Below are 56,373 nucleotides of genomic sequence, written 5' to 3' on the forward strand. Positions count from 1 at the left end.
AGTGAACCGTTGTTGCCGATGCCGCTTCGTCGTTTGCCCCGAGAGGCTTTCGTCGTTGCGAGCCGCCTATTATGTCAGGCTTTTCGTTTCCGTCAACACCTTCTTTCGAAGTAGTTGAAGTCCTGTTCCTTCGCGGTTGCCGCCTTGCGGTGGCCCCTGCGTCGGGGGAGGGAAAGTATGTCCCTATCGGAGCCGTTTGTGAAGGGGGTACGTGACATTTTTTCACGTTGCCGCCCTCCCATTCATGCTGAAAGGGGTCCGGATCGCCCGAACCCCTTGTGCCACTTAGGCGGCGACCAGCAGCACGCGTGCAAAGGTGCGCTTGCCGACCTGCAGCAGGCCCTCGAAACCAGGCACGAACACCTGCTGGGCGTCGTCCACCACTTCGCCGTCCACCTTCACCGCACGCTCTTTGAGCTTGCGCGAGGCCTCGGAGTTGCTCGGGGTGAGGCCGGCAGCCGTCAGCAGTGCACCAATACGCAGGCCCTCGGCCGGAATGACCACTTCCTGCAGCGGCAGCAGGGTCACATCGCCCTGCCCGGTGACGGCGGCGTTCCAGCCGGCAATGGCCTGCTCGGCCGCGGCGGCGTCATGGAAGCGCGTGGTCAGCTCACGGGCCAGGCGGAGCTTCACCTCGCGCGGGTTCAAGCCGCCGGCGTCGACCTGCTCGCGCAGGGCCTTGGCCTCGGCCTGGCTGATATCAAAGGAGAGCAGCTCGATCCAGCGCCACATCAGGTCGTCGCCGATCTTCATGGTCTTGGTGACGATGTCGATGGCCGGTTCGCTGATACCAATATAGTTGTTGAGCGACTTGGACATCTTGGCCACGCCGTCCAGGCCTTCCAGCAGCGGCATGGTCAGCACGATCTGCGGCTTCTGCCCGTAGTGCTCCTGCAGGCCACGGCCCATCAGCAGGTTGAACTTCTGGTCGGTGCCGCCGAGTTCGACGTCCGCTTCCAGCGCGACCGAGTCGTAGCCCTGGACCAGCGGGTACAGGAACTCATGCAGCGCGATGGACTGCTGGGCGGCATAGCGCTTGGCGAAGTCGTCGCGCTCGAGCATGCGCGCCACGGTGTGCTGGCCGGCGAGGCGGATCATGTCGGCCGCGGCCATCTTGCCGAACCACTCCGAGTTGAAGCGCACTTCGGTCTTCTCGCGATCCAGCACCTTGAAGACCTGGTCTTCATAGGTACGTGCATTGGCCAGCACATCTTCCTTGGTGAGCGGCTTGCGGGTGACGTTCTTGCCCGAGGGGTCGCCGATCATCCCGGTGAAGTCGCCGATCAGGAAGATCACCTGGTGGCCGAGGTCCTGGAACTGGCGCAGCTTGTTCAACAGCACGGTATGGCCCAGGTGCAGGTCCGGGGCGGTGGGGTCGAAGCCGGCCTTGACCCGCAGCGGGCGGCCGCTTTCCAGACGCTGGCGCAGCTCGTCGGATTTGAGGATCTCATCGGCGCCACGCCCGATCAGGGCGATGGCTTCTTCAATCGAGGACACGTGACAACTCCCGGCAATGCCTTATTTATATGAATGACGTTAAGTACAAGTTAACCGCAGGTGCTTCACAAAAGCCAATAGGCACAAGGGTTTGACGCGGTATTTATACCTGTCTATGTTACCGACGTTTGGGCCCGCGCTCCCGGGCCAGCCAGGAACAGACCGACGATGCTCAATTCCGATCAAGGCCGCGCGCGCAAGCAGCGCTTCAAGGAACGTCTCCACGTCCTCCACGACACCGCCCTCCATCGGAAGCTCAAACAGCATCTTCCCGCGGCCTTCAACCAGCGCTGGACCCGCCGCCACTGGATGCACGCCAGCCTGTTCGCCACCATCGGCGCCCTGGTGGCCACGATCGTCCCCGGCTTCTCGCACACCATCGACTCGCCCTACTCGGTCAGCCATTCGACCCTGGCGCTGCCGTTGCCGCCGCTGTCGCTGGAACGCCAGCAGCAGACCCCGGGCGACAGCTGGCAGGTGCTGCGCGTGCAGCGCGGCCAGACCCTGAGCAATCTGTTCGACCAGGCCGGCATCCCGGCCACGGTGATGCACCAGGTGCTGGAGCACCCGGGTGTACGCGAATCGCTGACCAAGCTGCGCCCCGGTGCGGAGATCGCCTTCGACCTGCCGCTGTCCGGTGAGTTGCGCACGATCCGCTTCGACCGCGATGCCGACAACCGCGTGGAGCTGTCCCTGGCCGGCGACAAGATCACCGAAACGGTGAGCAAGCGCGAGAGCTCCACCCGCCGCGTGGTCGCCAGTGGGGAGATCACCAGCTCGCTGTATGCCGCCGCGCGAAAGGCGGGCCTGTCGCCCTCGGCGATCGCGACGATGACCGACGAGATCTTCAAGTACGACATCGACTTCTCCAAGGACCTGCAGCCGGGCGACCGCTTCAGCGTGGTGATGGATGAAACCTGGCGCGAAGGCGAGAAGGTGGACACCAGCAAGATCCTCGCGGCGACCTTCAGCTCGGGCGGCAAGACCTACAGCGGCTTCCGCTTCGACCGCAACGGCAAGTCGGAGTACTTCGATGCCAGCGGCCGGCCGCTGAAGAAGAGCTTCATCCGCATGCCGATCCAGTTCGCGCGGCTGAGCTCGAGCTTCGGCGCGCGCAAGCACCCGGTGCTGGGCAAGATGCGCATGCACAAGGGCGTGGACTACGCCGCGCGCACCGGCACCCCGATCATGGCCGCCGGCGATGCCCGCGTGCAGTTCGCCGGGACCCAGCGCGGCTACGGCAACGTGGTGATCCTGGACCATGGCCGCGGCCACACCACGCTGTACGGGCACATGTCGCGGTTCGGCAAGATCAAGACCGGCCAGCGCGTGGCGCAGGGCACGGTGATCGGCTACGTCGGCTCGACCGGCCTGGCCACCGGCCCGCACCTGCACTACGAATTCCGCGTCAACGGCGTGCACCGCAACCCCCTGTCGGTGACGATGCCGCCGCCGGAGCCGCTGCAGGGCGCCGAGCTGGCCGCCTTCCGTGCGCAGACCGCCCCGGCGCTGGCGCGCATCCAGGGCATGGAGAAGCTGATCTACGCCGATGCCAGCCCGGCACCGGAGGCCAAGGCCGCCGATACGGCCACGGCGAAGGCCGGCAAGCCGGTCAAGTCCAACCGCGGCTGATCGCATTGATTGACGGCGGCAACGGGTTGCGCGGAAGCTGCACGCAACCCGTTGGACCGCCTGGCCATGACCTCTGCTGTTGATCCCACTACCCCGCTCTACCTGGGCCTGATGTCCGGCACCAGCGCCGACGGCATCGATGCCGCGCTGGTGCAGTTCCCCGCCGAGGGCGGCTGCCGCTTTGTCGAAGGCCTGACCCACGACTGGGATCCGGCGATCCGCGCCGAACTGATCGCGCTCGGCGAGGGCGGCACCATCACCTCATTGGACGCGCTCGGCCGGCTGGATGCCCAGGTCGGGATCACCTTCGCGGCGGCCGCCAACCGCCTGCTGGACAGCGCGCGGGTCGACCGCACCCGGGTGCACGCGATCGGCTCGCATGGGCAAACCGTGCGCCACCGGCCGCTGGCCGATCCCGCCTTCACGATGCAGATCGGCGACGCCAACCGCATCGCCGAACTCACCGGCATCACCACCGTGGCCGATTTCCGCCGCCGCGATGTGGCCGCCGGCGGGCATGGCGCGCCGCTGATGCCGGCCTTCCACCTGGCGATGCTGGGCGACAGCGATGAAGACCGCGCCGTGCTCAACCTGGGCGGCATCGGCAATCTCACCCTGATCCCGCGCGACGGGACACCGCGCGGCTTCGATACCGGCCCGGCCAATGCGCTGATGGATGCCTGGTGCCAGCGCCATCGCGGCGCACCGTTCGATGCGGATGGCGCGTTCGCCGCCAGTGGCCAGGTCGATGCGGCGCTGCTGGCCCGCTGGCTGGCCGATCCCTGGTTCGCGCTGCCACCGCCGAAGAGCACCGGGCGCGAGCAGTTCCACCTGGACTGGGCGCAGGCGCAGCTGGGCGAGGGGCAGGTCTCCGGCGCGGACGTGCAGGCGACCCTGCTCGAGCTGACCGCCGCGACGGTGGCCGATGCACTGCTGGCGCATCTGCCGGGCGCGACTCGGGTGCTGGTCTGCGGCGGTGGCGTGCGCAATCCGCAGCTGCTGCGGCGCCTGCGTGCGCGGCTGCCGGGCGTGGTGATCGAATCCAGCGCGGTGCACGGGCTGGATCCGGATTACCTGGAGGCGATGGGATTCGCGTGGCTGGCGCAGCGCACCCTGGCCGGATTGCCCGGCAACCTGCCGAGCGTGAGTGGCGCGCGGGGACCGCGCATTCTCGGGGCGATCCACCCGGCCTGAAGGGCCACGGCGGCGGGCGCTGCCCTGCGGCTGTGATCGCCGAGGCGCCGTCCGGTGCTTGCCGCCGTTACAGCCCCTGCGCGTCTGGCAGGGCCTGCAGGGCCGCGATGGCAGCGGCCAGCGCGTCGACCTCGGGATCGTGGAAGCCGCTGCGGACCTCCAGTTCGCTGGCGAACAGGCCTTGTTCCAGCAGCGCCATGCAGGTGTCCTCGCGGGTCCAGCCGCGGGCGGCCCCGATCCGGCGGATACGTTCCAGCAACAGCGGGTCCACATCCCGCAGCAGTAGATCAGCCATCGTTCTCCCCGTTGGCGTGATGCCGTCCCCACGGCCGTTGTGCCGGCATGATCCAACAGGCCCTGCCGGCACGCAAACCGCTTATGCCGTGCTGCGGTCCCGGATCCGCGGCCACAGCCAGATCAGCAGCAGCAGGGTCGGGATGACCGTGGTGGCACTGAGGATGAAAAAGGTGCTGTAGGAGCTCGCTTCGACGATGTAGCCCGAGACACCGCCGACGAACTTGCCCGGCAGGTTGGCCAGCGAGACCAGCAGCGCGTATTGGGTGGCGGTGAAGTTGCGGTCGGTCAGTGACGACATGAAGGCGACCAGCACCGTACCGGCAAAGCCCTGGAACAGGTTGTCCGCGCTCAGCGCCGCGTAGAACGCCCACAGCTGGCCCGGGTTGTGCGCCATCAGCAGGAACGCCAGGTTGGACAGCGCCACGCCCAGGGCGGCGACCAGCAGCATGCGGCGGAAGCCGAACGCAGCCACCGCGATGCCGCCGAGGAACGCGCCGCCGATGCCCATCCACACGCCGAACAGCTTGGAGACGGTGGCGATATCGGCCTTGGTGAAGCCCGAATCCAGATAGAACGGACCGGACATCACCCCGATCACCTGGTCGGGGAATTTGTAGAGCCCCACGAACGCCAGCAGCGCCAGCGCCAGCGCCACGCCATTGGCGCTGAAGAAGCTGCTGATGGGCTGCCAGAAGGCGCCGAAGAAATCGATGCGGCGCTGGATGCGCACTTCCGGCTGGACCGGCTCGCGGCAGACCAGCGTGGTGATGATGGGCAGCAGCATCAGCGAGGCCATGGCCAGGTAGGCCACGATCCAGCCTTCGAACTGGGCCAGGTAGAGCGCGCCCGCGCCGGCCAGGATCAGGCCGATGCGGTAGCCCAGCGTGTACGTGGCGGCCAACGCGGCCTGCGCGCTCTCCGGGGCGATCTCGATGCGGTAGGCATCGACCACCGAATCCTGGGTGGCGCCGGCGAAGGAGGCCACCAGCACCCACAGCACCAGCGGGGTGACGCCCAGCTCGGGACGAACGAAGGCAAGCGCGAACAGCCCGCCGGTGACGCCGATCTGCGAGGCCAGCAGCCAGGAACGGCGGCGGCCGAGCGCGCTGACCAGCGGAAAAGCGTAGCGGTCGATCAACGGTGCCCAGACGAACTTCATCAGGTAGAAGAAGCTGGCCAGGCTGATCAGGCCGATGCTCTTCAGGTCCAGGCCCACATCGCGCAGGCGGGTGGACAGGGTCTGCGAGGCGATCAGCAGGAACGGCAGGCCGCTGCCGAAGCCAAGGAAGGCCATCGTCAGCGCCGAGGGCGTGCCGAAGGCGCGCTTGATCCCGGCCCAGCCCTTGTAGGACACCGGCGCGTCCGCCTCGGTCATGGGGCGTAGTCCACCGTGAACGGGGCATGGTCGGAGAAGCGCTCATCGCGGTAGACCGAGCAACTGCGCAGGCGGTCGCGCAGGCCCGGGCTGACGAACTGATAGTCGATGCGCCACCCCACGTTGTTGGCGCGGGCCTGGCCGCGGTTGCTCCACCAGGTGTAGTCCTCGCCCTGCGGGTGCAGCAGGCGGTAGGCATCGGTCCAGCCCTGCCCGGCCGCGAGGTCCAGCGCCTGGTCGGCGTCCACGCACTGGCCGTTGAGCCAGTCACGCTCGGGCGGCAGGCAGCCGGAGTTCTTCTGGTTGGATTTCCAGTTCTTGATGTCCAGCGCGGAGCGCACGATGTTCCAGTCGCCGCACAGCACGTAGTCGCGGCCGCTGGCCAGCCAGCCGGCCAGGATCGGGCGCAGCCATTCCATCACTTCGTACTTGAAGCCCTGGCGCAGGTCCCCCGAACTGCCCGAGGGGATATAGAAGGAGACGACGCTGAGATTGCCGTAGCGGGCCTCGATGTAGCGGCCTTCATCGTCGAACGGGGCCCAGCCCAGCGAGGTGATCACCTGGTCCGGCTCGCGCTTGCTGTAGATCGCCACGCCGCTGTAGCCCTTCTTGGTGATGGCGTCGCGGTAGAAGCAGTGGTGGCCGTCCGGGCGGAACATCGGGTCGGTCAGCTGGTCTTCCTGGGCCTTGGTTTCCTGGATGCACAGGACGTCGGCGTCCTGGGCGCGGAACCACTCGAGGAAGCCCTTGGTGGCGGCGGAACGGATGCCATTGGCGTTGAAACTGATGATGCGCATGCTGACCCGGGTCTGGAACGATACCGGCAAGAGCATACCGTTTCGGCCCTTGCAGGGGCTGGCTGGAAACGGACGCGGGTGGCCTGCCCCGGCGCCCCCCGGGATCGTCTCGCCACCCTGTGCGACACCGGGCCGGAGGGGCCGGCGAGCGGAAAAATGCAGACATGCATTAGGATTTGCGCTCCAAATGAATTGAATTGAGTCTTGATGAGCGACCATCGCCACCGTTTCCTGCAACTGGCCCTGACCGCCGATGCCCTGCGTTTCGGCCAGTTCACCCTGAAGTCCGGCCGTCTGAGCCCCTATTTCTTCAATGCCGGCCGGTTCGATTCCGGCGCGCGCATGTCGCAGCTGGCGGCCTGCTACGCCGATGCCGTGGAAGCCACCGGCCTGAAGTTCGATGTCGTGTTCGGCCCGGCCTACAAGGGCATCCCGCTGGCTACCGCGACCGCCTGTGAATTCGCCCAGCGCGGCCGCGACCTGCCGCTGTCGTTCAACCGCAAGGAAGCCAAGGACCATGGCGAAGGCGGCAACCTGATCGGCGCCGACATGAACGGCAAGCGCGTGCTCATCGTCGACGACGTGATCACCGCCGGCACCGCGATCCGCGAAGCGCTGGCGATCATCAAGGGCGCCGGCGGCACCCCGGCCGGCATCGTGGTGGCCCTGGACCGCCAGGAGATCGCCTCGGAAACCGACCCCCGTTCCGCCGCGCAGGCCGTCGCCGAAGAAGCCGGGATTCCGGTGGTCGCGGTGGCTACGCTGGCCGACCTGCTTGATTTTGCCTCCGGAAATCCGGAACTTGTGGGCTACCGGCAGCCGCTGGAGGACTATCGTTCCCGCTACGGCAGCCGTCCTACGCGTTGAGAGCAGGGGGCTTTCATGTCCAGGTTTGCCACGTTCACCGTTGTCGGCCTGCTGCTGGCCGTGCCGCTGTTGCCTGCCCAGGCGCAGAAACGCACGGCCGACGCGACGCCGAAGAAGCTGTACTGCTGGAACAAGGGCAGCGAGCGGATCTGCAGTGATGCGCTGCCCCAGGAGGCGGTGAACAACGCACGCGAGGAGTTCAACCTGCGCAGCGGCATGCGCAGTGGCGAAGTGCAGCGCGCGTTGACCGACGAGGAACGCGCCGATGTCGCGGCGCAGGCCGCGCAGCAGCGCCTGGACCTGGCCGCCGAGCAGACCCGCCAGCGCACCGAGCAGGCGATGCTGGCGACGTACGAGAGCGAGGACGACCTGCGCCGGGTGTTCGCCGAGCGCAGTGGGATCCTGGACAACAACATCCACACCGCCAGTTACAACGTGGCCAGCGTGCGCGATGCGCTGGTCACGCTGCTGGCCGGCGCGGGCAACCGCGAACTGGATGGGCAGCCGGTGTCGGAGAAGCAGGCCGAGCGCATCCGCGCGCGGCATGCCGAGCTGGTGACGCAGCGGCGCATGCAGGCCTCGTTCGAGCAGCAGCGCCGGGCGCTGGACGTGGAGATCGAGGGCACGCTGCAGCGCTATCGGTTGCTCAAGGGCGTGGGGAGTGATCCGCGCGGGTAAGGGTGGCTGTGCGATGGCGTTGAAACGAAGGCGGCCTTTGGGCCGCCTTTTTTGTTGTTGTCCTCGCGGCAAGTGTGAAGCGCTCTGGACGTTCTCAAGTGCGGCGGTCGATGGGTCGGGCGCTGGGCCGCTATGCCCTTGTCGGCGAATGTCCCCCGGTGCCGGCCTGCGGCCGTCCCCTCCTCCTTGATTTCGCCCACAAGGGCATAGCACCCCGCGTATCCAGACCACTGGCGCCCCACTGAAAACCCTGGGTTGCAGCACGCGCACCACACGCGAGCCCTGTAGCGGTGGGTAGGCTCCTGGGCAAAATCAAGGAGGAGGCCGTCGCCGCCAGGCGGCGGCCGGGGGACATTTGCCGAGGGGCCTGCCCACCGCTGCGGGGCCCTCACGCTCGCGACAAACCTGAGCGGAGACGCCACCGGATCCACCCTCCGGCGGAGTTCCCAGGCCAGACGTACACGGCCGTACGCATCTGCATTGCCGTGGAATGAGGCGCTCCGATCCATGAGGCGAAGCACCTTTTTATGCACTTTTTACGCGGGGCGCCGGTTTGGGGCGTGGAGCGTTTATGCCGGGCAGGCAGACCATGAGCGCCTGACGTGGAGTGGTTCCACCTGGACGTCCCATGAGCCTGTATCTGCCTGTCTTCCCCGCCGGTGCCCCGAGCACCGCGCGCTCCCTTTCCCGCGTTTGAGGCCACGACCATGTCTGCCTGGCTTTCCCTGCTGTGCGGCGTGCTGGTGCTCGTTGCCGCCGCCTACCTGCTCTACGTCGTGCTTCGGCCCGAAACCTTCTGACCGGAGCCGACCATGACCGAGATCCTGTTGATCCTGCTGGCCAGCATCGTGCTGGCCTTTCCGCTTGGGCTGTATCTCGCCCGGGTGATGCGCGGTGGCCCGATGCGCGGCGACGCGCTGTTCGGGTGGATTGAAAAACCGCTGTACCGGCTGCTCGGGGTGAACCCGGCGCGCGGCATGTCCTGGCGTGGCTACGTCGGCGCCTTCCTGCTCAGCAACGTGGTGATCGCGGTGCTGGTGCAGGCGGTCTTCATGACCCAGGCCTGGCTGCCGTTCAATCCCGACCAGATTCCCAACATGCGCTGGGATACCGCGCTGCACACGATGGTGTCGTTCCTGACCAACACCAACCAGCAGCACTATTCCGGCCAGGCGCAGCTGTCCTACTTCTCGCAGATGACCGCGATCACCGGCCTGCAGGTGGTGACGCCGATGATGGGCCTGGCGCTGGTGGTGGCCACCCTGCGTGCGCTGTTCGGCGCGCGTCCCGAGGACGTGCCGGCCGAACAGGCCGCGCTGCTCAGCGCGGACCGTCGGGTCGATGTGGGCAACTACTACGCCGATGTGGTGCGCGCCAGCGTGCGCTTCATGCTGCCGCTGTGCCTGCTGTGGGCGGTGCTGCTGACCAGCCAGGGCGTGCCCTCGACGCTGGCGGCCGGTCCGCAGGCGACGCCGATCGATGCCGCGGCCGGCATGGAGACGCAGAAGCTGCCGCTCGGCCCGGTCGCGGCGATGGTCGCGGCCAAGCAGCTTGGCACCAATGGCGGTGGCTGGTACGGCCCCAACAGTTCGATGCCGCTGGAGAACCCCACGCCGCTGTCCAACGCACTGGAACTGATCGGCATCCTGCTGATCCCGATCTCGGTGATCTTCATGCTGGGCGCGTTCACCGGGCGCAGGCGCCTGGCCGGGCTGGTGTTCGGCTGCATGTTGGCGATGTCCAGTGTGTCCGTGGCCGCCACCGTGTGGCTGGAGGGCCATTCGGCCACCGCGGCCAGCCCGCTGCTGATGGAAGGCAAGGAAGTGCGCTTCGGTGCTGATGGCACGGGCCTGTGGGCGGCGATCACCACCCAGGTCTCGAACGGCTCGGTCAACGGCATGCACGATTCGCTCAGCCCGCTGGCCGGCGCCATCCCGATGGTCAACATGCTGGTCAATGCGATCTGGGGCGGCATCGGCTGCGGCCTGCAGCAGTTCATCGTCTACCTGCTGCTGGGCGTGTTCCTGGCCGGGCTGATGACCGGCCGCACGCCGGAACTGTTCGGTCGCAAGCTGGAGACGCCGCAGGTGCGCCTGCTCGCGCTGCTGGTGCTGCTGCAGCCGATCACGATCCTGGGCTTCACCGCGCTGACCCTGGCGATCCCGTCGATCACCGGCACCTCCAACCCCGGCTTCCACGGCATCAGCCAGGTGTTCTACGAGTACACCTCGGCGTTCGCCAACAACGGCTCGGGCTTTGAAGGCCTCGGTGATGCCACCGTGTGGTGGAACCTGAGCTGCACCCTGGTGCTGCTGCTGGGCCGCTACCCGGTGCTGGTGATCCCGTTGATCGTGGCCGCGCAGCTGGCGGCCAAGCGGCGTGCGCCGGAATCGGCCGGCACGCTGCAGATCGAAACCCCGACCTTCGCGGTGACCCTGATCGCGCTGATCGTCATCCTCACCGTATTGCAGTTCATGCCGGCGCTGGTGCTGGGCCCGGTCGCCGACCACCTGTCGCTGACGCAGCACTGAGACCTCCTTCCATGAGTACGTATCCGTTGAACGTTTCTTCCCACCGCCGCCAGCGCCTGCTCGATGGCGCCGGCTGGCGCCGCGCCCTGCGCGATGCGGTGATCAAGCTCTCGCCGCGCCATCTGCTGCACAGCCCGGTGATGGCCGTGGTGATGGTCGGCACCGTGGTCAGCGCGCTGGTCACGGTGACCGGCAATGCACCGCTGGGCTTCGGCCTGGCGGTCACCGCGATCCTGCTGCTGACCGTGCTGTTCGGCAACTTCGCCGAGGCCGTCGCCGAAGCGCGTGGCCGTGGCCAGGCGGCCTCGCTGCGGCGTGCCCGCCAGGACCTCAGCGCGCGTCGGCTGGCCGCCGCGCATGCCGGCGCCAGCGAGACCCAGGTGCCGGCCGCCGAGCTGCGCCCGGGCGACCATGTGATCGTCAGTGCCGGGGAGCTGATTCCGGCCGATGGCGAGATCGTGCAGGGCCTGGCCACCATCAACGAAGCCGCCGTGACCGGTGAATCGGCGCCCGTGCTGCGCGAGGCCGGCACCGACCGCAGTGGTGTGATCGGCGGCACCAAGGTGCTTTCCGACCAGATCATCGTGCGCATCACCGCCGAGCCGGGGCACAGCTTCCTGGACCGGATGATCGCGCTGGTGGAAGGCGCGAACCGCCAGAAGACCCCGAACGAGGTCGCGCTGACCCTGCTGCTGGCGGCGATGACGCTGACCTTCCTGGTGGTGGTGGCGACGCTGCCGGCGATCGGGGCGTTCGTTGGCGTGCAGGTCGATCCGCTGCTGCTGATCGCGCTGCTGGTGTGCCTGATCCCCACCACCATCGGTGGGCTGCTGCCGGCGATCGGCATCGCCGGCATGAACCGCGCACTGGCCGCCAACGTGCTGGCCAAATCCGGCAAGGCGGTGGAAGTGGCCGGCGACGTGGACGTGTTGCTGCTCGACAAGACCGGCACCATCACCTACGGCGACCGCCAGGCCACGCATTTCCATGCACTGGCCGGTATCGATGCCAGCCAGTTGCGCGAAGCGGCGCTGCGGTCCTCGCTGGCCGACCCGACCCCGGAAGGCAAGTCGGTGGTGCGGCTGGCGCGTGAGCAGGGCTGCACCACCGCCGAGCCGGACCACGCGGAGTATCTGGCGTTCAGCGCGCAGACCCGCATGTCCGGCGTCGATCTGGACGGCGGCCGCCGCATCCGCAAGGGCGCCTCCGATGCGATCACCGCGTATGTGCGTGAGCTGGGCGGCACGGTGCCGTCGGAGCTGGCGGGGCGCGTGGAGCAGGTGGCACGCAACGGTGCGACCCCGCTGGTGGTGTGCGAGGGCCGCCACGTGCTGGGCGTGATCGAGCTGTCGGACGTGGTCAAGCACGGCATGCGCGAGAAGTTCGCGCAGCTGCGGGCGATGGGCATCCGCACGGTGATGATCACCGGCGACAACCCGCTGACCGCCGCCGCGATCGCGGCCGAGGCCGGTGTGGACGACTACATCGCCGAGGCACGCCCGGAAGACAAGCTCGCCCGCATCCGCGCCGAGCAGGCCGGCGGCCGCCTGGTCGCGATGGTCGGCGACGGCACCAACGATGCCCCGGCACTGGCCCAGGCCGACATCGGGCTGGCGATGAACTCCGGTACCCAGGCCGCCAAGGAAGCCGGCAACATGGTCGATCTGGATTCGGATCCGGCCAAGCTGCTGGCGGTCGTTGAAGTGGGCAAGCAGCAGCTGATCACGCGCGGTGCGCTGACCACCTTCTCGCTGGCGAACGACGTCTCCAAGTACTTCGCGATCCTGCCGGCACTGTTCGCTTCGACCCTGCCGGCGATGGCGGCGTTGAACGTGATGCACCTGTCCAGCCCGCGCAACGCGGTGCTGGCGGCGCTGATCTTCAACGCCCTGGTGATTCCGGCGCTGATCCCGCTGGCGTTGCGCGGGGTGCGCTTCCGCCCGGCCACGGCGACCGCGCTGCTGCGCCGGAACATGCTCGTGTACGGGCTGGGCGGTGTGTTGCTGCCGTTCGCGGCCATCAAATTGATCGACCTCTTCCTTGTCTCGGTGTTCGGCGCATGAACCGCTCGCTTGCTACCTCTGTTCCTCGTCCGGCGCGCGGCCGCGCTGCCGCCTCTACCCAGCTCCAGCAGGACAGCGCCTGGCGCCCTGCCCTGGTGCTCGGCGTGAGCAGCCTGCTGCTGCTCGGCCTGGCCTATGCCGTGGCCACCACCAGCGTGAGCGGGCTGCTGTTTCCGGCGCAGGCCGAGGGCAGCCTGCTGCTCCGCGAGGGGCAGGTGCGCGGCTCTAAGCTCATCGCGCAACCGTTCGTCGGTGATGGCTACTTCCAGGCGCGACCGTCGGCGGCCAACTACGACCCGATGGCGGCCGCCGGCAGCAACATGGCGCGCAGCAACCCGGCCCTGCAGGAACGCGTGCAGGCCAGCATCACCGCAGTGGCCGCACGCGAGGGCGTGCCCGCCGCGCAGGTGCCGGGTGATCTGGTCACCCAGTCCGGCGCGGGCATGGATCCGGAACTGTCGCCGGCGGCGGCGCAGGTGCAGATAGCGCGCGTGGCGCGCAGCCGTGGGCTGCCGGTGGAACAGGTGGCGGCGCTGGTGAAGGCGCATACGCTGGGCCCGCAGTGGGGCGTGTTCGGGCAGCCACGGGTGAACGTGATGACGTTGAACCTGGCCTTGGATACGCAGGATGGGCAGCCGGGCAGCGCCCGGCTCTACGGAACGCGTTGATGCGCTGCGTACCGTCCGGGGCGCACAATCCCCGCCCATGAGCGACTCCCGTACCCGCCAGGCCGATGCCCTGGCCGACAGCCTGCAGCGCGAAGCCGGCGGCAAGCTCACCGTGTTCCTGGGTGCGGCACCGGGCGTTGGCAAGACCTTCAGCATGCTCACCCGCGCGCACGAACAACTGCGCCGCGGGGTGGACGTGGTGATCGGGCTGGTGGAAACCCACGGCCGCGCCGAAACCTCGGCGCTGCTGGCGGGATTGCCGCAGGTGCCGCTGCTGCAGCGCGAGTATCAACAGCACGCGCTGGAAGAGATGGACCTGGATGCGGTGCTGGCGCGTCGCCCGGCGCTGGTGCTGGTCGACGAACTGGCGCACCGCAACGTGCCGGGCAGTCGCCATGAGCGGCGCTGGCAGGACGTGATGGAACTGCTCGATGCCGGCATCGATGTGTGGACCACGGTCAACATCCAGCATCTGGAGAGCCTCAATGACGTGGTCATGCGCATCACCGGCGTGAGGGTCAGCGAGACGGTGCCCGATGCGGTGCTCGACCGTCTGCATGACATCGTGCTGGTGGATCTTCCGCCGCGCGAGCTGATCGAGCGGCTGCAGCAGGGCAAGGTCTACGTACCCGAACAGGCGGCGCAGGCGCTGCAGGCGTTCTTCTCGCCGGCCAACCTGACCGCGCTGCGCGAGCTGGCCATGCAGGAAGCGGCCGATCGCGTGGACAGCAGCCTGCGCGAGACCCGCGCCGCGCGCGGCGAAGGCAACCTGCCACTGCGCCGCCGCGTCCTGGTGGCGATCGATGGCGGTGGCCAGAGCGAGTACCTGGTCCGGGTCGGCCGGCGCATCGCCGAACGGCGTGATGCGCCGTGGACGGTGGTGACGGTGCAGGCGCGCGCGCACGACGAACAGACCCGGCGCGAGATCGATGCCGCCTTCGCCCTCGCCCGGCGCCTCGGGGGCGAGGCCGAACTGCTGCATGGCTCCAGCATTGCCGATGCCCTGCTCGACCATGCCGCACACAATGGCGTGTCGACGCTGGTGCTGGGCCGCACGCGGGAGCGCCCGCTCGCGCGCATGCTCAACCGCACGCTGACCCAGCAGCTGATCCGGCGCGGCGCGCATTTCGAGATCACCATCATCGGCACGCCGCAGGCGCGAGCGCGTGCGCGACGGTCCGGCCTGTCCCTTCCGAGCCGCAGTGCCGGCAAGGACGCGCTGCTGGCGCTGGGCGCCACCGCGGCCGCGTGCCTGGTGGCGCTGGTCGCCGAGCGCTGGATCGGGCTGTACGACCTCTCGATGGTGTTCATCGTGGCGGTGGTGATGGTCGCCGCGCGCAGCCGCACCAGTGCGGCGGTGATCGCGGCCGCACTGTGCTTCCTGGCCTACAACTTCTTCTTCATCGCGCCGCGCTTCACCTTCGCGATCAGCGCGCGCCAGGGCGTGATCACGGTCTTCCTGTTCCTGGCAGCCGCATTGGTGGCCGGACGGCTGGCCTCGCGCCTGCGCATGCAGGTGGTGGCATTGCGCGCCGCCAACCGGCACGCGCATGCGCGCCAGGCGCTGGGCCGGCAGCTGGCCAGCGCGCCCAGCAACGAGCAGGTCGCGCAGGCCGGCCGTGAAGCGCTGGAACAGGCGATGGATGCGCCGGCATGGCTGCGCATCGGGCAGTACACCAGCGCCAGTGGCAGCGCCGCACCGGGCGACACCGATCTGGCCGCCGCCGACTGGGCACACCGGCATGGCCAGCCCAGCGGGCGCTTCACCGATACGCTGGCCGGCGCCGGCTGGTGGTTCCTGCCGCTGCTGGACGGCGACGACCGCGCGATCGGCGTGGCCGGCATGCGCTTCCCGCGCGAGGCCCCGCGGTTGACGCCCGAGCAGCGCCAGCTGGCCGAAGCGATGGTGGACGATATCGCCCAGGCTGCGCTGCGCACCCAGCTGGTGGCCGATCTGGAGAAAGCGCATGTGAGCAACGAGACCGAGCGGCTGCGTTCGGCGTTGCTGTCCTCGGTCTCGCATGACCTGCGCTCGCCCCTGGCGGCGATGATCGGCTCGGCCGACAGCCTCTCCAGCTATGCCGATGCGATGGATGCCAGCGACCGCCGCGCCCTGCTGGACACCATCCTGGTCGAAGGCGAGCGCCTGGACCGCTACATCCAGAACCTGCTGGACATGACCCGGCTCGGCCATGACGGCCTGCAGATCAACCGCGACTGGATCGGCGTGGATGAGCTGGTCGGCTCGGCCGCGCGCCGCCTGCAGCGCTATCAGCCCGATGTGCTGCTCAAACTGGATATTCCGGCTGCGCTGGCCCCGATCTGGGTGCATCCGGCGCTGGTCGAGCAGGCGGTGTTCAACGTGATGGAGAACGCGGCCAAATTTTCCCCGCCCGGCGCGGCAGTGGAAGTGCAGGCGCGGCTGGTCGAGGGCGAGCTGCGCATCGATGTGCTCGACGCCGGCCCCGGGATTCCTGACGAAGAGCGGGCGCGCATCTTCGACATGTTCTACAGCGTGGAGCGTGGCGACCGGGGCCGGCACGGCACCGGGCTGGGCCTGACCATCTGCCAGGGCATGATCGGCGCGCATGGCGGCAGCGTGCAGGCGCTGCCGGGGCGCGACGGACGCGGTACCCTGATCCGCATCACACTGCCCCTGCTGCATCCCCACCCTGCCGATGACAACGACGATTCCTGAGGCTTCCCACGGCGTGCCCCCGGCGCGCGTGCTGGTGATCGACGATGAAGCGCAGATCCGGCGCTTCCTGGAGATCAGCCTGCGCGCGCAGGGCTACCGCGTGTCCCAGGCCGCGACCGGCCAGGCCGGGCTGGAAGCGCTGGTCGGCGAAGGGGCGGACCTGGTCATCCTGGATATCGGCCTGCCCGACATGGAAGGCCATGAGGTGCTGGGTGAACTGCGCCAGTGGAGCCAGGTGCCGGTGATCATGCTGACCGTGCGGGCCAGCGAGACCGAGAAGGTGCGTGCGCTGGATGCCGGCGCCAACGACTACGTGACCAAGCCGTTCGGAACGCAGGAGCTGATGGCGCGCGTGCGCGGGCTGCTGCGCTCGCGCACGGTGTCCAGCGAGGGCGTGCTGCCGCAGTTCGACGATGGGCACCTGCATATCGACCTGGTCCGGCGCGAGGTGATGCTGGACGGTGCGCCGGTGGCGCTGACGCGCAAGGAGTACGCGCTGTTGTCACTGCTGCTGCGCAATGCCGGGCGGGTGGTGACCCAGCCGCAGATCCTGCAGGAGATCTGGGGGCCGACGCACCAGCACGATACGCATTACCTGCGCATCCTGGTCGGCAAGCTGCGCCACAAGCTGGGCGATTCCGCGCTGGATTCGCGGTATCTGTTCACCGAGCCCGGCGTGGGTCTGCGGTTCAAGGGGTGATCAAAGGCATCCACGCATGGCGTGGATGTCCATGCGCGTGGATGCAAGGTAGTGCCGGCCGCTGGCCGGCTCCACGTAACGTTCAAGGAATGCGAAGAGCCGGCCAGCGGCCGGCACTACCGCTGATCTGCGTGGGTACCGACCGTTGGTCGGTACCCACGCAGATCAGAAGCCCAGCGCCACACCCGGCAGCAACGGCTGCAGCTGCGCGCGGAACAGCGCTTTGATGCGCTCCAGCGCGGCCTCGTCATCGGCCTCGAAACGCAGCACCAGTACCGGGGTGGTGTTCGACGCACGCACCAGGCCCCAGCCATCGGGGAAGTCGGCACGCAGGCCGTCGATGGTGGACAGGCGCGCGCCGGCGAACGGCGAGTCCTCCACCTGCACCGACGACACGAACAGCGACACCAGCGCATGCGGCGTGCCCGCGTCGACCGGCACCTTCAGCTCGGGGGTGGAGACGCTGTCGGGCAGTTCGTCGAGTACCTCCGACGGCGTCTCCTCGCGCTGGGCCAGGATCTCCAGCAGGCGCGCGGCGGCGTACAGGCCGTCGTCGAAGCCGAACCAGCGCTCCTTGAAGAAGAAGTGCCCGCTCATCTCGCCCGCCAGCTCAGCGTCGGTCTCGCGCATCTTCGCCTTCATCAGCGAATGGCCGGTCTTCCACATCAGCGGGCTGCCGCCGTTGCGCAGCACGTAGTCGGACAGCTTGCCGCTGCACTTCACGTCGTAGATCACCAGCGCGCCCGGGTTGCGCATCAGCACGTCGGCGGCGAACAGCATCAACAGACGATCCGCGTAGATGATCTTCCCTTCGCGGGTGACCACGCCGAGACGGTCGCCGTCGCCATCGAAGGCCAGGCCGAGGTCCGCATCGAAGCGCTTCACGGTCTGGATCAGGTCTTCCAGATTGTCCGGATCGCTCGGGTCCGGATGGTGGTTGGGGAAGGTGCCGTCCACATCGCAGTACAGCGGAATCACTTCGGCACCGATCGCCTCCAGCAGCGGCTGGGCGAGCTCGCCCGCCACCCCGTTGCCGGCATCGGCGACCACCTTGAGCGGGCGGTCCAGCTGCACGTCATCGGCAATGCGCTGGATGTAATCGGCGTTGACCTCGCGGGTCTGGAAGCTGCCCGGTTCGGACGCCACGTGCAGCTGGCCATCGCGGATGCGGTGGTACAGCTCGGTGATCGCATCGCCGGACAGTGTTTCGCCACCGACCACGATCTTGAAGCCGTTGTAATCGGGCGGGTTGTGGCTGCCGGTCACCGCCACGCAGCTGCCCGCGCGCAGGTGATAACTGGCGAAGTACACCACGGGGGTCGGCGCCAGGCCGATGTCGGTGACGTTGCAGCCGGCGCGGCGCAGGCCTTCGATCAGCCCGGCGGTCAGCTCGGGGCCGGAGAGTCGGCCATCGCGGCCGACCACGATGTCGCGCAGGCCCTGGACCTGCAGCACCGAGCCGATCGCCTGGCCGATAAGCGCGGCGACCTTGGGGGTCAGCTCGCGGCCGACCACGCCGCGGATGTCGTAGGCGCGGAAGATCTCGGCCGCGACCGCCTCGCCCGGGACGGTGGGCGGTGGCGCTTCGTCAACGCGCTCGACGGCGGCCGCCGCCAGCGGGGCCTGGGCCAGGCTTTCGCTCAGGGTCGGGCCGGTGTCGGTGGCACTCTCGGCCGCACCGCGGCGGCGCGGCAACGGCACCTTGCCCTTGCCCAACACCAGCAGCACGGCGATCAACAGCAGCAACACGGCGACAATCGCACTGGGGATCGCCCCCAGGCCCAGCGGACCCGGTTCGATATCCGGCACGGCGGCGGACAGACGCAGCCCACTGCGCCCGATCGGACGCGCCAGCGCTTCAGCGCCGCCGGACAGCCCGCGGCTGCCCTGTTCGACGACGTTGTGGTTCCCCTGGCGCAGGGCGAGGTAACCGTCGCCCGGCACGGCGACCTTGTCGAACACGCCGGTCAGGCGCAGCAGTGGCTGGCGGATATAGACGACGGCCGCGCCCTGCGGGCCGAGGTCGACCGCCGCTGCCAGGCCGAGACGTTGCCCGCCCGCATCACGCACCACGCGGGCGACCGGCGCGTCATCGGCGATGGCCGCTTCGAGCAGCGCCAGGCGCGAGTACCCAAAGGCCTTCGGATCGGCGTAGGCCGCATCCAGATCGGCGGTGAAGATCTGGACGTCTTCCACGCCCGGCCAGCCTTCGCGGATGGCGACGGCGGCACCTTGGGCATTGCCGCTGGCCAGCGCACTGGCGACGCGCTCGGTCTTGAGCAGCGTGGCCAGTTTGCCGAGCTGCCCGGTCAGGGCCGTCTGCAGGCCCTCGACCACACGGTCGCGCGACTGCTCGAGCTCGGCACCCACGGCGGCCTGGCGCCATTGGCGCACACCGCTCCACCCGAACCAGACCGCCAACAGCACCAGCAGCACGGCCAACAGCGGCACCGAGCGCCCTGTCGTCCACTGCGGCCGTCCTTCCGCCTTCGCCTTGCTCATGAAACTCCCCTGTCAGCGCACCCCGGTATGGCCGAATCCACCCGTTCCCCTGGCGCTGTCGCTGAAAGTATCCACTACCTGAAGCGCCACGCGTGCAATCGGCAGCACCACCAGCTGGGCGATGCGATCACCGGGCTGCAGGGTGAAGGGTTCGCGGCCGCGGTTCCAGGCGCTGATCAGCAGCGGGCCCTGGTAATCGGCGTCGATCAGGCCGGTGCCGTTGCCCAGCACGATGCCGTGGCGATGGCCCAGGCCGGAGCGCGGCAGCACCACGGCGGCCAGGTTCGGGTCGGCGATATGGATCGCGATGCCGCTGGGAATCAGCGCGGTGTCGCCGGGCTGCAGGGTGAGCTCGGTCTCCAGCGCGGCGCGCAGATCCAGCCCGGCGCTGTGCTCGGTGGCGTAGGCCGGCAGCGGCCATTCGTCGCCGAAACGCGGGTCCAGCAGCTTGACCTGCAGCGGCTGCAGGGAGGAATCGATGGTCATGCGTGCAACCTCTGGGCAATCAGGGACAACAGTTGTTCGGCCAGCACGGCCTTGGAGGTGCCGGGGAACACCTGTTCGCCGCCTTGCCAGTAGGCCGTGGCCGCGTTTTCATCGCTTTCGAAACCGCCGGTGCTGATCCCGACCTGGTTGGCGATCACCAGGTCCAGGCGCTTGTCCACCAGCTTGCCACGCGCGTATTTCTCCACGTCGTGGGTCTCGGCAGCGAAACCGACCACCAGCTTGAGCGCGTTGGTCTGCGCGGCGACTTCGGCCAGGATGTCCGGGGTACGCACCAGTTCCAGGGTCAGGCTCTGGGTACCGGCGGTCTTCTTGAGTTTCTGCGGGGCGATCTGGCGCGGGGTGTAATCGGACACCGCGGCCGCACCGATATAGATGTCGGCCGGCAACGCACCCAGCACCGCTTCGCGCATCTGCGCGGCCGAACGCACGTCGACGCGCTGCACGCCGGCGGGCGTGGCCAGCTGGACCGGACCACTGACCAGCACCACCTGCGCGCCCAGGCGGGCGGCGGCGGCGGCCAGCGCGTAGCCCATCTTGCCGCTGCTGCGGTTGCCGACGTAGCGCACCGGATCGATGTCTTCATAGGTGGGACCGGCGCTGATCAGCACGCGTAGACCCTTCAGCTCGCTGCTCGCCGGCGGCTCGGCGGGGGCCGGCGCGTGCAGCCCGGCCAGCGCGGCCACGATCGCGTGCGGTTCGGTGAGCCGGCCCGGGCCGGACTCGCCTTCGGCCAGCGGACCGTCTTCCGGCCCGATCACCTGGGCACCGCGCTCGCGCAGCAGGCCGATGTTGGCTTGGGTGGCCGGGTGCAGCCACATGCGGTGGTTCATCGCCGGGCACACGGTCAGCGGCGCGGTGGTGGCCAGGCACAGGGTGGTGACGAGGTCATCGGCATGGCCGTGGGCCAGGCGCGCGAGCAGATCGGCGGTCGCCGGTGCGACCACGATGCGGTCGGCCCAGCGGGCCAGCTCGATATGGCCCATCGCCTGCTCGGCCGCGCTGTCCCACAGCGTGGTGCGGGTCGGCTGGCCGGACAGCGCCTGGAAGCTCAGCGGGGTGACGAACTGCTGGGCCCCGGCGGTCATCGCGACCTGCACCTGGGCCCCCGCATCGCGCAGGCGGCGCACCAGTTCCAGCGACTTGTAGGCAGCGATCCCGCCACCAACGCACAACAACAGCTTCTGGCCTTCCAACGGGCGCGCGGCCGCCGGAGAAGCCTGGGGGGAGTCAGCCACCTTGGGTGTTCCTGTCGAACCGAGGCGATTAGCTTACCCGATGGTCCGTAAACCGCCTGATGCGCCAGCGGCATAAGGAGGCAGGTTTTCGTCATAAGGAATCGCCGGACGTGGCACGTTGCCCTGCATTTACCGACACGATGGCGCCCGGTTCACCGATGGTGAATCCGCCGCCACCCACAGACACTGGGGCCATGTCGATCCGAGACTGGCCCAGCGCCGAGCGTCCCCGCGAAAAGCTGCTCGCCCAAGGCGCTGGCGCCCTGTCCGATGCCGAACTGCTCGCGATCTTCCTCGGCTCAGGCCTGCGCGGCCGGGATGCGGTCGAAACCGCCCGCGATCTGTTGCAATCCCACGGCCCCCTGCGCAACCTGCTCGACCTGCCGGCCAGCGCGCTGGCGGCCCTGCCCGGCCTTGGGCCGGCCCGCAGCTGCAAGCTGGTGGCCGGGCTGGAGCTCGCGCATCGGCATCTGGCGGCCGAGCTGGCGCGGGGCGAAAGCCTGCGCGACCCCGCCGCCGCAGGCCGTTACTTCAAACAGCGGCTGCGGGCGCGGCCCAACGAGGTGTTCGCCGCGCTGTTCCTGGACAACCAGCACCGCACGCTGGCCTGCGAGGAGCTGTTCAGCGGGACGGTGGATGCGGCGGCGGTCTACCCGCGTGAAGTGGTCCGCCGCGCCCTGCTGCACAACGCTGCCGCGGTGATCGTCAGCCACAACCATCCCTCGGGCAGTGCCGAGCCCTCGCTGGAGGACCGCCGGATCACCACGCTGCTGCAACAGGCACTGGCACTGGTGGATATCCGGCTGCTCGACCATGTCGTCATCGGCGACGGGGCCCCGGTATCGATGGCCGCGCGCGGCTGGATGGGCACCGGAACGGCCTGATCCGGCGTGGGAAACGCCGCCGCTCGGCCCCGGTTCAATGGATCGGGGTGGCTTCTGGGCTAAAATTGCCGATTCCGCCGCTCCAGTCCCAAAGCAGGCCTTGTGAAAAATCTCCTCCGCGCCCTGATCAGCCAAGGCATCGAAGCCTTGCGCGCCAACGGCACTCTGCCGGCCGATACCCTGACCCCGGAATTCGTGGTCGAACGCCCGAAGACCCGTGAGCACGGCGATTTCGCCACCAACGCCGCGATGCTGCTGGCCAAGCCGGCGCGCAGCAACCCGCGCGCCCTGGCCCAGGCGCTGCTCGATGCGCTGCCCAAGAGCGATGACGTGGCCCGCGTCGAGATCGCCGGCCCGGGCTTCATCAATTTCCACCTCGCCCCCAGCGCCTACCAGCGCGAAGCGGCCGGCGTGCTCAAGGAAGGCGCCGATTACGGCCACAACCTGAGCGGCAACGGCCGCACCGTGGGCGTGGAATATGTGTCGGCCAACCCGACCGGTCCGCTGCATGTCGGCCACGGCCGCGCGGCGGCGATCGGTGACTGCCTGGCGCGCCTGCTGGAAGTGAACGGCTGGAACGCCAAGCGCGAGTTCTACTACAACGACGCCGGCGTGCAGATCGAGAACCTGGCGCTGTCCACCCAGGCGCGTGCGAAGGGCCTCAAGCCCGACGACGCCGGCTGGCCGGAAGCGGGCTACCGCGGCGATTACATCCAGGACGTCGCCAACGCCTACCTGGCCGGCGCCACGGTGGAGCTGGAAGGCCACTCGGTGGTCGGCGAGCGCGACCCGGACAACCTCGATGCGATCCGTCGCTTTGCGGTGGCCTACCTGCGCAACGAGCAGAACCAGGACCTGGCCGCGTTCGGCGTGGATTTCGACATCTACTTCCTGGAAAGTTCGCTGTACAAGGATGGCAAGGTCGAAGAGACCGTCGCCCAGCTCAACGCGGCCGGCCATACGTATGAGGAAGGCGGCGCGCTGTGGCTGCGCTCGACCGACTTCGGTGACGACAAGGACCGCGTGATGCGCAAGTCCGACGGCACCTACACCTACTTCCTGCCGGACGTGGCCTACCACCTCTCCAAGTGGCAGCGCGGCTACGAGCGCGCGATCACCGAGCTGGGCGCGGACCACCACGGTTCGCTGGCGCGCGTGCGTGCCGGCCTGCAGGCGCTGGACGTCGGCATCCCCAAGGGCTGGCCGGAATACGTGCTGCACCAGATGGTGACGGTGATGCGCGGTGGCGAGGAAGTGAAGCTCTCCAAGCGTGCCGGCAGCTACCTGACCCTGCGCGACCTGATCGAAGAAGCCGGCCGCGATGCCACCCGCTGGTTCCTGATCGCGCGCAAGCCCGATTCGCAGCTGACCTTCGATATCGATCTGGCCCGCCAGCAGAGCAACGACAATCCGGTGTTCTACGTGCAGTACGCGCATGCCCGCGTCTGCAGCCTGCTGCGCCAGGCGCAGGAGAAGGGCCTGAGCTACACGCCGGCTGCGGGTCTGACCGGTCTGTCCTCGCTGGGCGACGACGCCTCGCTGTGGCTGATGGTGGAAATGTCGCGCTTCCCGGAAGTCGTCGAAGCGGCCGGCCTCGCGCTGGAACCGCACCTGATCGCGCAGTATCTGCGTGAATTGGCGCACGCCTTCCACACGTGGTATCACGGCACGCAGGTACTGGTGGCCGACGAAAGCGAACGCAACGCCAAGCTGACGCTGGCCTGCGCCGCGCGCCAGGTCCTGGCCAATGGTCTGAACATCCTGGGCGTATCCGCCCCGGAAAAAATGTAAGCAGTGGAGAAGCAGTAAATGGCAGCACGACGCGGCAAGAGCCAGGCACGGCGCAACAGCAACCAGGGCACCCCGGGATGGGTGTGGCTGGTCGCGGGTGTGGCGATTGCGGCCGTGGTGTTCCTGGCGGCACCGAACCTGTTCAAGAACGAGGGCGATGGCTTCCTGCGGGTCGGCCCGCAGCCGGACCCGAACGCCCAGCCGGCCCCGGTGAGCGACGCCGAGACCGACGTCGGCACCGAGCTGCCCAAGCCGGGCGCCGCCACGCCCGCCGAAGCGGCCAAGCCGGCGGCGACGCAGTACGACTTCTACACCCTGCTGCCCGGCAAGGAAGTGGAAATGTCCGATGCCGAGCTGGCGGCCAGCGCACGCGCCGAAGATCAGCGCCGTGCCAAGGCGGAAGCCCAGCGCGCGCAGGCGGCGCTGGAAGGCCGCCCGTTGCCGCCCGCACCGGCGCCGACCAGCACCGCGGCGACCACGTCGGCGGCCCCGGTGAGCACCGCCCCGCTGCCCGCCCCGGTAGCGGAACGCCCGGCGGCGACCACGGCTGCGGCGGCAACGCCGGCGCAGACGGCTGCGGCCACTCCGGCGGCACCGAAGCCGGCGGCTACTGCGGCGACGACGCCTGCTGCTACAGCGGCTGAGCCTGCGGCCAGCAACGTGCGTTACATCCTGCAGGCCGGCGCCTTCGGTGCTTCCGGCGATGCCGAGGCGACCAAGGCCAAGCTGGCGATGATCGGCCTGGCCGCGCGCGTGGAATCAGCGCAGATCAACGGCAAGACGGTGTATCGCGTGCGCATGGGGCCGTATGGCAGCGCGGGCGAGCTGGCCGAAGCCAAGCAGAAGCTGGATGGGACGGGGCTTCAGGCGATGGCGATCAAGGCGCAGTAAGTGGCGCTGCAGTGTTTTGAAGGACGCCGGGCTTGCCCGGCGTTTTTTTTGTCGAAGCGCGTTTCTTTCGATTGATCCGCTATCGTTCAAACATGTCTTCCCGCCTCGATTCTGATGACCTTCCCGGCGTTGCCGGTGCGACCGGTCGCTACCGCGAATGGGCGGCGCCTGCTCCGCTGCAGGGCTGTTTCGGACAGCTGTGGCGCAGCGATCTGCCGGTGGGCCATAGCGGTGAAGTCGCGGTACTGCCTGATGGCTGCGTGGACATCCTGTGGCGCGATGGGCGGCTGTATGTGGTGGGCCCGGATGTGGTGGCCGCACACCCGCAGTTGATGCCCGGCGCGCAGGTGTTGGGGGCGCGCTTCCAGCCCGGCGCGGCGCGGGCCTGGCTGGGGGTGCCGCTGGACGAACTGGTGGGCATCGCCGTGGAGCTGGATGCGGTGCTGGGAGCCCAGGCGCGGCAGCTTGCGGCGCGGTTGAATGACGTGGGCGATGGCGATGCGCGGCAGCGGTTGTTCGCGCAGGCGCTGGCTGGGCTGCCCCGCTCTACCGGTGGCCGCCACGCGGTGGCGGCGCGGGTGTTCGGGCAGGTGCGGGCCGGTGGTCACGATCTGGCCGCGATCGGTTCGGCGCTGCAGGTAAGCACGCGCAGCCTGCGCCGGTTGTGCCATGAGCAGTTCGGCTATGGGCCGAAGATGCTGGAGCGGATTCTGCGGCTGCAGCGGTTCCTGGCGCTGGCCCGGGCGATGCCGGGGGAGGGACTGGCGGGGTTGGCGGCGGATGTGGGCTACGCCGACCAGTCGCACCTGAGCCGCGAGGTGCGGGCGTTGGCGGGGATCGGGGCGGCGGCCTTATGCGCGCAGTGGCGTAGCTGACTGGCCGTTTTGTTCAAGACCGGCGCGGCCGGGGTGGCGATGCTGGGGCTCCTTTCAACGTGAAGCGTCCATGAGTACCGCACACGGCAACGATCGCCGCATCGACAACATTGAGTTCAACGTGGCCGACATCGCGCGCAGCAAGGCGTTCTACGCTGAAGTCTTCGGCTGGACGTTCACCGATTACGGCCCGGCCTACACCGAGTTCAGCGATGGACGCCTGACCGGTGGTTTCACCACCGGCGAAGCGGTGCAACCGGGTGGGCCCCTGGTGATCCTGTATGCCGATGACCTGGTCGCCACGCAGCAACGGCTGCAGGCGGCCGGCGCGGCGATCTGCCGGGCCGCGTTCGATTTCCCGGGCGGGCGTCGGTTTCACTTCCTCGACCCGGATGGGTATGAGCTGGCCGTGTGGACGGCGCGGGAGGCATGATCGGTGAGCCTGCCGACCAACGGTCGGCAGCTACCGTGGGTCGGAATCGCCCATGGGAATCGCCCATGGGTCGGAATCGCCGGCGGGTTGGAATCGCCGGCGGGGCGGAATGACCGACGGCCGGAATCTCCGGGGCCTGCGATCAGTCGCGCGCGACCTGGAAGCCGGCGAACGACTGGCTGACCGGCATCACTTCGAGGCGATTGATGTTCAGGTGGGCCGGCAGCGAGGCGACCCAGAAGATCTGTTCGGCGATGTCCTCGGCGGTCATCGGGTTGGCGCCGGTGTAGAGCTTGTCCGAGGCCGCCTGGTCGCCATGGGTGCGGACCACGGTGAACTCGGTTTCCGCCATGCCCGGCTCGATCGTGGTCACGCGCACGCCACTGCCGTGCAGGTCCGAGCGCAGGCCGAGCGAGAACTGGCTGACGAAGGCCTTGGTGCCGCCATAGGCATTGCCGCCCGGATACGGGTACACGCCGGCGACCGAGCTGATGTTGATGATCGCGCCCTTGCGCGCGACCAGCTGCGGCAACAGGCGATGGGTCAGCGTCACCAGGGCGGTGACGTTGGTGTCGATCATGGTGCGCCAGTCTTCCAGCGAGGCGCTCTGGGCCGGGGCGGTGCCCTGGGCCAGGCCGGCATTGTTGACCAGCAGGTCGATGTCGGCGAACCCGGCCGGCAGGGCGGCCAGGGCCGCTTCCATCGCCACGCTGTCGCGCACGTCGAACACCGCGGCATGCACGCGCTCGGGACCGTAGGCATCGACCAGCGGCTGCAGGCGCTCGGCCCGGCGCCCGGTGGCGATCACGCGCCAGCCGGCCTGGGCGAAACGGTGGACGGCGGCGGCGCCAAAGCCGGAGGTGGCGCCGGTAATCAGAGCGGTACGGGTCATCGAGGTACTCCGTGAAGATCCCGACCATTTTCGCACCGATGCCCGCCCGGTGCAGAGCCGGGCGCTGCTCCGCTGCCTGCCGCTACGGGGCGTCGCGTCAGCGGATGCGGAACACGCGCGCCTTGGGCAGGTCCTCATCCACCTGCAGGAACCAGCGGCCGGCGATGCCCGGCACCACGACGATCTCGGGGTTGCTGCGGGCGGTCTTGAGCGTCATCTCGCCCTTGAGCACCTGCCACTGCTGGCCGTTGTCGAGGGTGAACACGGTGCCGGGGGCCCAGCCGTCCACCTGGCCGGTGACCTTGGCGTGGATCGGGCCATCGTCCAGCCCGGGAAACATCGGGGCCGGTGTTGGTAGACCTGGGCCTGCGGCCGGCGCCGCCGCGACGGCCACCGGTGCCGGGGCGTCGGCCTCGGCCTGGCGCAGCAGGCGGTTCAGCGTCTGCAACTGGCCCGGGGTCAGCCCGACCTCGGCCAGCGCCTGCGGATCCAGCCGCTGTTCCAGCGCCACATAAGGGGTCTGCGCCCCTGCCTGGCCCGCCAGCAACATGCCCACACACCCGAGTACCTGCCACCTGCGCATTGCCTGCTCCACTGCCTGTCGATGCCTGATCGCGGCACTGTGCTTCACTTTCATGGCAGCCAGATGACAGCGACCACCGGTCGCAGCCGGCCGCGCGCCCGGCACGGGGTAAAATGGCCGCCAGCCGCGCAGCCGCGCCGGCGGTATTGGACGTCCCATGATCAACAACGATGTACTGCGCAGCATCCGCTACATGCTCGACCTCAGCGACGGCATGATCGCCGACACCTGTGCCCTGGCCGATCCGGCCTTCGTGGTCGACAAGGCCGATGTGGCCGGCTGGCTGCGCAAGGAAGACGAAGAAGGCTTCGTGCCCTGCGACGACCGCACCCTGGCGCATTTCCTGGATGGCCTGATCGTGCATTTCCGCGGCCGCGACGAGAGCCAGCCGGTCCGCCCGGTGGAAAAGCGCATCACCAACAACCTGGTGCTGAAGAAGCTGCGCGTCGCCTTCCAGCTGAAGGACGTGGACATGCACGAAGTGTTCGACGCTGCCGGTTTCTCGGTCTCCAAGCCGGAGCTGTCCGCGCTGTTCCGTCAGCCGGACCACAAGAACTACCGCGCCTGCGGTGACCAGATGCTGCGCAATTTCCTCAAGGGCCTGACCCTGCGCGTGCGCGCCGCCTGAGGGCGTCCTGGGTGCGTGGCGCCGGTGTCGGGGCCACGTGCTGCAGCAGTTCCTCCATGAAGGCCCGCGCAGCCGGCGTGGGCAGGTTCGACCAGACCGCATGCACGCGCCGGGTCGGTGCACCCTGGATTGCCACACAGGCAACGCCGCTGAAACCGGCGGCGATCGCCTGCGGCACGATGCCGACCGCCAGGCCCTGCTGCACGAAGCGCTCGACCAGCGCCATGTGATTGATCTCGAACGGCACCCGATGGGGCAGTCCGGCGGCGGCGAAGGCCTCGTCGGTCTGCCGGCGGGCCCCACTCCCCTGCGGGAAATCCACCAGCGGCAGCCCGGCCAGCGTCGCCAGCGAGAGCCGTCTGCGCGTCGCCAGTGGATGGGCGGGCGGCAGCACGGCGACCATCGATTCCTCGGCCAGCAATCGGTGCTGGGCGCCCTCGATCGGCGTGCCCGGCGACAAGCCCACCAGCGCCACGTCCAGCCGCCGCTCGCGCACATCGGCCATCAGCACTTCGCTCTTGTCCATGCGCAGGCGGAACTCGACCTGCGGATAGCGCCGATGGAACGTCGCCAGGCACGCGACCAGATCCACGGCGGTCAACGAAGTGATCTGGCCGATGTGCAGGATGCCACGCACCTGGCCACCGACGGCGGCAACGTCATCGCGCAGATGCCGCAGCGAGGCGAGCACCTGGCGTGCGTGCGTCAAGAGTGCTTCACCGGCGGGCGTTACCCTGACCTGGCGCGGCAGGCGCTCGAACAGCGTGGCCTGCAGTTCGTCCTCGAGATGGGCGATCTGGTGGCTCAGCGCCGACTGCACGACGTGGCAGCGCTGCGCGGCACGGGTGAAGTTGCCCTCCTCGGCCAGCGCGACCGCGAACTCGAGCTGCTTGAGCTTCATCACACCATCTCATTTTCAGATGCATCGGATGATAACTATTCATTTCCCTCATTTGTGGATCAGGCGGACACTGGCGCCCCTTCTTATCCGGAGCCCGTCATGACCCACGACGTGCCCTCGCCGCTCAGCCGCTGGCAGGTCCTGCTGATGGCCTTCGCCACCGGTGTGGCCGTGGCCAGCAACTATTACGCGCAGCCGCTGCTGCACACCATCGCCGGGGAGTTCGGGGTGTCGTTCGCACGTGCCGGCACGGTGGTGACCGTCGCCCAGCTGAGCTATGCCGCCGGCCTCATCCTGCTGGTGCCGCTGGGCGATCTGTTCGAGCGCCGCCGGCTGATCGTGGTGATGTCACTGCTGTCGGCCTCCGGCCTGGTGCTGAGCGCGCTGAGCCATCAGTTCGTATGGCTGCTGGTGGGCACCGCGCTGACCGGCCTGTTCTCGGTGGTGGCGCAGGTGCTGGTGCCGTTCGCAGCAACGCTGGCGCGGCCGGAGGAGCGCGGCCAGGTAGTCGGCACGGTGATGAGCGGCCTGCTGCTCGGCATTCTGCTGGCACGCACCGTGGCCGGGGCGCTGTCCTCGCTGGGCGATTGGCGCACGGTGTACTGGATCGCCGCGGCCGCGCTGGTGCTGACCACCGGCATGCTCTATCGGCATCTGCCGCGCTTCCATCAGACCGCCGGGCTGGGCTATCTGCAGCTGCTGCGCTCGATTGGCACGCTGTTCGCGCAGGAGCCGGTGTTCCGCCTGCGTACCGTACTGGGCGCGCTGAGCTTTGCGATGTTCGCGATCTTCTGGACGCCGCTGGCGTTCCTGCTGGCGGCCGAACCCTATGACTACAGCGATGCGACGATCGGCCTGTTCGGGCTGGTCGGTGCGGCCGGCACGCTGGCCGCGGGCGTGGCCGGGCGCATGGCCGACCGTGGCAAGGCCGCCCTGGCCACCACCGTGGCGCTGGTGCTGCTGGCCGCATCGTGGCTGCCGCTGGGCTTTTCCACGCACTCGTTGATCGCGCTGGTGCTGGGCGTGATCGTGCTCGACCTGGCCGCGCAGCTGCTGCACGTGAGCAACCAGAACGTGGTGTATGCGCTGCGCCCGGAGGCCCGCAACCGGCTCAATGCCGGCTACATGACCGGCTACTTCATCGGTGGCTCGCTGGGTTCCTTGGTCTCGGCGCAGGTTTTCGATCGCTTCGGCTGGACCGGTGTGTGCGTCACCGGTGCCTGCGTTGCGGTGGTGGCGATGGGCATCTGGGCGATGTCGCAGGCAAGGCGGCGGGCGTAGCGCCCGCGCACCTCAGAAACTCGTCTGCACCGCGACCTCGAGGCGCGATCCCGCGTTGCCCGGGAACAGCCGCTTGGCGGCGCCGTCGGTGTCATGCCCGGTCACCCGCAGCTCCCACGGTCCGTGCACGCGCCATACCACGCTGAGCTGGCCGTGCAGGTAGTCATCGGCCTGCGCGCTGTCCAGCCAGTAGCGGCCCACAGCCCCTTCGATACGCCACTGCTCCCCCAGCGGCAGGCGCGCACCGAGCTGGGCGTAGGTGCCGCCATGGCCACCGGCCAGCGCGTTGTCGGAGACGCCGACCTGCAGCCAGGCGCGCTGCCGCCAGGTGACGGTGCCATTGAGCTCGGTCCAGTCCAGATCGACCGTGGCGGACGGATAGACGTAGCGGGTCAGATTGACGTCCACGCTCCAGTCCGGCGTCACCGCCCCGCTCCAGCCGGCGACAAGATCAAACTCGCTGCGCGCGCCGTTGTCCGGCCGGAACGAGACACCCGAGCCCCACGCCGAGGCATACCAGCCGTTGGACGCACTGAGTTTCACGCCCGCCTGCACGGCCGGATCGCCGTCGCTCTGCGAGCTGCCGCGCCAGACGTAGTCCGAGGTCAGCGTCGCATTGCCTTCCACCGCGGCCGCGGCCGCACCGCTCATGACCAGCCCCACCAGCACCACGCCGCAGCGCAGGCGCTGTTTCGAATAGTTACCCACCACGTGTCCCGCTCCAGATGACGGCCGCGCCGTCGAGAGCGACAGTGTCCTCAGGACCGGCGTAAAGCCGCCATGGCGTAGCCACCCGATCGGCGCAACGTTTCTGTAAATCCTGCGTCAGGGTGGTGCCCGGGGGTGCGCGGTATCATGGCCGCTCTGACCTGTTGCGAGTAATGGCGTGGACGCGATCCTGACCCCGGTATCGATTGGCGAGCTGATCGACAAGATCACCATCCTGGAAATCAAGGCCGAACGCATTGCCGATGCCGGCAAGAACGCCAACGTCCGCAAGGAACTCGACGGTCTGTGGCCGCTGTGGCAGCAGCAGGTGGGCGCTCAGCCCGGGCTGGAGGCGCTGAAGACGCAGCTCAAGGCGATCAACGAGCGCATGTGGGAGATCCAGGACCAGCTGCGCGACAAGGAAGCAGCACAGGTCTTCGACGATGCCTTCATCCAGCTGGCCCGCGGCGTCTATGGCACCAATGGCGAGCGGGTCAAAGTGAAGAACGAGATCAACCGCATCGCCGGCTCGCAGCTGGTCGAAGAGAAGCAGTACCAGGGCGAGTGATCCCGCCGCTTTACACCGGGCTCAGTGCCCGGTCGCGGCCCTGAATCGTTCGCGGTCCTGCTGGGTCCGCCGGCGGATTTCGGCCAGCGCTTCATTCTCGGTGGCTTCCAGCATCGATTCGAACAGCCGCTGGAAGTGGTTGCGCATGGCCAGCCGCGCCGCCGCCGGGTCGCGCTGGCGCAGCGCATCGAGAATACGGGTGTGTTCTTCGTCGCGGGTGTCGTCGTCGTTGTGGCAGACGTTGGCGTAGACCTGCTTGACCCGCGGCAGCTCGTTGCGCATCCGCCAGATCAGCTGCACGCAGTGCTCCACCACCGGGTTGCCGGCGATGCGTGCAATCGAAAGGTGGAACTGGCGATCGGCCTCGCTGGCCGCCGCTTCGCCCGAGTTGGGATCGACCATGGCCGCGATCAGGCCGGCCAGGTCCTCCAGTTCGGCATCGGTGATGCGGCTGGCGGCCATCGCCGCGGCCTCGGCCTCGATCACCGCGCGTGCGGCGGTGAGGTCGAACGCCGAGACGTCGGGCAGTGCGCCCGGCGCCTGCGACGGCTTGGCCTTCACGTACACGCCGGAGCCGGTCTTGATGGTGATCAGGCCCTGCGCTTCCAGCGCGATTTCCGCCTCCCGCACCGTCACCCGGCTCACGCCCAGGCGTTCGGCCAGGTCGCGTTCGCCCGGCAGGCGCGAGCCCGGCGGGAATTCGCCCTTCTCGATCAGCGCGACGATTTCGGCGGCAATGGACTGGTACAGACGGGGTTCGGACATCATCAAAGGCCTGCTGACAGGTGGCTGGGGACCGACACGCGACCGCGCCTTCAGAGAGCGGCGCGGTCGGAAAAACCGCGCCACTGACCTCAGAAGCGGTAGCGCACCCCCAGATAATACCGCCGCCCGTACGTGGTGTACTCGCGGAAGCTGCCGAGGATGGGCATATCCGACACCCGCGGCTCATCGGTGAGGTTGCTGGCCGACAGCGACAGCGACAGGTGCTTGTTCACCTTGTAGGTGGCGCGGAAGTCCAGCGAGCCATTGTCCCGCACATAACGGTTCTGCGACGGGTCGCCGACAAACTGCTGGTAATAGTCGGAGCGGTACTTGTAGATCGCCTGCAGATCGAGCTTGCCCAGGCCCCAGTACACCTGTGCCGAGGCCACATGCTTGGAGAGGCCGAAGATGTTGGCCGGCTCGACGATGCCCGGGGTCACCACGCCGGTGGTGGGGTCGGTGGACTCGCCCAGGCGCAGGTCTTCGGTCTTGAAGTTGGAATCGGCGTAGTTGTAGCTGGCCTTCACGCCCAGCCCGGAGAAGATGCCCGGCAGGTAGGAGAAGCTGTGGGAGGCGGTGAACTCCACGCCGAACAGATCGCTCTTCTGGTCGCTGGTGGCCAGCTGCTCCACCGGCACGGTCACGCTCTGGCCGTCGATATCGAAGGATTCGTTGACGATCACCGGCATCGAGCCGCCGTTGAACTGCTTGTAGTAGAGCGCACCGGACAGCATGGTGTCTTCGTTGGCATACCACTCCAGCGAGAGGTCGCCGTTCCACGACATCAACGGCTTGGCGCGCGGGTTGCCGGTGGCGGTGATGCTGCGCAGTGCATCGCCGACGCTGTTGAACTCGGTATCCACCTCACCCAGGTTGAAGGTGCGGCCGAAGCCTTCGGCGGCCAGGTCCGGACGCGACATCGCCCGATAGGCACCGACGCGCAGCAGCAGGTCCGGGCGCAGCTCGAAGGCGGCATTGAAGCTGGGCAGCCATTCGGTGTTGCTGGACTTGAGCACCTGCGAGGTGAAATCGCCGGTGGGCTCCAGGGTCACGGTGCCGTCGGGGTTGTTGATCACATCCAGGCCGCTGCGCAGGCCGACCGAACGCACCTCGGTGCGCACGCCACGCACGCCGATGTTGCCGGTCACCGGCAGGCCGAACCATTCGGCGCTGTAGTCGCCCATCAGGTAGAGCGCGCTGGTCTTCTCGGTGACATCGTTGTTGGCCGGGTTGCGCAGGTCCGCGCTGAGGCCGGTGTCGTCCACGCCGGTGAAGGCCTTGAACAAACAGCGGCTGTCGAAGCTGGCCCACTGGTCGATGGTGTTGCCGCTGGCGTTGTCCAGGAAATCGTCCTGCGGGAACGCCTGGCGGCAGGCCAGGTTGGCGGCGCGGATCGCGGCGACATTGGTGGTGGTGACATCCACGGTGTCGGTGTAATCGGTGTAGGTGGCCTCGGACCGGCGCAGGCCGCCCTTGATCGCGGTGAAGAAGCCGCTTTCCGGGGTGAACGTGGCATCGAAGCGGCCCGCGCGGATGGTGTGCTCGCGGTTCTGCTGGCGACGACGCACCAGCGCCGAATCGGTGAAGTTGTCCGGGTTGTTCACGTCGAACGCCGGATCCAGAGAGATGCTCGGCACATCGCCGCTGTAGTCGTAGGTGTAATCGACGTAGCGCGTGTTCTTGATGCCGCCGACCGGCTGGCCGTTGACGTCGGTGCGGCCGGCGCGCAGGCGGGTGCTGCGTTCGATCTGGTCACGCAGGGTGTTGGAGTAGGACAGATCGGTGGACAGCGTCCACGCCGGGCTCGGCCGGAAGATCACGTTGAGCCCGCCACCGGTGTATTCCTCCTGGCGCTCCAGGAAGTTGCCGGTGGAATCGACCGTGGTGCTGCCGGTGTGGTGCAGCAGCGCGCCATCGTCGGTGACCACGCGGTTGTTGAGGTTGCGCATCATCGAGGACAGCGACAGATCCGAGCGGTCCTCGGTGTAGTCGCGCTTGGAGTGCTGGTAATCCAGGTTCACTTCCACCGTATCGCTGGGCCGCCACTGGAGCGCGGCGAACTGCGAATCGCGCTTGTCGTGCTCGATGAACTGGCGGTAGATGCGGCTGCTGGGCACCAGGTAGTACGGCACGCCGTTGGCCACGTCCTTGCCGTTGACCTGGGTGCAGTTGCGCGTCGCGCCGACCACTTCACGGCCATCGCATGCGACCCAGGTGGAGCTGCTGGAGAACATTTCTTCCGGGTTGCTGCCTTCCAGCGCCTGCACGCCGATGGAGACACCGAGCTTGCCGGCGTTGCCCATGTCGAACTGGTCGATGTAGCTGGCGGTACCGCGCCAGCCCACGCCGTCCTTGTCCTTGAGCCGATCGTCGTACTCCTGCCAGGTGCCGCGGCCGTCGAGCTGGAACGTGCGTTTGCCGTATTCCAGCGGCTTGACCGTCTCCATGTTGATCGTGCCGGCCACGCCGCCTTCGACGAAGTCGGCGCGCTGGGTCTTGTAGATCGCCACGGTGTTGATCAGCTCGGACGGGAACTGGTTGAAGTTCACCGAGCGGTCGCCGCTGCCATTGGTGGCCTCGCGACCGTTGAAGGTGGACGAGCCGAGGAACGGCCCAAGGCCACGGATCGAGATTTCCGAGGCACCGCCCTTCTCGCGATGGGTGGACGCCCCGGTGATGGTTTCGATCGCTTCACCGATCGACAGGGCCGGCAGATCGCCGATGTCGTCGGCCGCCAGCACGTCGGAGACCACGGTCTCCTCGCGCTTCTTGTCGATCGAGGTCTGGATGGTGCCGCGGATGCCGGTCACCTGGACCTGGTCCAGCGTGGTGGCTTCAGCCGGCGGCGTGGCCGGGGCATCGGCGTCCTGTGCGTGGGCCAGCGGCAGGGCCGCGGTGGCACACAGGGCATAGAACAGCGCGCTGTGCAGCGCGGTGTGGCGGAGGCCTCGTGGCGAGGCCGTACGGCGGTCATGCAACATCGTGATCTCCCTCCCAGGATGGATCGTCCGATTACACGGATTCGATCCGGAAGATTCACGACTGATGGACCAATGTCAATAAATTGGTACTAAAGTCTACCCCGCACTACCGTCCAGACCACTTTGCACGGATTTAATGTGCGGACGCAGCAGAAAAATGCGCAGATCGCATACCACATGCACCTAAAGTGGTATGCGATTGTGGTTGACGTGCACGTCCGGCAACCTGTTAGGATCGTGGCTCGCGTTGGTCGCTACGGTTCATCTGGGAGGGTAACCCGTGACTTTGCAACACTCGCATGCGCCGTTGGCGCTGCGCCCCATGGCCAAGGCCCTGCTGGTGAGCCTGTCGCTGGCGACGTTCCCTGCCGTCGCGGCCGATTACCTGGTGCGCGATGCTGCTGCATACGCCACCGCGGTACGCGCCCTCGCCCCCGGCGATACGGTGGTCCTGGCGGATGGCGTCTGGCGCGACGTCGACCTGCTTTTCCGGGGTACCGGCAAAATTGGTCAACCAATTAAGTTGACGGCGCAGACCCCCGGCAAGGTGATTCTCAGCGGCCAGTCCCAGCTGAGGTTGGCCGGTGCGCATCTGGAGGTCTCCAACCTTGTGTTCCGCGATGGCTGGGCACCCGGCGGTGAAGTGATCTCCTTCCGGCGGTCGGCCAGCGAGTGGGCCGACCACAGCCGCGTTACCGGGATCGTGATCGACCGCTACAACAAGCCCGACCGCCAGCAGTCCGATCACTGGGTGGCGCTGTACGGCCAGCACAACCGCTTCGACCACAACCAGCTGGTGGGCAAGACCAATGCCGGCACCACCCTGGTGGTGGTGCGCAACGCCACCAGCGGCCTGGACAACCAGCACCGCATCGACCACAACTGGTTCGGCCCGCGCCCCAACCTGGGCTCCAACGGCGGCGAGACGATGCGCATCGGCACCAGCCACGATTCGCAGTCCGATTCGCGCACCGTAGTGGAGAACAACTGGTTCGAGCAGTGCGATGGCGAGGTCGAGATCGTCTCCAACAAGTCCGGTGGCAACACGTACCGCGGCAACGTCTTCCAGGACTCGCGCGGCTCACTGGTGCTGCGCCACGGCCATGGCAATCTGGTCGAGCGCAATGTGTTCCTCGGCCATGGCAAGGCGCATACCGGCGGGGTGCGCGTGATCAACCGCAACCAGACCGTGCGCGACAACTACTTCGAAGGCATCGCCGGCGACAACTTCGCCGCGGCCCTGAGCGTGATGGCGGGTACGCACAACGCGCCATTGAACCGCTACGAGCAGATCGACCATGCGGTGATCGAACGCAACAGCTTCATCCAGGTCGGCACCCTGCTGCTGGGCGCGGGGCTGGATGAGGAGCGCAATGCGATGCCGGTGAACAGCCGCATCGCCGGCAACCTGTTCATCGGCGATGGGAAACGCGATCTGCTGCGCACGCAGGGTGACCTCTCCGGCATCACCTTCGCCGGCAACCTGCAGAGCCCTGCCGTGTCAGCCGGCTTCCCCGGCGGTGTCCGCGGCCAGTCCCTGACCCTGCAGCGCGCGGCCAACGGCCTTCTCTACCCCACCACCGCGGTCGATGCCGGCGCCCCGCGCGACCTGACGCCGATCGCGCGCGACCAGGTCGGCGTGGACTGGTACCCCAAGACCCTGCCGGCCACCGCACTGGATAGTGGCGCCGTGCGCCAGGTCGCACCGGGCGAGGACACGTTGACCGCCGCCGTGGCCGCCAGCGCGCCGGGCGACCGGCTACAGCTGCAGCGCGGCCGCTATACCGTGAGCCAGGTGCTGGCGGTGGACCATCCGCTCAGCGTGCTCGGCCCCGCGCGCGGCCAAGCCAGCGTGCAGTTCTCGCGGCCGAGCCTGTTCGAGATCGGCGCGGGCGGTTCGCTGCGCCTGGCGCGGCTGGACATCGACGGCGCGCTCGCACCGGACGCCGCCGGCAACGCAGTGATCCGCGTGCCGCCCGGCAGCCAGGCCTTCAACTACACGTTGCTTGTCGAAGACAGCCGCGTACACGGGCTGACCGCCAACAAGGCCTTCGACGTGATCGCCACCGGCAAGGGCAGCCTGGCCGCGCGGATCGCGCTATCGAACGTCACGGTGGAGGACGTCAGCGGCAGCGTGATCGCCGCGGCCGCCGAGACCGATGACCTCGGCACCTACAACGCCGAGCAGGTCGATCTGCTGGATTCCCGCTTCCGCCGCATCGGCGGACCGGTGTTGAACCTGTATCGCGGCGGCACCGACGAAAGCACCTTCGGCCCGGCGCTGCAGGTGCGCGGCAACCAGTTCGAGCAGGTGGGCGTGGCAGATGACACCAGCCTGCGCCTGCATGGCGTGCAGTTCGCCAGCATCCGCGACAACCGCTTCGACCGCAGCGGCCGCATCCGTTTCAGCCATCGCGTCGGGGAACCCACCCTGCGCATGGGCGACAACCCGCTGACGGCCACCGCGCCGTTGCTGTCCGATACCCCTGTTGAGGCCCTGCCATGAATCACGCCCCGCCCCTGATGCTGCTGCTCGCCGCCACGCTTGGCGGGGCCGCATTGCCCGCTGCGCAGGCCGCCCCCGCCGCCCGGCAGGCGCCCGCCGACGCTGCCACCGCGCCGGTGCTGGTCACCGCCGCGCAGTGGACGCAGATGCGGGCCGAGGGCGCGCGCTCGCCGCTGTTCGCCAAGGAACAGCAGCGGGCCGAGCAGCGCGTGCGCGCGATGATGACGGCCGGTATCGATGTGCCGGTGCCCAAGGACAAGGGCGGTGGCTACACCCACGAACAGCACAAGCGCAATTACCAGGCCATCCAGGCGGCCGGCGCGCTGTACCGCCTGACCGGTGACAAGGCGTATGCCACCTTCGCCCGCGACCTGCTGCTGGGCTACGCCAAGCTCTACCCGGGCCTGGGCGCGCACCCGCAGGGCCGCGGCCAGATCCCCGGCCGGTTGTTCTGGCAGACCCTCAACGATTCGGTCTGGCTGGTCAGCGCCGCGCAGGGTTACGACGCGATCCGCGACACGCTCAGTGCCGCCGACCGCGAGACCATCGATACGCATGTGTTCCGCGCGATGGCCGATTTCCTGTCCGGCACGCCGGAGAACTTCGACAAGATCCACAACCACGCCACCTGGGCTGTCGCTGCCGTGGGCATGACCGGCTACGTCCTGCGCGATACCGGCTACGTCGACAAAGCCCTGCAGGGCAGCAGACGCGATGGCAGCGCCGGCTTCCTGAAACAGGTCGATCAGCTGTTCTCGCCGGACGGGTATTACGAAGAAGGCCCGTACTACCAGCGGTATGCGCTGGCCCCGTTCATCCTGTTCGCCAATGCCATCGAGCGCAACGAACCGCAGCGCGGCATCTTCAAGCGCCGCGACGGCGTGCTGCTCAAGGCCGTGGATGCGCTGGTGCAGAGCAGCTACGGCGGCTACTTCTTCCCGATCAACGACGCCATCCTCGACAAGGGCCTGGACACCGAGGAACTGGTGGCCGGCATCGATATCGCGTACGCGCAGACCGGCGATGCCCGCCTGCTTTCGGTGGCCCAGACGCAGAAGCGCGTGCTGCTCTCGCCGGAGGGCCTGCAGGTGGCCCAGGCGCTGGCCGGGAACAAGGCCAAGCCATTCGCCTTCGTCCCCACCCTGCTGCGTGACGGCCCGGACGGCACCGAAGGCGCGCTGGCGATCCTGCGCATGGGCGGCGAGGACGGCCAGGCGCTGGTGATGAAGAACACCAAGCAGGGCATGGGCCACGGCCACTTCGACAAGATCAACTGGCTGTTCTACGACAACGGCCAGCGCGTGGTCACCGATTACGGCGCCGCGCGCTTCCTCAACATCGAGGCGAAGGCCGGCGGCATCTACCTGCCGGAGAATGCCAGCTGGGCACGGCAGACCATCGCGCACAACACGCTGGTGGTGAACGAGCAGAGCCACTTCGGTGGCGACTGGAAGAAGGGCCAGCCACTGGCACCGATCCCGCTGCTGTTCGCGGTCAGCGACGACACCCAGATCGCTTCGGCGCGGATGGAGGGGGCCTATGACGGCGTCAGCTTCACCCGCACCCAGGCGCTGCTCTCGCATCCTGCGCTGGGCGAACCGGTGGTGCTGGATCTGCTGCGCGTCACCGGCGCCAAGGCCGCGCGCTATGACCTGCCGCTGCACTTCAATGGGCACATCATGGACGTGGGCTTCAAGAGCCAATCCGCGGTTGCCGCGCGTCCGGTGCTGGGCAAGGCCAACGGCTACCAGCATGTCTGGATCGATGCGGCCAGCGAGCCGACCAGCGAGGCGCGCAGCCTCACCTGGCTGCTCGACGGTCGTTTCTACACGTACCGTTTCGCCAGCACTGCACCCTCGCGCGCGTTGATCGGCGAGAGCGGTGCGAACGATCCGTCGTTCAACCTGCGCCGCGAGCCGATGCTGCTGCAGCGCGTGGATGGCCAGGCGGCCACCACGTTCTACGGCGTGCTCGAACCGCACGGCCAGTACGACGGCACCGCCGAAACCGTGCGCGGCGCCAACAGCCGCATCGACCGTCTCACCCACTACCGCGGCAAGGATGCGGACGTGCTGGTGCTCGACCTGGCCGGTGGCAAGCGCCTGGCGCTGGGCATCGCCGATGACCCGGCCAAGGGTGGCGCACATGAAGTCAGCGGCGGCGGACACAGCTGGCGCTGGGACGGCGGCTGGAAGCGCTTCGATACCAGCACGGGCAAGGACGGCAAATGAAAGTCACCACGCAGGCCCGCACCTATGTCCGTTGGCTGATCGTGGCGCTGATCGCCGTGGCCACGGTGATCAACTACATCGACCGCAACGCGTTGGCCGTGATGTGGCCGCAGATTTCGCAGGATGTCGGCGCGACCAAGGAGGACTACGCGCTGCTGGTCACGGTGTTCATGCTGTTCTACGCCGCCGGCCAGTTCGTGTTCGGGCGCCTGTTCGACATCATCGGCACGCGGCTGGGCTTTGCGCTGTCGATCGCGGTGTGGTCGGTCTCGATCGCGCTGCACTCGGTCACCCACTCCATCCTGTCCTTCAGCATCGTGCGCGCCATGCTCGGGATCAGCGAAGCCGGTGCATGGCCGGGCGCGGTCAAGGCCAATGCCGAGTGGTTCCCGGCGCGTGAGCGTGCGCTGGCGCAGGGCGTGTTCAACGCCGGCGCCTCGATCGGCGCCATCATCTCCGCGCCGCTGATCGCCGTGCTGTTCCTGTGGCTGGGCTGGCGCGGCACGTTCATCCTGATCGGTGCGATCGGCTTCATCTGGCTGCTGCCGTGGCTGATCATCTACCGCGCCGGACCGGACAAGCACCCGTGGGTGAGCGCGGCCGAGCGTGCGTTGATCCTGGATGCGCCGGCCGAGCAGCCTGCGGAGCCGGTCGCCGAGTACGTACCGAACGTGCGCCAGCTGCTGGGCCACCGCCAGACCTGGGGCATCCTGATCTCGCGGTTCTTCCTGGACCCGATCTGGTGGCTGTTCGTGTCGTGGCTGCCGATCTACCTGGCCGACACCTTTGGTTTCGACATCAAGCAGATCGGCATCTTCGCCTGGGTGCCCTACGTCGGCGCGATGATCGGCAGCCTCGGTGGCGGCTGGTTGTCCGGCCGCCTGATCGGCGCCGGCTGGAGCGTGGACAAGGCGCGCAAGGTGGTGATCACCCTGGGCGGCGCGATCATGGCGCCGGCGCTGATCGGCGCGGTGCTGGCCACCGATCCGGTCTGGGCGGTCGTCACCATCGCCTTCGTGCTGCTCGGCTTCCAGATCGCCATCGGCAACATCCAGACCCTGCCCGGCGACATCTTCAGTGGCAAGTCGGTCGGCTCGGTCGCCGGCCTGGGTGGCATGGCCGCGGTGGCCGGCACGCTGATCACCACCTGGCTGGTGCCGGCGATGACCCACGAATCCTACGCACCGATTTTCATCCTGGTGGCGGCCCTGGTGCCGGCCTCCCTGCTGGCGCTGTGGCTGGTCACCGGTCGCGTGGAAAAAATCCACGGCCCGGTCGAGCGCCGCTGAGTCCCCTTCTTCCCTTTCCCCCAACGCATCACAGGAGTGTTTCATGACCCAATTCAAGGACAAGGTGGCGATCGTCACCGGTGGCGGCCGTGACATCGGCCGCGAGATCTCGCTCAAGCTGGCCGCCGCCGGTGCCAAGGTCTGCATCAACTACGCCAACGACGAAGCCAGCGCGCAGGAGACCCTCAAGCAGGTCGAGGCCGCCGGCGGTACCGCGATCGTGCATCGCGCCGACGTCACCGATGCCAAGGCGGTGGCGGCGATGGTCGCCGCGACCCAGGCCGCGTTCGGCCCGCAGATCGATGTACTGGTGAACGTGGCCGGTGGCATGGTCCAGCGCCGTCCGCTGGCCGAGATCGACGAGGCGTTCTTCCACAAGGTGATGGACCTCAACATGAGCTCGGTCTACCTGACCACGCATGCGGTGGTACCGCACATGCCCGAGGGCGGCGCGATCGTGAACTTCGCTTCGCAGGCCGGCCGCGATGGCGGTGGCCCGGGCGCGACGATCTACGCCACCGCCAAGGCCGCGGTGATGACCTTCACCCGTGCCATGGCGAAGGAGCTGGGGCCGCGCGGCATCCGCGTCAACGCGCTGTGCTGCGGCATGATCGCCACCCGCTTCCATGACGAGTTCACCAAGCCGGAAGTGCGCACCGCGGTGGCCGGCAACACGCCGCTGCGCCGCCAGGGCCGCCCGCAGGAAGCCGCCGATACCGCCGTGTACCTCGCGTCGGATGCGGCCGGTTTCATCACCGGTGCCAACGTCGACGTCAACGGCGGCACCTACTTCTCCTGATTGACCCGCTGACCGCCTGGGAGGGCCGCCATGCTGCGCTGGATCACTGCATTCTCTCTTGCACTTGCCACCAGCGCCGCGGCGCTGCCCGCCCAGGCCCAGGTCTGGGTGCCGGCCTGGACCGCTTCGCCGGCCCCGGACCGTCTCGATGGCACCCCCGAGGCCCCGGTACAGTTCGCGAACCAGACCGTACGCCAGGACATGCGCCTGGCCAGTTCGGCCCGCGCCCTGCGCTTCCGCATCAGCAATGAACTCGGCCAGGCACCGCTGCATATCGGCAGTGCCTCGGCCCATCTCACCGGCACCGCCACCGCGGCCAAGCCGGTCACTTTCAATGGACGTGGCGATGTCGTGGTGCCGGTCGGCGCCGCCCTGCTCAGCGACCCGGTCGCGATCACCGCACCGGCGCTGGCCGACGTCTCGCTCACCGTGTACTTCCCGGATGCCACCCGCCCTGCCGTGCGCCGCACCGCGCTGCGCATTGCCGACGGCCGCGCTGCCACCGTGGGCGATGCAGTCAAACTCGCCTACCGGCAGAACGTGGTCTCCGCCGTGCTGGCCGAACGTACCCGCAAGCCTGTCGTGGTGATCGCCCTCGGCGACTCGATCACCGAAGGCGCCACGGCCACCCGCGGCAGCAACGGCGACTGGCCCGCACTGCTGTCCGCCCGCCTGCAGCAGGCCTGTCCGGACCAGGTGGTGGTGGTCAACGCCGGCATCAGTGGCAACAAGGTGATGGACCATGGCCGCAGCCACAGCGCGCTGGCGCGGCTGGACCGCGATGTGATCGCGCTGCCGAACGTGGACCGCGTGATCCTGTTCGAAGGCATCAACGACATCCGCCACGACGGTGGAACCCCGCCCGTGGCCGGCCGCAACGCCGAGGACATGGTGCTGGGCTACCGGCAGATCGCGGAGCGCCTGCACAGTAACGGCATCCGCCCGATCGCTGCCACGATCACCCCCTTCGGGGGTTCGGACCGGTACGAGCCGATCGCCGCCGCCACCCGCACCACGCTCAACACCTGGATGCGCGGCGGCCGCAGCGGCTTCGATGGCCTGATCGACTTCGACCAGATCCTGCGCGACCCGGCCAACCCGGAGAACCTGCCCGAGGACATCACCCGCGACCACCTGCATCCCAACGATGAAGGCTACCGGCGGATGGCCGACGGCATCGATCTGGCCCTGCTCGGGTGCCCGGCGCGATGAGTGCCCAGACCTTCCGGGTTGCGCCTGACAGGGGCCAGCGCTGGGACGCACTGGCGCTGGGCGAGGTGATGCTGCGCTTCGATCCCGGCGAAGGCCGGATCCGCAGCGCGCGCCAGTTCACCGTGTGGGAAGGCGGCGGCGAGTACAACGTCGCGCGCGGCCTGTGCAGCACCTTCGAGCATCGCACCGGCGTGCTTACCGCCCTGCCGCGCAATGAGCTCGGCCTGCTCGCCCGGCAGCTGATCCAGGCCGGTGGCGTGGATGCCGGCCAGATCGTCTGGCGTGACTACGACGGCATCGGCCGCAACACGCGCATGGGGCTGAACTTCACCGAACGTGGCTTCGGCGCACGTGCGCCGCTGGGCATCTCCGATCGCGCGTACTCGGCCGCCTCGCAGCTGCAGCCGGAGGCGTTCGACTGGGATGCGCTGTTCGGCCAGCACGGCGTGCGTTGGCTGCACACCGGTGGGATCTTCGCCGCCCTGTCCGAGCACAGCGCGGCGACGGCGATCACGGCGGTGCGTGCCGCGCGGCGGCACAGCGTGGCGGTCTCCTACGACCTCAACTACCGTGCCAGCCTCTGGAACAGCCATCCCGATCCGGACGCCGCGCGCCACGCCAACTGCGCGATCGCTGCCGAGTGCGACCTGCTGATCGGCGATGAGTATTCGTTCGCCGCGTGCCTGGGCATGGACCTGAGCGATCTCGGGCGTCGCCACACGCCGATGGATGTCGGCCCGGCCGAGGCCGCCGCGGTGCGTGCACTGGACCGGTTTCCCACGCTGCAGGCCGTGGCCTTCACCCTGCGCGACGCCGCCACGGCGGCCCGGCATGGGTGGGCGGGTGCGCTGCGCACGCGGGCGCAGCTGTATGTCTCCGACGCGCGCGAAGTGGACCTGCTCGACCGCGTCGGCGGTGGCGATGCCTTCGTGGCTGGCGTGGTGCATGCCCTGCTCAGCGGCAAGGGCGAGCAGGCGGCGGTGGACCTGGGCGCCGCGCATGGCGCGTTGGCGATGTCCACCCCGGGCGACTACGCCATCACCAGCCTGGCGGAAGTGGAGGCCGTGGCGCGGGGCGACAGCGCCGCCGCGAAGCGTTGACTCTGCCCGGGATCAGTCCCGGGTCGGCAGCGCGCGCATCGCCAGCACCACCGCCGCCAGCAACCGCGCCCGCCCCACGCCGTCGCGGGCCTGGGTCGAAATGCCATGCAGCACGGTGGCGTAGTAGTCGCCGAGCGCCTGCACGTCCACGCCGTCGGCAAGCTCACCTGCGCTGGCGGCCTGCTGCAGGCGGGCGATGATCGACTGGGTGCGCTGGCGGCGGTGTTCGGCCAGCCAGTCCATCACCGCTTCATTCTCCGGTGCCGTACTGGTCGCCGCCGAGACGACCAGGCAGCCCTGCGCGCGACCACGCCGGGTGTAGGTGAGTACCGCGTCATGCAGCATGCGTTCGATTGCCGGGCGCACCGCCTGCTCGCGCAGGGCACGGTCGGCGAAGCCGCCGTCGCCGGCTTCGTACAACGCCACGGCCTCGCGGAAGAGCTGCTCCTTGCTGCCGAAGGCGGCGTAGATCCGCGCCGACGCGATGCCCAGCGCTTCCACCAGCGCCGACATCGACGTGCCTTCATAGCCACGCGCCCAGAACAGCAGCATGGCCTGCTTCAGGGCGTGGTCTTTGTCGAATTCGCGCGGGCGTCCGGCCATGGGGCATCACTACAGGGAAGAAACGTTGCGGCGATTCTAACGATACCGAGCGTTGACCGGGATCATCCGTGCGCCTATTCTTTGTCGCTCGACAAACAATAAGGCGACATCCGATGCGCACCATCAAAGGCCCCAGCCTGCACCTGGCCCAGTTCAGTGCAGACCAACCCCCGTTCAACGGCCTGCCCTCGATCGCCGCCTGGGCGGCCAGCCAGGGCTTCAAGGCCCTGCAGATCCCGGCCTGGGACGAACGCTTGTTCGATGTGGAGAAAGCCGCGCACAGCCAGCAGTACTGCGATGACATGATCGCGATGCTGGCCGGCCACGGGCTGGTGATCAGCGAACTCACCACGCACATCTTCGGCCAGCTGGTGGCGGTGCACCCGGCCTACGACGCCCTGTGCGACAGCTTCGCTCCCGCGCACCTGCAGGGCGATCCGGCCGCGCGCAGCGCGTGGGCGGTGGAGCGCATCAAGCTGGCCGCCCAGGCCTCGCAACGCCTGGGCCTGGACCGCATGGGCACCTTCTCCGGTTCGTTCGCCTGGCCCTACCTGTTCCCCTTCCCGCAGCGCCCGGATGGTTTGATCGAGGCCGCGTTCGAGGAGCTGGCGCGGCGCTGGCTGCCGATCCTGGAGGTGTGCGACGCCCACGGCGTGGACCTCTGCTATGAGATCCATCCCAGCGAAGACCTGCACGACGGCACCAGCTTCGAGCGCTTCCATGCCGCCGTCGGTGGCCACCGGCGCTGCCGGATCCTGTTCGATCCCAGCCACTTCGTGCTGCAGCAGCTCAATTACCTGGACTTCCTGGATATCTACCGCGACTTCATCGGCATGGTTCATATCAAGGACGCGGAGTTCAACCCCAGCGGGCGCCAGGGCATCTACGGCGGTTACAGCGGCTGGACCGAGCGTGCCGGTCGCTTCCGCTCGCTCGGTGATGGGCAGGTGGACTTCAAGGGCATCTTCTCCAAGCTGGCCCAGTACGACTACGACGGGTGGGCCACGCTGGAATGGGAGTGCTGCCTGAAGAACCAGGAAGACGGCGCGCGCGAGGGCGTGGCCTTCATCAACGCCCACATCATCAAGGTCACCGACCGCATCTTCGACGATTTCGCGGGCGCACCGGTCAGTCGTGCGCAGATCCACGGCATGTTGGGGATCCTCTGATGATTCTGGAACTTGAAGGCGTCAGCCACCGCCACGTGCGTATCGACGGGCGCAGCGTGCATTGCGCCCTGCTCGGCGAAGGCCGGCCGGTGCTGCTGATCCCCGGCTGGCCGCAGACCTGGTATGCCTGGCGCCATGTGATGCAGGCACTCGCCGCGCAGGGGTTCCAGGCAATCGCCGTGGATCCGCCGGGGACGGGCGATTCGGATACGCCTGCGCAGGGCTATGACACCGGCAACATCGCCGCCACGCTGCATGCGGTGATGCAGCAGCTGGGCCACGCGCGCTACCAGGTGGTGGGCCATGACGTCGGCATGTGGGTGGCCTACGCGCTGGCCAGCGACCAGCCGCAGGCGGTGCAGCGCCTGGCCATCACCGAAGCGGTGATCCCCGGCCTGGCCGATGCACCGCCTGTGTTCGTGGCGCCGGAGGACAACATCTTCCTGTGGCACTTCATGTTCAACCAGGTGCGCGACCTGCCCGAGGCGCTGATCGCCGGCCGCGAGCGGGCCTACCTGACCTTCATGTTCGACCGCTGGGCGCATCGCCGCGAAGCGGTCGCCAGCGAGGTCTACATCCGGGCGTACGCGGCACCGGGCGGGCTCAGCGGTGGCTTCGGCTACTACCGGGCGATCCCGGAGACGATCCGTCAGAACCGGCAGCGCGCGCTCACCCCGTTGGCCATGCCGGTGCTGGCGATCGGCGCCGAGCACGCCACCGCCGACATGCCGATGGACACCATGCGCGCGCACGCCAGCGACCTGCGCGGCACGATGATCGCCGACTGTGGCCACTTCGTCATGGAAGAAGCGCCGGAGGCGTTCCTGGCGCAGCTGCTGCCGTTCCTGCAGCCGGAAATCACCGCATGAGCCTGGACCCGGACATCACCCGCTTCCTGTCCACCCTGCCGCCGCCGGAGGCGGTGGCAGGGATGTCGCTGGCGGAATTGCGCAGCGCGAGCGAGAGGGCCCTGCCCACCCTGCACGGGCCATTGGAGGTCGTCGAGTCCGTCCGCGATTTCAGCGTGGAGACCGGCGACGGCCAGGCCATCGCCGTGCGTGCCTACTGGCCCGCCGGACACCGGCGGGGCCAGCTGCGCGCGGGGCTGGTCTTCGCCCATGGCGGCGGCTGGTTCCAGTGTTCGCTGGCGGTCTACGACAACCCGTGCCGGGCGCTCGCCAACGCGACCGGCTGCGTGGTGCTGTCGGCGGACTATCGGCTGGCACCGGAACACCGCTTCCCGATCCCGCTGGAGGACGTGTACGCCGCCCTGTGCTGGGCAAGCCGCCACGCGACCACGCTCGACATCGATCCGGCACGGCTGGGGGTGGGCGGCGACAGTGCCGGCGGCAACCTGGCCGCGGCCGTGGCGCTGCTTGCCCGCGACCGTGGTGGGCCGACCATCGATCACCAGCTTCTGCTGTATCCCGCACTCGACACCGTCACCGACCACGACAGCCACCAGCGCTTCGGCGAGGGCCATTACCTGACGACTGCGTTGATGCAACGCTGCTGGGAGGCGTATCTCAACCCCGGCGACGACGCCAACGCCTACGCCGTGCCAGCGCGCGCGAAAGACCTGCGCGGGCTGCCCCCGGCCACGGTGCTGGTGTGCGCGTACGACCCGCTGCGTGATGAAGGCGAACAGTACGCCGCGCGCCTGCGCCAGGCGGGCGTAGCGGTGACCTGCGAACGCCTGCCCGGCATGATCCACGCATGCCTGCACCTGCTGGGGTTGGCGCCGGCCACGCGGATGCTGCTGGATCGAAGTGCCGCGCTGTTGGCTGAGCGGGTGTAGCCCCGCTACCACCTCAACCGGCAAGGTCCTGCACTGCCGGGCCTTGCAATCAAGGTGGAGTCATCGAAAGCTGCGCCATCGCGCGCAGCGCAGAAAGGGTCAGCGGCGCGGGCAGCGCATCCGGCGGGAACCAGCCCAGTGCAAGCAACGCTTCCGGTTCCTTCACTGCCGCGATGGACGCATCCCGCGTGCGCACGACATACACCGGCGCCACCCAGTGCTGCCCCAGCGCCGGTTCGAAGTGATCCACGACGCACAGCAGCCGTTCGACGGTCACCTCGAGTCCGGTTTCTTCCAGGACTTCGCGCACCACGGCATCTTCGACCTTCTCCATCCAATCGACCTTGCCGCCGGGCAGGCCCCAGTGGCCCTGTTCGGGCTGACGCCCGCGCTGGACCAGCAGGATCGCGCCATCGGCGCGCTGGATGACGGCACCGCAACCGAGGCGGGGTTGCTGCAGCGCAGGGGACTCGGACATCAGGCATCTCCATGACAGTGCCTCATTATCCCTCTCCCCGCGGAAACCGCGCCCACGAAAAAGGCCCGGCAATGCCGGGCCTTTCCTGCCACGCCGATCAGGCGCGTGGCGATGCGGTCACGCTGGGATTACCAGCTGAAGCGCGGGCCGACCGACCATTCCTTGTCACCGTGGCGATCCATCTTGATGTCGCCGTTGATGCCCCAGTTCTGGTTCAACTTCACCTGGCCACCCAGGCGGCCGTAGAACTGGCCATCCGGATTGACGCCGTGCTTCTTGCTGTAATCCTCGTAGCCGGCCATCGCATAGACTTCGGCGTGCTGGCCGAACGCGGTACGGATACCGGCTTCAGCGCTGTAGCCGTTGAAGTCCAGGCCTTCCTTCGGGTCGAACTTGTTGTAGGCAACGCGACCCACGAAGTCGGTGCTGTTGCCGATTTCCTGGTTGTAGCCCACGCCGACGCGCCACTGGTCGATCTTGAAGTCACCGATGTCGGTCTTCTGCTGGTTGTACTCACCGAAGGCGTGGAAGTTCGGGTGGAAGGCGTAGGAACCCTTCACGCCCCAACCATCGGCCTTGCCGCCATCTGCGTCGGTCTTGACGTAGTCGGCTTCAGCGTAGTTGTAGGACAGGCCTTCAGCCGCCGAAGCGGTGAACGGGAGGGCGGCAGCCAGGGCCAGAGCAATCAACGAAGTCTTCATGGGGGTACACCTTTATGTCTTGGACTACTTGCACCCGGCATGGAGGCCGGACTGCATCGGGAATGTAAATTCTCCGTTATTCGACACAACCCGCCCTGAAGTTGACCACCTGCACAAAAGTGAATTTTGGGGCGGCGTTCAGACGCGCTCTGGCATACGCGCGTGGCTTTTTCCAGGCGATGAAGGCGTGAATGCCCGTAGCGCGCGATCGTCACGCGGGCAACAGATGCGGGGGAAAGGCCACGCACGGGAGCCGTGCGGGAAAGGACTCTGGTCACGACGGTGCCCTTGCGGGGCGTCACGCGCTGGGGAAGCCGCTCTTGGGGAGTAATCGGCTAACGCGTCCATCCTCCTGAATGCACCGAGGTCCGTGCCGTGGGGCGTTGGACCGCAGGGCGCCGTGGGGCGTCCTGCCCGGCACCGCCATCATGGGCTGGATGCGTCAGCTGAACCATCAGGAAGTTCCTCACTCTGATTCGGATTTTTCTGACCCCTTTGACCCTCGGCCCGGTGGTGGCCGGGCCGCGCTGAATGGGTCCGCCCGGGTCCGCCCAGGGTGTTCACCCGCCGCAAAGGGCCTCGAGCGCAGTGTCGATACTCCGCCCCCTGGTTCGTCGTATGTCTTGAAGGCGCCCATCCTGGCGCGCCATCCGGAGCGTTGTCATGGCGTATATCGATGGTTTCGTACTGGCCGTCCCGACCGCGAACAAAGACAAATTCCTCGAGCACGCCCGCATGGGCGATGCGATCTGCATCAAGCACGGTGCGCTGCGCGTGGTGGAGTGTTGGGGCGATGATGTTCCGCACGGCAAGCAGACCGACTTCCATCGGGCGGTCGAAGCGAAGGAGGATGAGGCGGTGCTGTTTTCCTGGATCGAATGGCCGGACAAGGCCACGCGCGATGCCGGCATGCAGAAGATGATGGAAGACCCGCAGATGAACCCGGAGAACAATCCGATGCCGTTCGACGGCAAGCGGATGATCTACGGCGGCTTCGTGCCGGTGGTGGAACTCAAGAGCTGAGGGGCGCTGCCATCGCTCAGCGTGGGTGCGCGGATTCTTCGTCGCTCTGGAATCCGCCGCCCATTCCCCCGCCACCAGCACCACCACCACCACCGCCTTTACCGCCGCCCTTGTCACCCGCATCGCCCTTGCCCTTCGCACCGGCCGACGGCCGTGCCGGGCCTTGGCGCGGGATGACGACGGCGGCAGGAATGGGATCAAGATCCAGCGCCTGGCGAATGAAGTCGCGCAACGACACCACCAGTTCGGCGGTGGGAACGAGGCGGCCCTGGGCCATCTCGTTGGCGGCGTGCGCGGCCAGGCGCACCTGCTCATCGGTGCCCAACAGGATGATGTCCGACAGGGCTGCTTCCACCGCATCACGGATGCGACGCGCACGCTCGCCGCCGATCTCCGCGGCCGCCGGCAGGTGCAATGCATCGCCGTCTTCCCCTGCTTCTGGCAGCGCGCGGAAGTCCCGACGATGGCGTGGATCGACATCAAGCGTGCCGGTGAATGAACCCCCGAGCACTTTGTAAGCCGCGATCAGCGTGCGCAGCCGCTCGTTGATCTGCCGGTTCTCGCGCTCGCGGCGCTGCTGCATGGTCTGCATGACCAGCAGCCGGATGCCGACGCCGATCAGGGTGATGACCGCCAGGCCGACCAGGGTCGAGAGCATGGCCTGCCAGGAACTGAAGTCGAGACCGCGCATTGCATCTTCCCGTGGACGTCCGCGGAGCAGGTTAGCAAGAGAGGCAGGGAGGGACCGTCAAGCACCTGGCCGCAGGGGCAGGATCCGACGAAGGGGCGGGACAGTCAGGACAGGAACCGGGAGTCTGATCGCAGCGTGGCGCGATGCACTCGACCGGGATGCCTAGAGGCAGTGGACGGGCACAGGCCGCCCCCGCCATGCCACTCCCGCCCTCAGGCGGGAGCAGCACGTTGCAACTTGCTTACTTGCGCGCGCGCTTGGCCGGCGCCTTGCGGGCAACCGGCTTGGCGGCAGCACGCTTGGCCGGGGCGGCCTTGCGGGCCGGAGCCTTCTTGGCCACAGCCTTCTTGGCGGTGGCGACCTTCTTGCCGACGGTCTTCTTGGCCGCGGTGGTCTTCTTGGTCACGGCCTTCTTGGCCGTGGCGACCTTCTTGCCGACCGACTTGCGGGCGACGGCGGTCTTCTTGCCGGCCACCTTCTTGGCGGTCGCGGTCTTCCGGGTCACGGCCTTCTTGGCGGTCGCCGACTTCCTGGCAACGGCCTTCTTGGCGGTGGCGACCTTCTTGCCGACGGTCTTCTTGGCGACGGCGGTCTTCTTGCCGGCTACCTTCTTGGCCGCTGCGGTCTTCTTGGTCACGGCCTTCTTGGCGGTCGCCGACTTCTTGGCAACGGCGGTCCGGGCAGCGGCGACCTTCTTGCCGACGGTCTTCTTGGCGGCGGTGGTCTTCTTGGTCGCGGCCTTCTTGGCGGTCGCGGTCTTCTTGGCGACGGCCTTCTTGGCGGTGGCAACCTTCTTGGTCACGGTCTTCTTGGCGGCGGCAGCCTTCTTGGTCACGGCCTTCTTGGCGGTCGTGGCCTTCTTGCCGGCAGCCTTGGTGGTCTTGGTCACGGCCTTTTCAGCGGCAGCCTTCTTCTTGGCGACCTGCTTCTTGATCGCGGTGACTTCGGCCTTGGCGTTCTTCTTGGCCGTTTCCAGCTTCTGCTTGGCGGTGGCCAGGGTCTTGCCGACCGACTTGGCCGCTTTGTCAGCCTTCTTGGCGACGGTCTTCTCGACCTTGGTCACGGCCTTCTTGACCTTGGCGACCTGGGTGGTGGCGGCCTTGCGTGCGCGCTTGGCGGTCTTCTTCACCGAAGCGACGGCATCTTCCGCAACGTGTGCGATGGTCTCGCCGACGTTGGTGGCGGTTTCTTTTGCATCTTCGACGGTCTGCGAGAGAACCGTGGTCACACCATTACCGTTGCTCATTGAGTGCCTCCTAAGGGGCCTGGTTAGTCAAATCGCTGGCGATGCTATACCGGCGCGGTCCATCGTGGAACGGTCTTGATGCGATGCACGTGCCAAGCCGACAGTAGCACCCCCATCGGCGGCAGCAAGCAACGCACCAGGCGCTTGCACGAAACCCCTTGAAAACAGCATTACCGTTCCAGTGCGTGGTGCATGGCGTGTGTCTGGATGCGCATCTCCGCCGCATCCGATGATTCGACAATTGGTCGTCGCACCTGATCCATTCCCTGCCTCCACACCCGGCATTTGCGCTGGTTTCGATCACGCTGGTGCGCGTTGCTGGCGCACGACGAGGGTGCGATCGGGCATCACCGGATGCATCTTGGCAGGCACTTCCGGTCCTCCCTATCGGCTGCCTCGGCACCCCGACCATCGGCCTGCCGACGTCGTCGGGAACGCCGCGGCCGCGGCGGGTTTCATGCCGGGTTTAGCCGGTTGCGGACACACTCATTCAGGTTGAATTACCGTATACCTGTTTTCCCTGCCCCCGCCCCCTCCGACACGGAACCGCCGGACATGCGACCGCTCCCGACCCTGCTCACGCTCGCCCTCGCCGCTGCCTTCGGCGGATTCACCGCCACGGCCATCAACGCGCACCTGGACAACCGTGCCGAAGCGGCACCGGCCGCGTACACGATCCCGACCACGGCCGCGCTGCCCGCGGCGGTCGCCGGACAGGCGGTACCGTCACTGGCACCGATGCTGGAGCGGGTGATGCCGGCGGTGGTCAGCGTCAACACCAAGCAGGTGGTGCGCGTGCGCAACCCTTACTTCAACGACCCGTTCTTCCGCCGCCTGTTCCCGGAAGTGCCCCAGGAGCGCATCAACGAATCGCTGGGCTCCGGCGTGATCATCGATGCCGCCGAGGGCCTGGTGCTGACCAACCACCACGTCATCGACAATGCCGACGACGTGCAGGTGACGCTGGCCGATGGACGGACGGTCAAGGCTGAATTCATCGGCTCCGATGCCGATACCGACGTTGCCCTGATCCGTATTCCGACCGGCAACCTGACCGAGATCAAGCTCGGCAACAGCGCGCAGCTGCGCGTGGGCGACTTCGTAGTGGCGATCGGCAACCCGTTCGGTTTCAGCCAGACGGTCACCTCCGGCATCGTCTCGGCGGTGGGCCGCAGCGGCATCCGCGGGCTGGGCTACCAGAACTTCATCCAGACCGATGCCTCGATCAACCCGGGCAATTCCGGCGGCGCACTGGTCAACCTGCAGGGCCAGCTGGTCGGCATCAATACCGCCAGTTTCAATCCGCAGGGCAGCATGGCCGGCAACATCGGCCTGGGCCTGGCGATCCCCTCCAACCTGGCGCGCGACGTGGTCGACCAGCTGGTCAAGCACGGCGTGGTGGTGCGCGGCACGCTCGGCATCGAGACGCAGAACCTGACCCAGCAGATCGCACAGGGCCTGGGCCTGACCGAGACGCGGGGCGCGCTGGTCACCCGCGTGCTGGCCGGGTCCAGTGCCGCGGTCGCCGGACTGAAGCCGGGCGATGTGGTGGTGGCGGCCAACGGCCAGCGCGTGGACAGCGCGCAGGCGCTGCACAACGTGGAAGGCCTGCAGCCGGTGGGCAGCACGCTGACCCTGGATGTGCGCCGCGAGGGCAAGCCGCTGCAGATCAAGGCCACGCTCAAGGAACAGGCGCGCGCGGTCAGTGGCGAATCACTCGATCCGCGCCTGGGCGGTGCCACCTTCGTCGATCTGCCCGAGTCGCTGCGCCAGGCCGGTGTCAGCGGCGTGCTGGTCAGCGAGGTCAAACGCGGCAGCCGCGCGGCCAACTCCGGGCTGCAGCAGGGCGATGTGATCACCGCGGCAACGGCAGGTGAGTTTGCCGATCTCGCCAGCTGGCGCGCCAACTTCCAGCAGCGTCCGGCGCAGCTGGTGCTGCGCATCATCCGGGGCAACGGTGGTGGCCAGCTGGTGATGCGCTGAACGCAGCGGCTGCCGTAACGTCGCTTACACCCGGCCGGTGCTATTACCTTGTGTTCGTTGCCGTCGGATCGTCCGCGGTCACCTTCCCCATCGCATAGCAGGAGATACACGATGAGCCCTACCAATACCGAGAACCTGAAGGAACACCTGGGCGAAGCCGGCTCGCACCTGAAGTCGGCCGCCACCGCCGCCGGCGGTGCGATCAAGGGCGCCACCGGTGCTGCCGGTGACGAGCTGCGCATCGGCAAGGCCAACGTCAAGGCCGAGCTGTCCGATACCGCGCTGTCCGGCCTGGCGGCTGCCGAGTTCGGTGGCGCCGCTGCCAAGGAACAGGTCGATGCACTGATGGACAAGGGCAAGGACCTGGTCGACAGCGCTGCCGAACTGATCCGTGAGCGTCCGCTGGCGTCCTTCGGCGTGGCCTTCGCGGCCGGCTGGATCATCGCCAAGCTGGCCCGCAGCGGCGGCGACAAGTAAGCAGCGGCGTGAGCGATCAAGCCCAGTCGAACGCTGCCGGTGGCGCGGATATCCCGCCACCGGACAGCGGTGAAAAAGCACCGCGCCTGGACGAGAGCATCCGTCAGGTCGGTGAGGCCGGCCGTGAGACCGTCGATTCGGCCAAACACACCCTGCGCTCCCTGCGACGGTTGGCTTCTGCCGACTTCGCACTGGCGCGCAGCGCGTTTGGCCGGGCACTGGCCTGGGCGGGCGTGGCGATCGTGTTCGGCGCGTCGGCCTGGTTGTTGCTGGCCGGTACGCTGATCGCCCTGATGCAGCGTTGGGGCCTGTCCTGGTTCCATTCGCTGTTGATCACCTCGATCGTCAGCCTGCTGGTGACCGGCTATGCGATGTGGCGGGTGTCGTTCTTCTTCCGCCATACCGGCATGCATGCCACCCGCCGACAGCTGTCGCGGCTGGGGCTGTATGACGAGCCCAGCGATGAAGATCCCGATGCCGACGTCGATACCACGGGGGTGAAGCGATGAACTTCGAAGCCTTGCGGCAACGCGTCCAGCGCGCCGAGCTGGTGGTGGCGGTGCGGGTGGAGAAAACCCGCAGCAACTGGTCCACCCTCAGCACCGTCTGGCGTACCGGATGGACACCGCTGCGCATCATTACCGTGGGTCTGGCCGGCGGTTTCCTGGCCGGCAAGCTGGAGCCCACCGGCCTGGGCGCGAAGGTGCAGGGCGCGCGGTGGCTGCAGATGATCGGCTCGGTCTCCAATCTGGTGGCCAGTACCCAGGCCGCGTTCGCCTCGATGCAGGCCAGCGAAGCGGCCGATACCGCCGAGCAGGCGGCTGACAAGGTGGATGAGGCCACCGATGAGGCACCGCGTCAAGCAGCTCCGGCGCCGACACCTGCGGCCCCGGCAACGCCGCGGCTCAGCCCGGAACGCCGCGCGGATCCGGCCTCGCCGCATCAGCCGCAACCGGCGGAAGCCGCCACGGACCTGTCCGAACGCTGATCGCACCGCGCTCGGCCGCAACATCCGAAGGCCCTGCGGCACCCGCCGCGGGGCCTTTCTTCGTCTGCACGCACCCCACACGCCATGCCCACCCGGCTTGCCCAATAATGGCGCTCCTTTCCAGCGTGCGATCCGAATGAGCGTCCCGGTTCCCCCTTCTGCCGAAGCCGTCGTCGCACCGCCCGCGCCGCGCCCGCGCGCCCCGATGTCGCTGGTGATCCTGGCCACCCTGGCCGTGGCCTTCACCCTGTGGGCGGCACAGGACGTGGTCCTGCCGATCCTGCTGGCGATGTTCTTCGCGCTGGTCGGCAACCCGATCCTGCGGATGCTGCAGAAGATCTGGATTCCCCGGTTCCTCGGCGCGGTGCTGGTACTCGGCGTCGGCCTGAGTGGTGCCGCCGCGCTCGGCGTGCAGCTGGTCGGCCCGGCGATGGAGTGGGCCCAGGAAGCACCGCAGCAGCTGCGCAAGGTCGCCCGCCAGGTGCAGAACCTGACCAAGCCGGTGCAGCAGGCCAACCAGGCCGCCGAGAACTTCGCGCGTGTCGCCGGTGGCGAAGGCAGCCGCCGCGTGCAGATCGTGCGCACCCAGCTGGATGATCCCTACAAGGTGCTGACCCGCGCGCCCCGCCTGGCCGCCTCGGTGCTGGCGGTGGTGCT

Annotated in this window: 51 protein-coding genes (1 of these 51 only partly in view); 33 read left to right on the forward strand and 18 right to left on the reverse strand. The window is 68.1% G+C overall.

The window, feature by feature from the left end; all coding sequences use genetic code 11:
* Positions 1-285: 285 nt before the first annotated feature.
* Complete coding sequence (gene tyrS, locus ABE434_RS07505) at positions 286-1,497, reverse strand: tyrosine--tRNA ligase (RefSeq protein ID WP_176987767.1); 1,212 nt, start codon at positions 1,495-1,497, stop codon at positions 286-288.
* Positions 1,498-1,665: 168 nt separating this feature from the next.
* Here tyrS and ABE434_RS07510 point away from each other — a divergent pair, with 168 nt between their 5' ends.
* Both ABE434_RS07510 and ABE434_RS07515 read left to right on the forward strand, forming a co-directional pair.
* Complete coding sequence (locus ABE434_RS07510) at positions 1,666-3,129, forward strand: peptidoglycan DD-metalloendopeptidase family protein (RefSeq protein ID WP_346478386.1); 1,464 nt, start codon at positions 1,666-1,668, stop codon at positions 3,127-3,129.
* Between the two features lie 66 nt (positions 3,130-3,195).
* Positions 3,196-4,323, forward strand: a complete 1,128-nt coding sequence (locus ABE434_RS07515; protein WP_346478387.1) for an anhydro-N-acetylmuramic acid kinase — start codon at positions 3,196-3,198, stop codon at positions 4,321-4,323.
* Between the two features lie 67 nt (positions 4,324-4,390).
* Here ABE434_RS07515 and ABE434_RS07520 read toward each other — a convergent pair whose 3' ends face one another.
* The 3 genes from ABE434_RS07520 to ABE434_RS07530 all read right to left on the reverse strand — a co-directional run bounded on the left by ABE434_RS07520 (position 4,391) and on the right by ABE434_RS07530 (position 6,792).
* On the reverse strand, positions 4,391-4,618 hold the full coding sequence (locus tag ABE434_RS07520; protein WP_346478388.1) for a hypothetical protein: 228 nt from the start codon (positions 4,616-4,618) through the stop codon (positions 4,391-4,393).
* Positions 4,619-4,699: 81 nt separating this feature from the next.
* Positions 4,700-5,995 (reverse strand): MFS transporter, encoded by a 1,296-nt coding sequence (locus ABE434_RS07525; RefSeq protein ID WP_176987763.1) that lies wholly within the window; start codon positions 5,993-5,995, stop codon positions 4,700-4,702.
* Complete coding sequence (locus ABE434_RS07530; protein WP_176987762.1) at positions 5,992-6,792, reverse strand: exodeoxyribonuclease III; 801 nt, start codon at positions 6,790-6,792, stop codon at positions 5,992-5,994. The genes ABE434_RS07525 and ABE434_RS07530 overlap by 4 nt, the downstream gene beginning before the upstream one ends.
* A gap of 207 nt (positions 6,793-6,999) precedes the next feature.
* On the opposite strand from ABE434_RS07530, the gene pyrE reads away from it, so the two are divergent.
* The 8 genes from pyrE (at position 7,000) to ABE434_RS07570 (ending at position 16,997) form a co-directional block, all read left to right on the forward strand.
* Positions 7,000-7,659, forward strand: a complete 660-nt coding sequence (gene pyrE, locus ABE434_RS07535) for an orotate phosphoribosyltransferase (RefSeq protein ID WP_176987761.1) — start codon at positions 7,000-7,002, stop codon at positions 7,657-7,659.
* Positions 7,660-7,674: 15 nt separating this feature from the next.
* The gene (locus tag ABE434_RS07540) at positions 7,675-8,337 is read left to right on the forward strand and encodes a hypothetical protein (RefSeq protein WP_346478389.1); all 663 of its coding nucleotides are present in this window, start codon (positions 7,675-7,677) and stop codon (positions 8,335-8,337) included.
* 707 nt (positions 8,338-9,044) lie between these two features.
* Entirely contained in the window at positions 9,045-9,137 is a 93-nt protein-coding gene (locus ABE434_RS07545) for a potassium-transporting ATPase subunit F (RefSeq protein WP_019183961.1), read from the forward strand.
* A gap of 12 nt (positions 9,138-9,149) precedes the next feature.
* Positions 9,150-10,868, forward strand: coding sequence for a potassium-transporting ATPase subunit KdpA (gene kdpA / locus ABE434_RS07550; protein ID WP_346478390.1), 1,719 nt, complete (start codon positions 9,150-9,152; stop codon positions 10,866-10,868).
* An 11-nt stretch (positions 10,869-10,879) separates the two neighbouring features.
* On the forward strand, positions 10,880-12,931 hold the full coding sequence (gene kdpB / locus ABE434_RS07555; RefSeq protein ID WP_346478391.1) for a potassium-transporting ATPase subunit KdpB: 2,052 nt from the start codon (positions 10,880-10,882) through the stop codon (positions 12,929-12,931).
* Positions 12,928-13,599: a potassium-transporting ATPase subunit KdpC gene (gene kdpC, locus ABE434_RS07560; RefSeq protein ID WP_346478392.1), complete on the forward strand. Its 672-nt coding sequence runs from the start codon at positions 12,928-12,930 to the stop codon at positions 13,597-13,599. Before kdpB ends, kdpC begins: the two co-directional genes overlap by 4 nt.
* A gap of 37 nt (positions 13,600-13,636) precedes the next feature.
* Positions 13,637-16,297, forward strand: coding sequence for a sensor histidine kinase KdpD (locus ABE434_RS07565; protein ID WP_346478393.1), 2,661 nt, complete (start codon positions 13,637-13,639; stop codon positions 16,295-16,297).
* Positions 16,278-16,997, forward strand: a complete 720-nt coding sequence (locus tag ABE434_RS07570; protein ID WP_319209582.1) for a response regulator transcription factor — start codon at positions 16,278-16,280, stop codon at positions 16,995-16,997. Before ABE434_RS07565 ends, ABE434_RS07570 begins: the two co-directional genes overlap by 20 nt.
* Positions 16,998-17,162: 165 nt before the next feature.
* Here ABE434_RS07570 and ABE434_RS07575 read toward each other — a convergent pair whose 3' ends face one another.
* Genes ABE434_RS07575 through coaBC form a run of 3 tightly spaced genes read right to left on the reverse strand, consistent with a single transcriptional unit; the run spans position 17,163 to position 21,241 of the window.
* Complete coding sequence (locus tag ABE434_RS07575; RefSeq protein ID WP_346478394.1) at positions 17,163-19,499, reverse strand: phosphomannomutase/phosphoglucomutase; 2,337 nt, start codon at positions 19,497-19,499, stop codon at positions 17,163-17,165.
* A 12-nt stretch (positions 19,500-19,511) separates the two neighbouring features.
* The gene (gene dut / locus ABE434_RS07580; protein ID WP_176990955.1) at positions 19,512-19,985 is read right to left on the reverse strand and encodes a dUTP diphosphatase; all 474 of its coding nucleotides are present in this window, start codon (positions 19,983-19,985) and stop codon (positions 19,512-19,514) included.
* Positions 19,982-21,241 carry a bifunctional phosphopantothenoylcysteine decarboxylase/phosphopantothenate--cysteine ligase CoaBC gene (coaBC, locus tag ABE434_RS07585; RefSeq protein WP_346478395.1) on the reverse strand — a complete coding sequence of 420 codons (1,260 nt, stop codon included), beginning with the start codon at positions 21,239-21,241 and terminating at the stop codon, positions 19,982-19,984. Before coaBC ends, dut begins: the two co-directional genes overlap by 4 nt.
* A gap of 194 nt (positions 21,242-21,435) precedes the next feature.
* Here coaBC and radC point away from each other — a divergent pair, with 194 nt between their 5' ends.
* From radC to ABE434_RS07610, 5 genes are all read left to right on the forward strand, one after another.
* Positions 21,436-22,125, forward strand: a complete 690-nt coding sequence (gene radC, locus ABE434_RS07590; protein ID WP_346478396.1) for a DNA repair protein RadC — start codon at positions 21,436-21,438, stop codon at positions 22,123-22,125.
* 102 nt (positions 22,126-22,227) lie between these two features.
* Positions 22,228-23,916 carry an arginine--tRNA ligase gene (argS, locus tag ABE434_RS07595; RefSeq protein ID WP_319209593.1) on the forward strand — a complete coding sequence of 563 codons (1,689 nt, stop codon included), beginning with the start codon at positions 22,228-22,230 and terminating at the stop codon, positions 23,914-23,916.
* An 18-nt stretch (positions 23,917-23,934) separates the two neighbouring features.
* Positions 23,935-24,807, forward strand: a complete 873-nt coding sequence (locus ABE434_RS07600) for an SPOR domain-containing protein (RefSeq protein ID WP_346478397.1) — start codon at positions 23,935-23,937, stop codon at positions 24,805-24,807.
* Between the two features lie 92 nt (positions 24,808-24,899).
* Positions 24,900-25,682, forward strand: a complete 783-nt coding sequence (locus ABE434_RS07605; RefSeq protein ID WP_346478398.1) for a helix-turn-helix domain-containing protein — start codon at positions 24,900-24,902, stop codon at positions 25,680-25,682.
* 70 nt (positions 25,683-25,752) lie between these two features.
* Positions 25,753-26,115 carry a VOC family protein gene (locus tag ABE434_RS07610; protein ID WP_346478399.1) on the forward strand — a complete coding sequence of 121 codons (363 nt, stop codon included), beginning with the start codon at positions 25,753-25,755 and terminating at the stop codon, positions 26,113-26,115.
* A gap of 142 nt (positions 26,116-26,257) precedes the next feature.
* Here the strand turns inward: ABE434_RS07610 and ABE434_RS07615 are convergent, their stop codons facing one another.
* Both ABE434_RS07615 and ABE434_RS07620 read right to left on the reverse strand, forming a co-directional pair.
* Positions 26,258-27,007 (reverse strand): SDR family NAD(P)-dependent oxidoreductase, encoded by a 750-nt coding sequence (locus tag ABE434_RS07615; protein ID WP_176990950.1) that lies wholly within the window; start codon positions 27,005-27,007, stop codon positions 26,258-26,260.
* A 97-nt stretch (positions 27,008-27,104) separates the two neighbouring features.
* Positions 27,105-27,590 carry a hypothetical protein gene (locus ABE434_RS07620; protein ID WP_346478400.1) on the reverse strand — a complete coding sequence of 162 codons (486 nt, stop codon included), beginning with the start codon at positions 27,588-27,590 and terminating at the stop codon, positions 27,105-27,107.
* Positions 27,591-27,747: 157 nt separating this feature from the next.
* On the opposite strand from ABE434_RS07620, the gene ABE434_RS07625 reads away from it, so the two are divergent.
* Positions 27,748-28,218: a DUF1456 family protein gene (locus tag ABE434_RS07625; RefSeq protein ID WP_176990948.1), complete on the forward strand. Its 471-nt coding sequence runs from the start codon at positions 27,748-27,750 to the stop codon at positions 28,216-28,218.
* On the opposite strand, the gene ABE434_RS07630 is transcribed toward ABE434_RS07625, so the two are convergent.
* Complete coding sequence (locus tag ABE434_RS07630; protein WP_346478401.1) at positions 28,184-29,119, reverse strand: LysR family transcriptional regulator; 936 nt, start codon at positions 29,117-29,119, stop codon at positions 28,184-28,186. The genes ABE434_RS07625 and ABE434_RS07630 overlap by 35 nt on opposite strands.
* 99 nt (positions 29,120-29,218) lie before the next feature.
* Between ABE434_RS07630 and ABE434_RS07635 the strand changes: the two genes are divergently transcribed.
* Positions 29,219-30,400, forward strand: a complete 1,182-nt coding sequence (locus ABE434_RS07635; protein WP_346478402.1) for an MFS transporter — start codon at positions 29,219-29,221, stop codon at positions 30,398-30,400.
* Between the two features lie 12 nt (positions 30,401-30,412).
* On the opposite strand, the gene ABE434_RS07640 is transcribed toward ABE434_RS07635, so the two are convergent.
* A complete protein-coding gene (locus ABE434_RS07640; protein ID WP_346478514.1) occupies positions 30,413-31,051 on the reverse strand; it encodes a TorF family putative porin in 639 nt (212 codons plus the stop codon).
* Between the two features lie 235 nt (positions 31,052-31,286).
* Here ABE434_RS07640 and ABE434_RS07645 point away from each other — a divergent pair, with 235 nt between their 5' ends.
* Positions 31,287-31,676 (forward strand): DUF6165 family protein, encoded by a 390-nt coding sequence (locus tag ABE434_RS07645; RefSeq protein WP_176990945.1) that lies wholly within the window; start codon positions 31,287-31,289, stop codon positions 31,674-31,676.
* Positions 31,677-31,697: 21 nt separating this feature from the next.
* Here ABE434_RS07645 and ABE434_RS07650 read toward each other — a convergent pair whose 3' ends face one another.
* Both ABE434_RS07650 and ABE434_RS07655 read right to left on the reverse strand, forming a co-directional pair.
* Positions 31,698-32,441, reverse strand: a complete 744-nt coding sequence (locus ABE434_RS07650) for a FadR/GntR family transcriptional regulator (protein WP_179460437.1) — start codon at positions 32,439-32,441, stop codon at positions 31,698-31,700.
* An 89-nt stretch (positions 32,442-32,530) separates the two neighbouring features.
* Positions 32,531-35,422 (reverse strand): TonB-dependent receptor, encoded by a 2,892-nt coding sequence (locus tag ABE434_RS07655; protein WP_346478403.1) that lies wholly within the window; start codon positions 35,420-35,422, stop codon positions 32,531-32,533.
* 280 nt (positions 35,423-35,702) lie between these two features.
* On the opposite strand from ABE434_RS07655, the gene ABE434_RS07660 reads away from it, so the two are divergent.
* The 6 genes from ABE434_RS07660 to ABE434_RS07685 are packed head-to-tail and all read left to right on the forward strand — an operon-like array spanning position 35,703 to position 44,559.
* A complete protein-coding gene (locus tag ABE434_RS07660; RefSeq protein WP_346478404.1) occupies positions 35,703-37,928 on the forward strand; it encodes a polysaccharide lyase 6 family protein in 2,226 nt (741 codons plus the stop codon).
* A gap of 17 nt (positions 37,929-37,945) precedes the next feature.
* Positions 37,946-40,159, forward strand: coding sequence for an oligoalginate lyase (locus tag ABE434_RS07665; protein ID WP_346478515.1), 2,214 nt, complete (start codon positions 37,946-37,948; stop codon positions 40,157-40,159).
* The gene (locus ABE434_RS07670; RefSeq protein WP_346478405.1) at positions 40,156-41,448 is read left to right on the forward strand and encodes an MFS transporter; all 1,293 of its coding nucleotides are present in this window, start codon (positions 40,156-40,158) and stop codon (positions 41,446-41,448) included. The genes ABE434_RS07665 and ABE434_RS07670 overlap by 4 nt, the downstream gene beginning before the upstream one ends.
* A 43-nt stretch (positions 41,449-41,491) precedes the next feature.
* On the forward strand, positions 41,492-42,247 hold the full coding sequence (locus ABE434_RS07675) for a glucose 1-dehydrogenase (protein WP_346478406.1): 756 nt from the start codon (positions 41,492-41,494) through the stop codon (positions 42,245-42,247).
* 30 nt (positions 42,248-42,277) lie between these two features.
* The gene (locus ABE434_RS07680; RefSeq protein ID WP_346478407.1) at positions 42,278-43,459 is read left to right on the forward strand and encodes a GDSL-type esterase/lipase family protein; all 1,182 of its coding nucleotides are present in this window, start codon (positions 42,278-42,280) and stop codon (positions 43,457-43,459) included.
* A complete protein-coding gene (locus tag ABE434_RS07685) occupies positions 43,456-44,559 on the forward strand; it encodes a sugar kinase (RefSeq protein ID WP_346478408.1) in 1,104 nt (367 codons plus the stop codon). The genes ABE434_RS07680 and ABE434_RS07685 overlap by 4 nt, the downstream gene beginning before the upstream one ends.
* A gap of 12 nt (positions 44,560-44,571) precedes the next feature.
* Here the strand turns inward: ABE434_RS07685 and ABE434_RS07690 are convergent, their stop codons facing one another.
* Complete coding sequence (locus tag ABE434_RS07690; protein ID WP_346478409.1) at positions 44,572-45,162, reverse strand: helix-turn-helix domain-containing protein; 591 nt, start codon at positions 45,160-45,162, stop codon at positions 44,572-44,574.
* A 113-nt stretch (positions 45,163-45,275) separates the two neighbouring features.
* On the opposite strand from ABE434_RS07690, the gene ABE434_RS07695 reads away from it, so the two are divergent.
* The 3 genes from ABE434_RS07695 to ABE434_RS07705 are packed head-to-tail and all read left to right on the forward strand — an operon-like array spanning position 45,276 to position 48,129.
* Entirely contained in the window at positions 45,276-46,331 is a 1,056-nt protein-coding gene (locus ABE434_RS07695) for a sugar phosphate isomerase/epimerase family protein (protein ID WP_346478410.1), read from the forward strand.
* Positions 46,331-47,200 (forward strand): alpha/beta hydrolase, encoded by an 870-nt coding sequence (locus ABE434_RS07700; protein WP_346478411.1) that lies wholly within the window; start codon positions 46,331-46,333, stop codon positions 47,198-47,200. The genes ABE434_RS07695 and ABE434_RS07700 overlap by 1 nt, the downstream gene beginning before the upstream one ends.
* Complete coding sequence (locus tag ABE434_RS07705) at positions 47,197-48,129, forward strand: alpha/beta hydrolase (protein WP_346478412.1); 933 nt, start codon at positions 47,197-47,199, stop codon at positions 48,127-48,129. The genes ABE434_RS07700 and ABE434_RS07705 overlap by 4 nt, the downstream gene beginning before the upstream one ends.
* Before the next feature lie 49 nt (positions 48,130-48,178).
* Here the strand turns inward: ABE434_RS07705 and ABE434_RS07710 are convergent, their stop codons facing one another.
* Positions 48,179-48,607 carry an NUDIX domain-containing protein gene (locus ABE434_RS07710; protein WP_346478413.1) on the reverse strand — a complete coding sequence of 143 codons (429 nt, stop codon included), beginning with the start codon at positions 48,605-48,607 and terminating at the stop codon, positions 48,179-48,181.
* 128 nt (positions 48,608-48,735) lie between these two features.
* Entirely contained in the window at positions 48,736-49,308 is a 573-nt protein-coding gene (locus tag ABE434_RS07715; RefSeq protein ID WP_176990938.1) for an Ax21 family protein, read from the reverse strand.
* A gap of 663 nt (positions 49,309-49,971) precedes the next feature.
* On the opposite strand from ABE434_RS07715, the gene ABE434_RS07720 reads away from it, so the two are divergent.
* Positions 49,972-50,331 (forward strand): DUF1428 domain-containing protein, encoded by a 360-nt coding sequence (locus ABE434_RS07720; protein WP_346478414.1) that lies wholly within the window; start codon positions 49,972-49,974, stop codon positions 50,329-50,331.
* Between the two features lie 16 nt (positions 50,332-50,347).
* On the opposite strand, the gene ABE434_RS07725 is transcribed toward ABE434_RS07720, so the two are convergent.
* Together ABE434_RS07725 and ABE434_RS07730 are read right to left on the reverse strand one after the other, a co-directional pair.
* The gene (locus ABE434_RS07725) at positions 50,348-51,022 is read right to left on the reverse strand and encodes a hypothetical protein (RefSeq protein ID WP_346478415.1); all 675 of its coding nucleotides are present in this window, start codon (positions 51,020-51,022) and stop codon (positions 50,348-50,350) included.
* Positions 51,023-51,263: 241 nt separating this feature from the next.
* Positions 51,264-52,268, reverse strand: a complete 1,005-nt coding sequence (locus ABE434_RS07730) for a histone (RefSeq protein ID WP_346478416.1) — start codon at positions 52,266-52,268, stop codon at positions 51,264-51,266.
* A 555-nt stretch (positions 52,269-52,823) separates the two neighbouring features.
* Between ABE434_RS07730 and ABE434_RS07735 the strand changes: the two genes are divergently transcribed.
* The 5 genes from ABE434_RS07735 to ABE434_RS07755 form a co-directional block, all read left to right on the forward strand.
* On the forward strand, positions 52,824-54,251 hold the full coding sequence (locus tag ABE434_RS07735) for a Do family serine endopeptidase (RefSeq protein ID WP_346478417.1): 1,428 nt from the start codon (positions 52,824-52,826) through the stop codon (positions 54,249-54,251).
* 111 nt (positions 54,252-54,362) lie between these two features.
* Positions 54,363-54,728 (forward strand): hypothetical protein, encoded by a 366-nt coding sequence (locus ABE434_RS07740; protein WP_019185548.1) that lies wholly within the window; start codon positions 54,363-54,365, stop codon positions 54,726-54,728.
* An 8-nt stretch (positions 54,729-54,736) separates the two neighbouring features.
* Positions 54,737-55,237, forward strand: a complete 501-nt coding sequence (locus ABE434_RS07745) for a phage holin family protein (RefSeq protein WP_176990933.1) — start codon at positions 54,737-54,739, stop codon at positions 55,235-55,237.
* Positions 55,234-55,716, forward strand: coding sequence for a protein sip-5 (locus ABE434_RS07750; RefSeq protein ID WP_346478418.1), 483 nt, complete (start codon positions 55,234-55,236; stop codon positions 55,714-55,716). The genes ABE434_RS07745 and ABE434_RS07750 overlap by 4 nt, the downstream gene beginning before the upstream one ends.
* Before the next feature lie 136 nt (positions 55,717-55,852).
* Positions 55,853-56,373: the start of an AI-2E family transporter gene (locus ABE434_RS07755; RefSeq protein WP_313208836.1), read on the forward strand. Its footprint extends 571 nt past the window's final position; the window shows 521 of its 1,092 coding nt (coding positions 1-521); its start codon is at positions 55,853-55,855; its stop codon lies beyond the right edge, outside the window.

Origin of the sequence: Stenotrophomonas sp. TWI1183, from assembly GCF_039673115.1 — a bacterium.
Lineage (GTDB): Bacteria > Pseudomonadota > Gammaproteobacteria > Xanthomonadales > Xanthomonadaceae > Stenotrophomonas > Stenotrophomonas maltophilia_AA.

Excerpts from the sequence above, each read along its gene's own strand:
- ABE434_RS07510 (WP_346478386.1), top strand. The coding sequence starts at position 1,666 with ATGCTCAATTCCGATCAAGGCCGCGCGCGCAAGCAGCGCTTCAAGGAA.
- ABE434_RS07515 (WP_346478387.1), top strand. The coding sequence starts at position 3,196 with ATGACCTCTGCTGTTGATCCCACTACCCCGCTCTACCTGGGCCTGATG.
- ABE434_RS07520 (WP_346478388.1), bottom strand. The coding sequence starts at position 4,618 with ATGGCTGATCTACTGCTGCGGGATGTGGACCCGCTGTTGCTGGAACGT.
- ABE434_RS07525 (WP_176987763.1), bottom strand. The coding sequence starts at position 5,995 with ATGACCGAGGCGGACGCGCCGGTGTCCTACAAGGGCTGGGCCGGGATC.
- ABE434_RS07530 (WP_176987762.1), bottom strand. The coding sequence starts at position 6,792 with ATGCGCATCATCAGTTTCAACGCCAATGGCATCCGTTCCGCCGCCACC.
- pyrE (WP_176987761.1), top strand. The coding sequence starts at position 7,000 with ATGAGCGACCATCGCCACCGTTTCCTGCAACTGGCCCTGACCGCCGAT.
- ABE434_RS07540 (WP_346478389.1), top strand. The coding sequence starts at position 7,675 with ATGTCCAGGTTTGCCACGTTCACCGTTGTCGGCCTGCTGCTGGCCGTG.
- ABE434_RS07545 (WP_019183961.1), top strand. The coding sequence starts at position 9,045 with ATGTCTGCCTGGCTTTCCCTGCTGTGCGGCGTGCTGGTGCTCGTTGCC.
- kdpA (WP_346478390.1), top strand. The coding sequence starts at position 9,150 with ATGACCGAGATCCTGTTGATCCTGCTGGCCAGCATCGTGCTGGCCTTT.
- kdpB (WP_346478391.1), top strand. The coding sequence starts at position 10,880 with ATGAGTACGTATCCGTTGAACGTTTCTTCCCACCGCCGCCAGCGCCTG.
- kdpC (WP_346478392.1), top strand. The coding sequence starts at position 12,928 with ATGAACCGCTCGCTTGCTACCTCTGTTCCTCGTCCGGCGCGCGGCCGC.
- ABE434_RS07565 (WP_346478393.1), top strand. The coding sequence starts at position 13,637 with ATGAGCGACTCCCGTACCCGCCAGGCCGATGCCCTGGCCGACAGCCTG.
- ABE434_RS07570 (WP_319209582.1), top strand. The coding sequence starts at position 16,278 with ATGACAACGACGATTCCTGAGGCTTCCCACGGCGTGCCCCCGGCGCGC.
- ABE434_RS07575 (WP_346478394.1), bottom strand. The coding sequence starts at position 19,499 with ATGAGCAAGGCGAAGGCGGAAGGACGGCCGCAGTGGACGACAGGGCGC.
- dut (WP_176990955.1), bottom strand. The coding sequence starts at position 19,985 with ATGACCATCGATTCCTCCCTGCAGCCGCTGCAGGTCAAGCTGCTGGAC.
- radC (WP_346478396.1), top strand. The coding sequence starts at position 21,436 with ATGTCGATCCGAGACTGGCCCAGCGCCGAGCGTCCCCGCGAAAAGCTG.
- ABE434_RS07600 (WP_346478397.1), top strand. The coding sequence starts at position 23,935 with ATGGCAGCACGACGCGGCAAGAGCCAGGCACGGCGCAACAGCAACCAG.
- ABE434_RS07605 (WP_346478398.1), top strand. The coding sequence starts at position 24,900 with ATGTCTTCCCGCCTCGATTCTGATGACCTTCCCGGCGTTGCCGGTGCG.
- ABE434_RS07610 (WP_346478399.1), top strand. The coding sequence starts at position 25,753 with ATGAGTACCGCACACGGCAACGATCGCCGCATCGACAACATTGAGTTC.
- ABE434_RS07615 (WP_176990950.1), bottom strand. The coding sequence starts at position 27,007 with ATGACCCGTACCGCTCTGATTACCGGCGCCACCTCCGGCTTTGGCGCC.
- ABE434_RS07620 (WP_346478400.1), bottom strand. The coding sequence starts at position 27,590 with ATGCGCAGGTGGCAGGTACTCGGGTGTGTGGGCATGTTGCTGGCGGGC.
- ABE434_RS07625 (WP_176990948.1), top strand. The coding sequence starts at position 27,748 with ATGATCAACAACGATGTACTGCGCAGCATCCGCTACATGCTCGACCTC.
- ABE434_RS07630 (WP_346478401.1), bottom strand. The coding sequence starts at position 29,119 with ATGAAGCTCAAGCAGCTCGAGTTCGCGGTCGCGCTGGCCGAGGAGGGC.
- ABE434_RS07635 (WP_346478402.1), top strand. The coding sequence starts at position 29,219 with ATGACCCACGACGTGCCCTCGCCGCTCAGCCGCTGGCAGGTCCTGCTG.
- ABE434_RS07640 (WP_346478514.1), bottom strand. The coding sequence starts at position 31,051 with ATGAGCGGTGCGGCCGCGGCCGCGGTGGAAGGCAATGCGACGCTGACC.
- ABE434_RS07650 (WP_179460437.1), bottom strand. The coding sequence starts at position 32,441 with ATGTCCGAACCCCGTCTGTACCAGTCCATTGCCGCCGAAATCGTCGCG.
- ABE434_RS07655 (WP_346478403.1), bottom strand. The coding sequence starts at position 35,422 with ATGTTGCATGACCGCCGTACGGCCTCGCCACGAGGCCTCCGCCACACC.
- ABE434_RS07665 (WP_346478515.1), top strand. The coding sequence starts at position 37,946 with ATGCTGCTGCTCGCCGCCACGCTTGGCGGGGCCGCATTGCCCGCTGCG.
- ABE434_RS07670 (WP_346478405.1), top strand. The coding sequence starts at position 40,156 with ATGAAAGTCACCACGCAGGCCCGCACCTATGTCCGTTGGCTGATCGTG.
- ABE434_RS07675 (WP_346478406.1), top strand. The coding sequence starts at position 41,492 with ATGACCCAATTCAAGGACAAGGTGGCGATCGTCACCGGTGGCGGCCGT.
- ABE434_RS07680 (WP_346478407.1), top strand. The coding sequence starts at position 42,278 with ATGCTGCGCTGGATCACTGCATTCTCTCTTGCACTTGCCACCAGCGCC.
- ABE434_RS07685 (WP_346478408.1), top strand. The coding sequence starts at position 43,456 with ATGAGTGCCCAGACCTTCCGGGTTGCGCCTGACAGGGGCCAGCGCTGG.
- ABE434_RS07690 (WP_346478409.1), bottom strand. The coding sequence starts at position 45,162 with ATGGCCGGACGCCCGCGCGAATTCGACAAAGACCACGCCCTGAAGCAG.
- ABE434_RS07695 (WP_346478410.1), top strand. The coding sequence starts at position 45,276 with ATGCGCACCATCAAAGGCCCCAGCCTGCACCTGGCCCAGTTCAGTGCA.
- ABE434_RS07700 (WP_346478411.1), top strand. The coding sequence starts at position 46,331 with ATGATTCTGGAACTTGAAGGCGTCAGCCACCGCCACGTGCGTATCGAC.
- ABE434_RS07705 (WP_346478412.1), top strand. The coding sequence starts at position 47,197 with ATGAGCCTGGACCCGGACATCACCCGCTTCCTGTCCACCCTGCCGCCG.
- ABE434_RS07710 (WP_346478413.1), bottom strand. The coding sequence starts at position 48,607 with ATGTCCGAGTCCCCTGCGCTGCAGCAACCCCGCCTCGGTTGCGGTGCC.
- ABE434_RS07715 (WP_176990938.1), bottom strand. The coding sequence starts at position 49,308 with ATGAAGACTTCGTTGATTGCTCTGGCCCTGGCTGCCGCCCTCCCGTTC.
- ABE434_RS07720 (WP_346478414.1), top strand. The coding sequence starts at position 49,972 with ATGGCGTATATCGATGGTTTCGTACTGGCCGTCCCGACCGCGAACAAA.
- ABE434_RS07725 (WP_346478415.1), bottom strand. The coding sequence starts at position 51,022 with ATGCGCGGTCTCGACTTCAGTTCCTGGCAGGCCATGCTCTCGACCCTG.
- ABE434_RS07730 (WP_346478416.1), bottom strand. The coding sequence starts at position 52,268 with ATGAGCAACGGTAATGGTGTGACCACGGTTCTCTCGCAGACCGTCGAA.
- ABE434_RS07735 (WP_346478417.1), top strand. The coding sequence starts at position 52,824 with ATGCGACCGCTCCCGACCCTGCTCACGCTCGCCCTCGCCGCTGCCTTC.
- ABE434_RS07740 (WP_019185548.1), top strand. The coding sequence starts at position 54,363 with ATGAGCCCTACCAATACCGAGAACCTGAAGGAACACCTGGGCGAAGCC.
- ABE434_RS07750 (WP_346478418.1), top strand. The coding sequence starts at position 55,234 with ATGAACTTCGAAGCCTTGCGGCAACGCGTCCAGCGCGCCGAGCTGGTG.